57 protein-coding genes are annotated in these 57,671 nt (G+C 45.7%); 22 read left to right on the top strand and 35 right to left on the bottom strand.

The window, feature by feature from the left end; translation table 11 throughout:
* Positions 1-103: 103 nt before the first annotated feature.
* Positions 104-1,660 (bottom strand): methyl-accepting chemotaxis protein, encoded by a 1,557-nt coding sequence (locus DN599_RS15870; RefSeq protein WP_110458570.1) that lies wholly within the window; start codon positions 1,658-1,660, stop codon positions 104-106.
* 749 nt (positions 1,661-2,409) lie between these two features.
* On the opposite strand from DN599_RS15870, the gene DN599_RS15865 reads away from it, so the two are divergent.
* A complete protein-coding gene (locus DN599_RS15865) occupies positions 2,410-3,720 on the top strand; it encodes a DUF3300 domain-containing protein (protein WP_239473329.1) in 1,311 nt (436 codons plus the stop codon).
* Positions 3,721-3,802: 82 nt separating this feature from the next.
* On the opposite strand, the gene DN599_RS15860 is transcribed toward DN599_RS15865, so the two are convergent.
* The gene (locus tag DN599_RS15860; RefSeq protein WP_110458569.1) at positions 3,803-4,546 is read right to left on the bottom strand and encodes a pseudouridine synthase; all 744 of its coding nucleotides are present in this window, start codon (positions 4,544-4,546) and stop codon (positions 3,803-3,805) included.
* Between the two features lie 169 nt (positions 4,547-4,715).
* Between DN599_RS15860 and DN599_RS15855 the strand changes: the two genes are divergently transcribed.
* On the top strand, positions 4,716-5,066 hold the full coding sequence (locus DN599_RS15855; protein WP_110458568.1) for a putative quinol monooxygenase: 351 nt from the start codon (positions 4,716-4,718) through the stop codon (positions 5,064-5,066).
* 108 nt (positions 5,067-5,174) lie between these two features.
* Here DN599_RS15855 and nqrF read toward each other — a convergent pair whose 3' ends face one another.
* From nqrF to DN599_RS15825, 6 genes are all read right to left on the bottom strand, one after another.
* Positions 5,175-6,392 carry an NADH:ubiquinone reductase (Na(+)-transporting) subunit F gene (nqrF, locus tag DN599_RS15850; protein WP_110458567.1) on the bottom strand — a complete coding sequence of 406 codons (1,218 nt, stop codon included), beginning with the start codon at positions 6,390-6,392 and terminating at the stop codon, positions 5,175-5,177.
* Positions 6,393-6,443: 51 nt separating this feature from the next.
* Entirely contained in the window at positions 6,444-7,052 is a 609-nt protein-coding gene (nqrE, locus tag DN599_RS15845) for an NADH:ubiquinone reductase (Na(+)-transporting) subunit E (RefSeq protein ID WP_110458566.1), read from the bottom strand.
* 9 nt (positions 7,053-7,061) lie between these two features.
* Positions 7,062-7,685 carry an NADH:ubiquinone reductase (Na(+)-transporting) subunit D gene (locus tag DN599_RS15840; protein ID WP_110458565.1) on the bottom strand — a complete coding sequence of 208 codons (624 nt, stop codon included), beginning with the start codon at positions 7,683-7,685 and terminating at the stop codon, positions 7,062-7,064.
* A gap of 1 nt (position 7,686) precedes the next feature.
* The gene (locus tag DN599_RS15835) at positions 7,687-8,457 is read right to left on the bottom strand and encodes a Na(+)-translocating NADH-quinone reductase subunit C (protein ID WP_110458564.1); all 771 of its coding nucleotides are present in this window, start codon (positions 8,455-8,457) and stop codon (positions 7,687-7,689) included.
* A 114-nt stretch (positions 8,458-8,571) separates the two neighbouring features.
* The gene (locus DN599_RS15830; RefSeq protein WP_110458563.1) at positions 8,572-9,786 is read right to left on the bottom strand and encodes an NADH:ubiquinone reductase (Na(+)-transporting) subunit B; all 1,215 of its coding nucleotides are present in this window, start codon (positions 9,784-9,786) and stop codon (positions 8,572-8,574) included.
* Positions 9,786-11,147: a Na(+)-translocating NADH-quinone reductase subunit A gene (locus DN599_RS15825; protein WP_110458682.1), complete on the bottom strand. Its 1,362-nt coding sequence runs from the start codon at positions 11,145-11,147 to the stop codon at positions 9,786-9,788. Before DN599_RS15825 ends, DN599_RS15830 begins: the two co-directional genes overlap by 1 nt.
* 385 nt (positions 11,148-11,532) lie before the next feature.
* Between DN599_RS15825 and DN599_RS15820 the strand changes: the two genes are divergently transcribed.
* Positions 11,533-12,825 (top strand): O-acetylhomoserine aminocarboxypropyltransferase/cysteine synthase family protein, encoded by a 1,293-nt coding sequence (locus DN599_RS15820; RefSeq protein ID WP_110458562.1) that lies wholly within the window; start codon positions 11,533-11,535, stop codon positions 12,823-12,825.
* Between the two features lie 162 nt (positions 12,826-12,987).
* Here the strand turns inward: DN599_RS15820 and DN599_RS15815 are convergent, their stop codons facing one another.
* Entirely contained in the window at positions 12,988-13,716 is a 729-nt protein-coding gene (locus DN599_RS15815) for a DUF599 domain-containing protein (RefSeq protein WP_110458561.1), read from the bottom strand.
* Positions 13,717-13,976: 260 nt separating this feature from the next.
* Between DN599_RS15815 and DN599_RS15810 the strand changes: the two genes are divergently transcribed.
* Both DN599_RS15810 and DN599_RS15805 read left to right on the top strand, forming a co-directional pair.
* A complete protein-coding gene (locus DN599_RS15810; protein ID WP_110458681.1) occupies positions 13,977-15,569 on the top strand; it encodes a S41 family peptidase in 1,593 nt (530 codons plus the stop codon).
* 9 nt (positions 15,570-15,578) lie between these two features.
* Positions 15,579-15,983, top strand: a complete 405-nt coding sequence (locus DN599_RS15805) for a hypothetical protein (protein WP_110458560.1) — start codon at positions 15,579-15,581, stop codon at positions 15,981-15,983.
* 210 nt (positions 15,984-16,193) lie between these two features.
* Here the strand turns inward: DN599_RS15805 and DN599_RS15800 are convergent, their stop codons facing one another.
* Positions 16,194-16,445 (bottom strand): DUF2496 domain-containing protein, encoded by a 252-nt coding sequence (locus DN599_RS15800; protein ID WP_204165143.1) that lies wholly within the window; start codon positions 16,443-16,445, stop codon positions 16,194-16,196.
* A 274-nt stretch (positions 16,446-16,719) separates the two neighbouring features.
* On the opposite strand from DN599_RS15800, the gene DN599_RS15795 reads away from it, so the two are divergent.
* Positions 16,720-16,971, top strand: a complete 252-nt coding sequence (locus tag DN599_RS15795; protein ID WP_110458679.1) for a hypothetical protein — start codon at positions 16,720-16,722, stop codon at positions 16,969-16,971.
* A gap of 40 nt (positions 16,972-17,011) precedes the next feature.
* Positions 17,012-17,533, top strand: coding sequence for an NUDIX hydrolase (locus tag DN599_RS15790; RefSeq protein ID WP_110458559.1), 522 nt, complete (start codon positions 17,012-17,014; stop codon positions 17,531-17,533).
* 52 nt (positions 17,534-17,585) lie between these two features.
* Here the strand turns inward: DN599_RS15790 and DN599_RS15785 are convergent, their stop codons facing one another.
* The 3 genes from DN599_RS15785 to DN599_RS15775 all read right to left on the bottom strand — a co-directional run bounded on the left by DN599_RS15785 (position 17,586) and on the right by DN599_RS15775 (position 20,283).
* Positions 17,586-18,500 (bottom strand): pseudouridine-5'-phosphate glycosidase, encoded by a 915-nt coding sequence (locus tag DN599_RS15785; protein ID WP_110458558.1) that lies wholly within the window; start codon positions 18,498-18,500, stop codon positions 17,586-17,588.
* The gene (locus DN599_RS15780; RefSeq protein ID WP_110458557.1) at positions 18,494-19,585 is read right to left on the bottom strand and encodes a PfkB family carbohydrate kinase; all 1,092 of its coding nucleotides are present in this window, start codon (positions 19,583-19,585) and stop codon (positions 18,494-18,496) included. The genes DN599_RS15785 and DN599_RS15780 overlap by 7 nt, the downstream gene beginning before the upstream one ends.
* 245 nt (positions 19,586-19,830) lie before the next feature.
* Positions 19,831-20,283 (bottom strand): YaiI/YqxD family protein, encoded by a 453-nt coding sequence (locus DN599_RS15775; RefSeq protein WP_110458556.1) that lies wholly within the window; start codon positions 20,281-20,283, stop codon positions 19,831-19,833.
* Between the two features lie 221 nt (positions 20,284-20,504).
* Here DN599_RS15775 and DN599_RS15770 point away from each other — a divergent pair, with 221 nt between their 5' ends.
* Positions 20,505-21,209, top strand: coding sequence for a DUF2461 domain-containing protein (locus DN599_RS15770; RefSeq protein WP_110458678.1), 705 nt, complete (start codon positions 20,505-20,507; stop codon positions 21,207-21,209).
* Between the two features lie 273 nt (positions 21,210-21,482).
* Here DN599_RS15770 and DN599_RS15765 read toward each other — a convergent pair whose 3' ends face one another.
* From DN599_RS15765 to DN599_RS15725, 9 genes are all read right to left on the bottom strand, one after another.
* Entirely contained in the window at positions 21,483-22,283 is an 801-nt protein-coding gene (locus DN599_RS15765; protein ID WP_110458555.1) for a PhzF family phenazine biosynthesis protein, read from the bottom strand.
* A gap of 94 nt (positions 22,284-22,377) precedes the next feature.
* Positions 22,378-22,773 carry a DUF3465 domain-containing protein gene (locus tag DN599_RS15760; protein ID WP_110458554.1) on the bottom strand — a complete coding sequence of 132 codons (396 nt, stop codon included), beginning with the start codon at positions 22,771-22,773 and terminating at the stop codon, positions 22,378-22,380.
* Positions 22,774-22,868: 95 nt separating this feature from the next.
* On the bottom strand, positions 22,869-23,291 hold the full coding sequence (locus DN599_RS15755; RefSeq protein ID WP_110458553.1) for a VOC family protein: 423 nt from the start codon (positions 23,289-23,291) through the stop codon (positions 22,869-22,871).
* Between the two features lie 137 nt (positions 23,292-23,428).
* Entirely contained in the window at positions 23,429-24,058 is a 630-nt protein-coding gene (locus DN599_RS15750) for a Vat family streptogramin A O-acetyltransferase (RefSeq protein WP_110458552.1), read from the bottom strand.
* 231 nt (positions 24,059-24,289) lie between these two features.
* A complete protein-coding gene (locus DN599_RS15745) occupies positions 24,290-25,063 on the bottom strand; it encodes a class I SAM-dependent methyltransferase (RefSeq protein WP_110458551.1) in 774 nt (257 codons plus the stop codon).
* 74 nt (positions 25,064-25,137) lie between these two features.
* On the bottom strand, positions 25,138-25,539 hold the full coding sequence (locus DN599_RS15740) for a carboxymuconolactone decarboxylase family protein (protein WP_110458550.1): 402 nt from the start codon (positions 25,537-25,539) through the stop codon (positions 25,138-25,140).
* 670 nt (positions 25,540-26,209) lie between these two features.
* The gene (locus DN599_RS15730) at positions 26,210-28,372 is read right to left on the bottom strand and encodes a TonB-dependent receptor plug domain-containing protein (RefSeq protein WP_110458548.1); all 2,163 of its coding nucleotides are present in this window, start codon (positions 28,370-28,372) and stop codon (positions 26,210-26,212) included.
* Between the two features lie 478 nt (positions 28,373-28,850).
* Entirely contained in the window at positions 28,851-28,994 is a 144-nt protein-coding gene (locus DN599_RS18655) for a hypothetical protein (RefSeq protein ID WP_162599228.1), read from the bottom strand.
* A gap of 222 nt (positions 28,995-29,216) precedes the next feature.
* Positions 29,217-29,693: a MarR family winged helix-turn-helix transcriptional regulator gene (locus DN599_RS15725; RefSeq protein ID WP_110458547.1), complete on the bottom strand. Its 477-nt coding sequence runs from the start codon at positions 29,691-29,693 to the stop codon at positions 29,217-29,219.
* A 536-nt stretch (positions 29,694-30,229) separates the two neighbouring features.
* Between DN599_RS15725 and DN599_RS15720 the strand changes: the two genes are divergently transcribed.
* Complete coding sequence (locus tag DN599_RS15720) at positions 30,230-31,633, top strand: RsmB/NOP family class I SAM-dependent RNA methyltransferase (RefSeq protein WP_110458677.1); 1,404 nt, start codon at positions 30,230-30,232, stop codon at positions 31,631-31,633.
* A 250-nt stretch (positions 31,634-31,883) separates the two neighbouring features.
* Positions 31,884-32,372, top strand: coding sequence for a glutathione peroxidase (locus DN599_RS15715; protein WP_110458546.1), 489 nt, complete (start codon positions 31,884-31,886; stop codon positions 32,370-32,372).
* Positions 32,373-33,528: 1,156 nt separating this feature from the next.
* Here DN599_RS15715 and DN599_RS15710 read toward each other — a convergent pair.
* From DN599_RS15710 to DN599_RS15675, 8 genes are all read right to left on the bottom strand, one after another.
* On the bottom strand, positions 33,529-35,313 hold the full coding sequence (locus tag DN599_RS15710; protein WP_110458545.1) for a M1 family metallopeptidase: 1,785 nt from the start codon (positions 35,311-35,313) through the stop codon (positions 33,529-33,531).
* A gap of 543 nt (positions 35,314-35,856) precedes the next feature.
* Positions 35,857-36,828, bottom strand: coding sequence for a PstS family phosphate ABC transporter substrate-binding protein (locus DN599_RS15705; RefSeq protein ID WP_110458544.1), 972 nt, complete (start codon positions 36,826-36,828; stop codon positions 35,857-35,859).
* A gap of 297 nt (positions 36,829-37,125) precedes the next feature.
* Complete coding sequence (gene phoR / locus DN599_RS15700; protein WP_110458543.1) at positions 37,126-38,433, bottom strand: phosphate regulon sensor histidine kinase PhoR; 1,308 nt, start codon at positions 38,431-38,433, stop codon at positions 37,126-37,128.
* A gap of 93 nt (positions 38,434-38,526) precedes the next feature.
* Positions 38,527-39,216: a phosphate regulon transcriptional regulator PhoB gene (phoB, locus tag DN599_RS15695; RefSeq protein ID WP_110458542.1), complete on the bottom strand. Its 690-nt coding sequence runs from the start codon at positions 39,214-39,216 to the stop codon at positions 38,527-38,529.
* Positions 39,217-39,476: 260 nt separating this feature from the next.
* Positions 39,477-40,301, bottom strand: coding sequence for a mechanosensitive ion channel family protein (locus DN599_RS15690; protein WP_110458541.1), 825 nt, complete (start codon positions 40,299-40,301; stop codon positions 39,477-39,479).
* Positions 40,302-40,333: 32 nt separating this feature from the next.
* Complete coding sequence (locus tag DN599_RS15685; RefSeq protein WP_110458540.1) at positions 40,334-40,897, bottom strand: OmpA family protein; 564 nt, start codon at positions 40,895-40,897, stop codon at positions 40,334-40,336.
* Positions 40,898-41,537: 640 nt separating this feature from the next.
* The gene (locus DN599_RS15680) at positions 41,538-41,990 is read right to left on the bottom strand and encodes a DUF924 family protein (RefSeq protein ID WP_110458539.1); all 453 of its coding nucleotides are present in this window, start codon (positions 41,988-41,990) and stop codon (positions 41,538-41,540) included.
* Positions 41,991-42,238: 248 nt separating this feature from the next.
* A complete protein-coding gene (locus DN599_RS15675; RefSeq protein ID WP_110458538.1) occupies positions 42,239-42,799 on the bottom strand; it encodes a DUF4136 domain-containing protein in 561 nt (186 codons plus the stop codon).
* 178 nt (positions 42,800-42,977) lie between these two features.
* Between DN599_RS15675 and DN599_RS15670 the strand changes: the two genes are divergently transcribed.
* From DN599_RS15670 to ruvX, 4 genes are all read left to right on the top strand, one after another.
* Complete coding sequence (locus DN599_RS15670) at positions 42,978-43,289, top strand: hypothetical protein (RefSeq protein ID WP_110458537.1); 312 nt, start codon at positions 42,978-42,980, stop codon at positions 43,287-43,289.
* Between the two features lie 195 nt (positions 43,290-43,484).
* Positions 43,485-43,814, top strand: a complete 330-nt coding sequence (gene yciH / locus DN599_RS15665; protein WP_110458536.1) for a stress response translation initiation inhibitor YciH — start codon at positions 43,485-43,487, stop codon at positions 43,812-43,814.
* A gap of 17 nt (positions 43,815-43,831) precedes the next feature.
* On the top strand, positions 43,832-44,389 hold the full coding sequence (locus DN599_RS15660; protein WP_110458535.1) for a YqgE/AlgH family protein: 558 nt from the start codon (positions 43,832-43,834) through the stop codon (positions 44,387-44,389).
* 19 nt (positions 44,390-44,408) lie between these two features.
* Positions 44,409-44,828 (top strand): Holliday junction resolvase RuvX, encoded by a 420-nt coding sequence (gene ruvX / locus DN599_RS15655; protein ID WP_110458534.1) that lies wholly within the window; start codon positions 44,409-44,411, stop codon positions 44,826-44,828.
* 230 nt (positions 44,829-45,058) lie between these two features.
* Here ruvX and hemH read toward each other — a convergent pair whose 3' ends face one another.
* From hemH to DN599_RS15635, 4 genes are all read right to left on the bottom strand, one after another.
* Positions 45,059-46,075 carry a ferrochelatase gene (gene hemH, locus DN599_RS15650; protein ID WP_110458533.1) on the bottom strand — a complete coding sequence of 339 codons (1,017 nt, stop codon included), beginning with the start codon at positions 46,073-46,075 and terminating at the stop codon, positions 45,059-45,061.
* Positions 46,076-46,098: 23 nt separating this feature from the next.
* The gene (locus DN599_RS15645) at positions 46,099-46,641 is read right to left on the bottom strand and encodes a glutathione peroxidase (RefSeq protein WP_110458532.1); all 543 of its coding nucleotides are present in this window, start codon (positions 46,639-46,641) and stop codon (positions 46,099-46,101) included.
* Between the two features lie 176 nt (positions 46,642-46,817).
* Positions 46,818-47,930: a PilT/PilU family type 4a pilus ATPase gene (locus DN599_RS15640; protein WP_110458531.1), complete on the bottom strand. Its 1,113-nt coding sequence runs from the start codon at positions 47,928-47,930 to the stop codon at positions 46,818-46,820.
* A 14-nt stretch (positions 47,931-47,944) separates the two neighbouring features.
* Positions 47,945-48,982, bottom strand: coding sequence for a type IV pilus twitching motility protein PilT (locus tag DN599_RS15635; RefSeq protein ID WP_110458530.1), 1,038 nt, complete (start codon positions 48,980-48,982; stop codon positions 47,945-47,947).
* 35 nt (positions 48,983-49,017) lie between these two features.
* Between DN599_RS15635 and DN599_RS15630 the strand changes: the two genes are divergently transcribed.
* The 8 genes from DN599_RS15630 to DN599_RS15595 all read left to right on the top strand — a co-directional run bounded on the left by DN599_RS15630 (position 49,018) and on the right by DN599_RS15595 (position 56,125).
* Positions 49,018-49,713: a YggS family pyridoxal phosphate-dependent enzyme gene (locus tag DN599_RS15630; RefSeq protein WP_110458529.1), complete on the top strand. Its 696-nt coding sequence runs from the start codon at positions 49,018-49,020 to the stop codon at positions 49,711-49,713.
* Positions 49,714-49,956: 243 nt separating this feature from the next.
* Positions 49,957-50,775, top strand: coding sequence for a pyrroline-5-carboxylate reductase (gene proC / locus DN599_RS15625; RefSeq protein ID WP_110458528.1), 819 nt, complete (start codon positions 49,957-49,959; stop codon positions 50,773-50,775).
* 27 nt (positions 50,776-50,802) lie between these two features.
* Positions 50,803-51,351, top strand: a complete 549-nt coding sequence (locus tag DN599_RS15620) for a YggT family protein (protein WP_110458527.1) — start codon at positions 50,803-50,805, stop codon at positions 51,349-51,351.
* A complete protein-coding gene (gene yggU, locus DN599_RS15615) occupies positions 51,351-51,644 on the top strand; it encodes a DUF167 family protein YggU (RefSeq protein ID WP_110458526.1) in 294 nt (97 codons plus the stop codon). Before DN599_RS15620 ends, yggU begins: the two co-directional genes overlap by 1 nt.
* A 125-nt stretch (positions 51,645-51,769) precedes the next feature.
* Positions 51,770-52,204, top strand: a complete 435-nt coding sequence (locus DN599_RS15610; protein WP_110458525.1) for a DUF4426 domain-containing protein — start codon at positions 51,770-51,772, stop codon at positions 52,202-52,204.
* A gap of 168 nt (positions 52,205-52,372) precedes the next feature.
* Positions 52,373-52,975, top strand: a complete 603-nt coding sequence (rdgB, locus tag DN599_RS15605) for an RdgB/HAM1 family non-canonical purine NTP pyrophosphatase (RefSeq protein WP_110458524.1) — start codon at positions 52,373-52,375, stop codon at positions 52,973-52,975.
* Positions 52,975-54,114, top strand: a complete 1,140-nt coding sequence (gene hemW / locus DN599_RS15600; RefSeq protein WP_110458523.1) for a radical SAM family heme chaperone HemW — start codon at positions 52,975-52,977, stop codon at positions 54,112-54,114. The genes rdgB and hemW overlap by 1 nt, the downstream gene beginning before the upstream one ends.
* 169 nt (positions 54,115-54,283) lie before the next feature.
* Entirely contained in the window at positions 54,284-56,125 is a 1,842-nt protein-coding gene (locus DN599_RS15595) for a DUF885 domain-containing protein (RefSeq protein WP_110458522.1), read from the top strand.
* 495 nt (positions 56,126-56,620) lie between these two features.
* Here the strand turns inward: DN599_RS15595 and DN599_RS15590 are convergent, their stop codons facing one another.
* Positions 56,621-57,562 carry a LysR family transcriptional regulator gene (locus DN599_RS15590; protein ID WP_110458521.1) on the bottom strand — a complete coding sequence of 314 codons (942 nt, stop codon included), beginning with the start codon at positions 57,560-57,562 and terminating at the stop codon, positions 56,621-56,623.
* Between the last annotated feature and the right edge of the window lie 109 nt (positions 57,563-57,671).

The raw sequence follows: 57,671 nt of genomic DNA, 5'->3' as shown, positions 1-57,671 counted from the left end.
AAGTTTAAAGCGTTAAACACACATGAAACTATTAATACCTCTATGACTTAACACCGTCATAGAGGTATTGCACGATAATGAGCCTACGTCTTGATGAGGGGGATTAATGAGGCTTAAACCGCACGACTAATTCATGTAATTCATCAGATATCGACTTAACTAAGGTCATCGACGCCGTGGTTTCGTTAGAGCTCTCGGAGCATTCCGAAGCCAATTCTGAAATATTAACAACTTGACGATTAATATCTTCAGCAACATGCGCCTGCTCTTCTACGGCAGCCGCCATCTGAGTCGACATATTCGTTATCTGACCCAGCGCATCGAAAATACCATTGAGCATGGTGCTGCTTTCTTGCACTCGCTCTAACCCTTCTTCTGCCGCATCGGTGCCCAATTTAGCGGTATTGACCGCGACTTCGGCGCTGGCCGTTAGCTCATGCACAATCGCGTAAATATCACGCGTCGATTCTTGCGTGCGCTTGGCCAAATTTCTGACTTCATCAGCCACCACAGCAAAGCCTCGACCTTGCTCTCCAGCCCGCGCCGCCTCAATGGCTGCATTCAGTGCCAACAAATTGGTCTGGTCGGCTATCTGCTCGATATGTTGCGCGGCTTTAGCGATTAACGTGGTCTGATCGGACAACTGACTAACGGAGACACTAATGTCTGACACCGTTTCATTAAGCTTTTGAATAGATTGATGGGTTATCTCAGCGACTTTATTACCATTCACGGCCAAGTCATTGGCAATACCAGCATGGCTTGCGGTATCTGAAACGTGCCGCGACACTTCGGTAATAGTGGTGGCCATTTGATTCATTGCGGTAGCCACCTGAAGCGTTTCAGCCTGTTGCTTCTCTATCTCTTGCGCGGTTTTAACCGTTAGTTGGAATCCCCTGTCCGACTCTGTAGCGACTCTTAAGGCGGCCGTTTCAATTCGGGCGATCACTGTACCTAAATGTGCAATTTGGCTCAAAATAGCCACCTTGACTAAACCAATAGTACCAGTTGAATCTGAGTAGGTTTGCGCAGCGAGTGGATGCGAAAAACTATTTTTTAGCATGACGTTCAAATGATTAATCGTGGTATTTTTGCTGTACTTCATCCAAGCCCCGTAAATTAAAGCCGTGCATAACAGAGGAATTTGAATAAAGGACCAGCCAGCAGTTAAAAATAAAATAACAAGAATAATAGAGGCGATGATTAAAAATAGATTTTCTGCAGAAAGAGAGGTTAAATTAGAGAGTGTTTTACCTTTATTAATTTGAGTATATAACTTTTCGGTTCGAGTAACATCCACCCTTCTTGGACAAGATCTTACCGATTCATACCCCACTATCTGACCTTTATCGGTTATGGGAGTAACATAAGCATCAACCCAATAAAAATCACCATTTTTACAGCGATTCTTAACTAAGCCCATCCAAGGCTTCCCCTGCTTCAAATGCCACCACATTACTTTAAATGCCTCAGCAGGCATATCTGGGTGACGCACTATGTTATGGGGCTGTCCAAGCAGTTCATCTTTAGCATAGCCACTAATTTCAACAAAGTCGTCATTACAGTCTTGAATATTTCCTTGTAAATCGGTGACGCTAACAAGTTTCCTGCTGTCACTAAACTTACGTTCATTATTGGTTGTATAGCGAATATTTTTCATTGATATTCTCAACTGTCCCTTTGAGTGATTTTATGTATGAAGCATTTATTCTAATTATTATGGCGTCTCATCATAAATTATAATCAATCGGTTTACTATATAGCGAAATTAACAACAAGATGCGCCACTTCGTTCAACAAATAAGCCACATAATATATTTGCACAATCAAAAACCAGATTGCTCAATTAACACCCTCTTCTGGTTTGAAAAATCGCCAAAAATTACAACTAAGCAACATATGTATACCAATGAGTGTGAGTTATAAATGATAAATAATTTAAATTATATATCACTAGATCCAAACTGAATCGTTAACACTAGGTATGATCATATAGTTAAATAACACTGTATCTATGTTTAAGCCAACACAGCGCATTCAGCCACATTTAATCCACATATGATGCAAAAGACGTACATAGGTTTTCTCATTGCTCCTGCATATAACGACACAAAATGCGTAAAAATGAAGTAGTAACATCAATTTTTCCTCATGTTCGATTGCTTTTTCATCGTCAACACAGATCAAGCCGCTAGTACAAAAGATTAGCTATTAACATTTTCGACTAAAGGGATAGATGTCGTCATTCCTCTCTATCGAAGGCTTCATTTAAAGCATCAATGATGTATCTAAACTACGTCAGAACCATTGACGATAAATACCCAGCAGGACTTACGCTTTCAGCTTATGTTCATCTTCACTCTTCTACTATCGAGATAAATCACCTACTCAATATGAATTGGAGTCGATATGAACAGCATAAAAATTTGGCTTGTCATCATGCTTGTCACCTTATCGTCGTCACTGTTTAGCGCCTCGCTAAGCGCGGCACAAACATCATCGCTAGAGAGCTCAATCAGCGATGCTGAACTGGCGCAAATCTTGGCTCCTATCGCCTTATATCCCGACAGTTTACTCACTCATATTTTAATCGCATCAACGTATCCATTAGAAGTGGTGCAGGCTAACCGCTGGCGTGCTCAACATCAAAAACTCGAGGCCAACCAGGCAGTAAATCGTGCTGAAAAGCAAGACTGGGATCCAAGCGTTACCGCCTTAGTCGCATTTCCTGCGGTGCTTGAAAAGCTCAGTGATGACTTAGACTGGACTCAAAAGCTTGGCGATGCCTTTTTACAAGATGAACAACAAGTACTTGCTAGCATTCAGCTTTTACGTCATCAAGCCGAAGAAGCTGACAGTTTTAATGCCATGGATAATATGAAAATCACTAAGGTGAAGCAGCAGATTATTATCGAACCTGTACAGCCAGAGGTAATTTATGTGCCAGTTTATGACACTCGGGTGGTCTACGGCACTTGGCGTTGGCATAATTACCCACCCATCTACTGGGTTTATCCACCACGTTACGCTGCTCATTACCCTAGCTATGTTGCGGGTCATTTTTATTGGCAAAGTGGCATACACATTAGCTTTAACTATTTCTTTAGCGCATTTCGTTGGCATGACCGTCACATAGTGGTGACCCATCATCGTCATTCTCATCACTATCGTCCACGAGCCCGTATCGTCTCAAATAGTGGGGCGCAGCGCTGGATACATAAACCGCATCACAGACGAGGGGTCGCCTATCGCTCTACTCAGGTAAAGCAGCGTTATAACAGCCATAAACCAAGTACACTGCAAGCTAAGCAACTAAGAAATGTTGAGCGCCGCGCTAACAGGGTACAATCTAAGCACTACAGCACAGCTCAGGTGAAGCAGAGCCGTGAACAAATTTTCAGCCAGAAACTGACCAAAACAGCAAGGAGTAAAGCGAATACTGCTCAGCCATTCAGCAAACAAAATAAGCACAATAGTAACTATCGCAGCGACAATCAGAGTCAGTATAAAAGCGATAAGCAGCGTACTAAACATAGCCATCTGCAGGTAAAGAGTCCTCAACGCGATAGGAGCCTTCAGCGGGAGAAGGGCCTTCAGCGGCAACAAAGTCAGCAACCGCATCGCCAGCGACAGGTTAAAAGCCCGCAGCGAACTCAGTCGGCTCAGGGGCGCTCATCACAAACAAGTCAACACTCCCGCCCTAAACTGCGCGACAACTAAGTACCCACTAAGCGCCGCAGCTTGGCTCAAATAACCCCTTTGAGCCGAGCGTTATCAAAGCTGAACGCATCTAAAGCGTCTCTCATGCTCTGGTATCCAACTCACTTAGTGGTGAAAAACCAAACCCTTGCACCTCTTCAGCACTCAAGTATCGCCATGTCCCACAAGCAACATCACATTGGATCTCACCCACACGCTCTCGGTGTAGGCCGTTGACGCGATTACCCACAGCGGCAAACATACGTTTGACCTGATGATAGCGCCCTTCGCTAATTGTCAGCAGCACCTCGCGCTCACTGACATATTGGAGTTTGGCGGGCAAGGTGGGCTTAGCCTCGCCGGGTAACGCTAACCCCTGCTTAAACCGAATCATCAACTGTCTATCAAGTTCGCCGCTACGTTCACCTTCAATACTATCCCTCAACGTGACCCGGTACACTTTTTGGCACCGATACTTAGGATTAAAAACATTAAACGACCAGCGGCCATCATCGGTGATCAGCACCAATCCTGTGGTGTCGGCATCGAGTCTGCCAGCAATATGCAGCTCATGAGGGTTAGGGACATCGATTAAATTAAAAATGGAGGGATAATCGCCATCAACATTAGAACAAAGTGTGTCAATCGGCTTATTGAACAGCAGATAGCGAAAAGGTCTCAATTCGAGTCGCGTGCCCTCTAGCTCAATACAATTACTCTCATGCACCTGTATGTTGGCATCAACAATCGTATTGCCATTGACAGTGACATCACCTGCAGCGATAACCAATGCAGCTTGTTGGCGATCAAGCCTTGTACTCTTGCACACAAATTTGTCTAGCCGCATAGTCAGGCAATATCTCATTTTGTTTTATAACTGCATTATCCAGCACTGATATAACAGTACAAGCCAATGTATAAATTTAGCCAAACACCTGCATAAAAACTCACCGACCATCTAGGGGATCACTAATGGATGATTTACACTCTTATTTTTCCAAGGAGAAGGTTACGCTATGTCATCACGTATTTTTGTTATTGCTCAATTTCGTCCAAAGGTAGGTAAAGAGGCACAATTATTTGAAGTACTGAAAGCGTTAGAGCCCGATGCGCTGCGTGAACAAGGTTGTATTCAATACATCTTGACCCGTCAAATCGACCATCCGAGTGCCACCCGCACTGACTATCCCATCATGTTTAATGAGATCTGGGCCGATGGCGAAAGTTGGGCTGCCCATGGACGACGTAAGCAGATACAGCACTTTTTTGATACCCAAGTAGCCGCAGCTGACGGCTTAGTTGACGATGCCATCGTGACCGCTTACAGCGATGAAGGCTACGATTACGATGCGCCAGTATTTAGTTAACTGAGTAAATCCAATCGAACCGGCCTCAGTCAGTACCCTAAAGCAATAAAAACGCAGCCGTTGGCTGCGTTTTTATAATGACCTCGACACACTCAGTGCCGATAATAACTAATCACCAAAATCATCGAGTAAGATGTTTTCTTGCTCAACCCCTAGGCTCTCAAGCATGTCGATGACTGATGAGTTCATGATTGGAGGGCCACACATATAAAACTCACAATCCTCTGGCGCCTTATGATCTTTAAGATAATTTTCATAAAGTACATTGTGAATAAAGCCTGTGTAACCGTCCCAATTATCTTCAGGGAGCGGATCGGACAAAGCCACATGCCATTCAAAATTGTCATTTTCCGCCGCTAGGGTATCAAAATCTTCTTTGTAGAAGATTTCGCGCCGTGAACGCGCGCCATACCAGAAGGTCATCTTACGTTTGGTCTTTTCACCTTTAAGCTGGTTAAAAATGTGTGACCGCATCGGCGCCATCCCTGCACCACCGCCAATAAACACCATTTCAGCGTCGGTATCTTTGACGAAGAACTCACCAAAGGGGCCCGAAATAGTCACCTTATCGCCCGCTTTGAGGTTAAAAATGTACGACGACATTTTACCCGGTGGCAAACCGGGGGCTGGCGGCGTTGCAATACGCACGTTAAGCATGATAAGGCCTTTCTCATCTGGATAATTGGCCATCGAATAGGCGCGTAAAACCTCTTCATCTACAGTCGATACCAGGTCAAATAAACCATACTTTTCCCAATCATCTCGGTACTGCGCTGGAATATCAAAATCACAGTATTTAACTTGATGCGCGGGCGCTTCAATCTGAATATAACCACCCGCCTTAAACTTAACGTCCTCGCCTTCAGGTAATTTAAGCAATAACTCTTTAATAAAGGTGGCCTGATTGTTATTGGAGATCACCTCACATTGCCACTTCTTAACCCCGAAGATCTCCTCTTCGATCTCTAGCTCCATGTCGGTTTTAACCGCCACTTGGCAAGCCAAGCGACATCCCGCTTTGGCCTCTTTCTTATTAATATGATCGAGTTCTGTCGGTAAAATATCACCGCCACCCGATTTAACGGTAACTCGGCATTGACCACAAGTGCCACCACCGCCACAGGCCGAAGGAATAAAGATATTTTTACTTGCAAGTGCCCCGAGCAATTTGCCGCCAGCAGCTGTGATAACGCTTTTTTCCTCGTCATCGTTAATATTGATTTTTACATCACCATTGATGACTAATTTGCTTTTGGCGAGCAGTATCACCATAACCAGCACACACACCACTATGGTGAACATGCCTATGCCTATTGCCATTTCCATCTCAAAACCCTTTTGTATAATGCATCTGATTTAAATGGGACAAGCCACCATTTAAAACGAAATCCCAGAGAACGACATAAAGCCTAACGCCATCAGCCCAGTGGTAATAAAGGTGATCCCTACGCCCTGAAGCCCCGCGGGAATAGCATGAAACTTCATCCGCTCACGCAGGCCTGCCAACATCACAATCGCCACCGCCCAACCAAAACCTGAACCAGCAGCAAACACCGCCGATTCAACAAAGTTATAATCGCGGTTGGCCATAAAAATCACCCCAGCAAAAATGGCGCAGTTGACCGTTAGCAACGGCAAGAAAATCCCTAAACTTTGATAAAGACTCGGAATGTATTTATCTAAGAACATCTCTAAAATCTGCACTAAGGCAGCGATCACGCCAATAAAAGTGATCAGCTGCAGATAGCTCAGATCCAGTTCAGGGTAGCCGGCCCAAGCCAGCGCACCAGGGGCTAACACATTGACATAAATTAGCTGATTTAACGGCACGGCTAATATCATCACCACGATCACCGCAACACCTAAGCCAAAAGAGGTCGAAACTTTTTTCGATACCGCAAGGAAGGTACACATGCCCAAGAAAAATGACAGTGCCATGTTGTCGATAAAGGCCGCTTGAACAAAAAGATTTATATAGTGTTCCATATCCGTTCCTTACCCTCGCTTACGCTGTGCAACATTGATGGTCCAAATCATCAAGCCAATCAAGAAGAAGGCGCTTGGTGGTAACTTGAACATCTCGTTGGCCAGATACCAGCCACCGTTTTCGATAGTGGTAAATATTTCATGACCAAACAGGGTGCCGCTGCCCAGTAACTCACGCACAAAGGCAACGCCTAACAAGATAACGCCATAACCTATGGCGTTGCCTAAGGCATCGACTACGGCTAAATGTGGCGGCATCTTCATCGCAAAGGCTTCAGCGCGCCCCATGATGATGCAGTTGGTGATGATAAGCCCCACAAATACCGACAACTGACGCGACAGCTCATAGGCGATATCTTGCAAAATCATGTCGACGATAATCACCAATGACGCGATAACCGTCATCTGCGCAATGATCCGCACACTGTTAGGTATAAAGTTGCGAATAGTGGAGATGATCAGGTTAGAAAACACCAATACAAAGGTCACCGCCAGTGTCATCACCAATGCCGTTTGCATTGAATTACTCACTGCCAGCGCCGAACAGACCCCCAGCACCTGCATCGCAACGGGGTTGTTAGCAAAAATAGGACTGGTTAATAGCTCCCGAGTCGCTGTCATGCTCTTACTCATGTTAAACCTCCGATGCTTTTAGCTTGTTTAGGAAGGTCTCAAAACCTTCATTGCCAAACCAGAACTCAATAGCACGCTGTACGCCACGTCCGGTCATAGTGGCGCCACTGATGGCATCGACGCCATGTAGGTCGCCCGGCTTAGCGCCGCCTTTCACCACTTTGAACGCAACCTTGCCTTGTTCGTTAAACAGTTGCTTCCCCTTAAAAGTATCGGTCCAGGCGGTATCATTGAGGAAATCACCAATACCTGGGGTTTCACCATGTTCGTAAAACACCACATTCTCGATGGTATTGAAATTGGGTTTAACCGCCACATAGCCATAAATCATCGACCACAGCCCTTTACCGTAGATAGGCAGTACCACGGCGCGCAGCTCACCATCGTCATTAAACACTTTAAATACCCGCGCTTTGTCGGCCCGGCTTTTGATTTTGGCGGTGTCTTTTTTAGGCTTACTCGAGGTCTCGGGGTTAATCGCCGCCATACGCTCATCAAAGTCGAGCACATCGCTGCTGGTATCAATCTCACCGGTATCGAGTTCAACTAATAATGGGGTGACAGACTTAGCAAAAATTTGTCGAAAATCTTGCTCACCAGAGATATCCACATCGGCCGCCATCAGCACATAACGCTTTAACTCGTCACGTTTTTTGGCCAATTTACGCTCTTTAAGGATCTCGGCGGTACCTGTGATCATAAATGAACAAGAGAGGCAGAGAATGATAGTGAAGATCATGGTCCCCACGACGGTGTCTTTCTTAAATGCCATTAGGATTTATCTCCCATATCGACGCGCGAATCGCGACTGGACAGTCGAAATAAAAACGATGCGATGATCGATGACCATAAATTGGCCGTCTGCACTTGTAACATCTGCTGTGATTTATGCGGCATTACGTTTTAGCCTCCGCTTCATATTGCTACGGGCAACGACATAGTCGAATAAGGGTGCCCACAGATTGGCAAACAGGATAGCCAGCATAATGCCCTCTGGCATTTTGAGGTTAAGCACTCGAATGAGCACTGTCATAAAGCCAATCATCAAACCGTAAAAGAACTTGCCCTGACGGGTGTAAGCTGTGGTCACAGGATCGGTCGCCATAAACATCATCCCCAGCGCAAAACCGCCTGTCACTAGATGCCAGGTCCACGGCATAGCAAACATCTCGTTTTTATCCGAGCCAATCAGATTAAACATCACCGCCGTCAACACCATGCCTAGCATGACACCAACCACAATGCGCCAATCGGCCAAGCGGGTTAAGATCAGCATTAAACCGCCAAACAAAATTGCCAAGGTGCTGGTTTCGGCAATGGTGCCCACCGTAAAGCCAAACAGGGCATCCCACCATAATGGATCACTAAAAGCTTGATACCAGCTCTGATCGACAAAGCTCAACTTACCCGCAGCCACTTGCGTTAAGGTCGTCGCCCCGGCAAACCCATCAACCGCCACAAACTGCGACAACTGCGCCACCTGAGTGGGGTAGGCAAAGTAGATAAAGGCGTAACCCGCAAGCGCTGGGTTAAGGAAGTTATACCCCATGCCGCCAAACACCTCTTTGGCCATGATCACCCCAAAGGTAATGCCCAAAGCCACGATCCATAAGGGGGTCGACACCGGAATGATTAAGGTAAATAGCAATGCGGTAACGAAGAAACCTTCGTGCAGTTCTTGGCGACGCACCTTGGCGAACACCACCTCCCAAAAGAGGCTAACCGACAAGGCGGTCAAATAGATAGGCACATAGAAGCTCAGACCATAAGCAAAGCGACTTAACAGCCCAGATTGCTCAGTGAGCCCACCGGTGACGGCATTAAAGGCCAATAGCTGCCACACATCAGGCGTAGTCAACCCTGACGCCAGTGCTAGCTGCGCCTGTAGGCCCAAGTTATAGACGCCGATTAAGATGGCCGGCAGCAGACATAGCCCAACAATCGTCATGGTACGCTTAACATCAATGGCGTCACGCACATGCACCTTGCCTTTGGTACTGCGACCATTGGCATAGAGCAAGGAGCGAAAATAGCTGCGCATTGACTCGCCATGAGCATAGTAATCAGTGTGTTTGTCAGGCGTGTTATTTGGCTTACTCATTACCCTTCCCTCTCAATAATATCTAGGCAGATGCGCAGCTCTTGGCCAAAATCATATTTGCCTGGGCAGACAAATGTACACAACGCCAAATCTTCTTCATCGAGCTCTAACGCTCCAAGCAACTGCGCTTCGTCGGTGTCACGCACCACAAGATCTCGCATCAGTAGCGTGGGTAAAATATCCAACGGCATAACACGATCGAGTTGACCAAATGCCATCATGGCACGATGCGAACCGCCCGCCTGGGTGGTTAAATTAAACAACCGCTTAGCACCTTTAAAGCGTGACGTCACCGCACGAGTGATTGAGAACTTATCTGAGCCACCGCGTACCCATGGCAGCAGCTGGTTGCCATCATCTTCAGCCAAAATAGAAATTTGTTGGTGGAAACGTCCAAGGTAATCGTGAGGGCCATCGGCTGTGTGCCCAGCAAGAATAGAGCCTGACACCACCCGGTTGTTACCTGGCTTCATTTCATCTAGCACAAGCTGGCTTAACTGAGCGCCCATCTGAGTGCGTAGCAAACGCGGATTCGCCACCATTGGGCCGCCAAGAGCAACCACACGACTGGTGTATAGCTCGCCCGTTAAAAACAGCTTGCCGTAGGCAATCACATCTTGGTAACCCAAGTGCCATACCGGCCTTTCGATGCTCGCGGGTTGAATAAAGTGAATGTGAGTACCCACTAAGCCTGCAGGATGTACTCCGGCAAAGCGGTGACTGATCACTTTGGGTAGTTCAGCACCTGGCAGTGCCTCACCCGCATCGTGGCACAGATGTATCGGGCCATCGGTTAAATAGCCCAGCACAGTTAAACCTGCGGCAAACGCTTGTGGCTGCTCGGCAATGATAATGCGCGGATCGGCCGCCAACGGATTAGTATCCATAGCATTGACAAAAATGGCCGTCGGTTGGCTATCGAGCTGGGGAATGCGAGAAAAGGGACGCGTTCTGAGCGCCGTCCACAAACCACTCTTGACGAGGTTTTGCTGCACGGCCTCGCGGCTTAGTTGGCTCAAATCGCTGAAAGATTCAAACGTAAGCTTGTCATCTCCTTCAACCGCAATCACCACAGATTGCAGGCGACGACGTTCGCCACGATTAATTTCGACCACCACGCCGCTAGCGGGCGCCGTAAATAACACGCCGGGGGTTGTTTTGTCTTCAAACAGCGGCTGGCCTTGCTTAACGCTATCGCCAACCTCAACCAGTAATGTGGGTTTTAATCCTACATATTCTTCGCCCAGTAACGCTACTCGACTAGGAAACGCCGCTGTTTCAATCTCTTGCCTTGGCTCACCGGCGATAGGCACATCTAAGCCCTTTTTGATTATCTTAATCTTGTCTGAGAAACCTGCCATCGCAAACATCAACCATTAAAATTTTGGGATACGCAATAGTAAATGATTGTTAACTAAAATACCGATAGTAAAGTCACACTCCGACACCATTTGGTAACTAAGCAACGCAGCTTTACCCGACAATGTGACATTGATCATTGAAAATGGACTCAGCATCGACACTCTGACCCAACAATGTAGTTTTATAACAATAAAAACCATCTTTAGTACTAGAACCTGCCCTACAAAGGGCCCACAAGCCCAACTGTTGAGCCGTTACGCGATATCTCACCATGAAAGTCAGCTTACTGATGACCCAGACAATATGCCCTAAAAAAACATTTAGACATCTAGACGTCCAAGTGTTATGTTCATCATTCACTCAAAGGAACAGGAACCCCATAAGATGAAACTCGAATCATTAGCACTGCACCATGGATATGAGTCGGAAGCGACCACCAAAGCGGCCGCCGTCCCCATCTACCAAACCACCTCCTATACCTTTGATGACACCCAGCATGGGGCGGATCTTTTCGATCTCAAAGTGGCCGGCAATATCTACACTCGCATCATGAATCCAACCACCAATGTCTTAGAGCAACGTCTCGCCGCCATCGAAGGTGGCATAGGTGCGTTAGCGGTTGCATCAGGCATGGCCGCCATCACCTATGCCATCCAAGCCTTAACACAGGTAGGCGACAACATTGTCAGCACCAGCCAACTCTATGGCGGCACCTATAATCTGTTTGCCCACACACTGCCGCGCCAAGGGGTTGAAGTTCGCATGGCGGCATTTGATGACTTTGACGGCTTAGCAGCGCTCATCGACGACAATACCAAGGCGTTATTTTGCGAATCGATTGGTAATCCGGCCGGTAATATTGTCGATATTGAACGTTTAGCTGAAATCGCCCATAAATATGGCGTGCCACTGATCGTCGACAATACAGTGGCAACACCTGTGTTGTGTCGCCCGTTTGAATTTGGCGCCGATATTGTGGTGCATTCACTCACCAAATACATTGGTGGCCACGGCACCACAATTGGCGGTGCCATTATCGATTCGGGTAAATTTGACTGGGCAGCGCAACCCAAACGCTTTGCCGTGCTCAACGAACCCGATCCCTCTTATCATGGCGTTGTCTATACCGAGGCCTTTGGCCCTGCCGCCTTTATTGGCCGATGCCGCGTGGTGCCACTGAGAAATACTGGCGCGGCGCTTGCCCCGCAAAGTGCCTTCTTACTATTGCAAGGGCTTGAAACCTTAGCACTGCGAATGGAACGCCATTGCAGCAACGCACTGACCTTAGCGCAATATCTCAGTCAGCATCCGCAGATAGCTTGGGTCAATTATGGTGCATTGGAGGAGAGCCCCTATCGCGATAACTGCAATAAGATCACTGGCGGCAAGGCTTCGGGCATAATCAGCTTTGGCATTAAAGCGCCATCGCCAGAGGAAGCTAAGGCCGCAGGCGGGCGCTTTATCGACGCGCTGCAGATGATCTTACGTTTGGTTAATATTGGCGATGCGAAATCCTTAGCTTGTCATCCCGCCACCACCACACACAGACAGCTTGACGCCATCGAACTGGCTAAAGCTGGGGTATCAGAGGACTTGGTACGTATCTCGGTGGGCATAGAGCATATTGATGACATTATTGCAGATGTAGCACAGGCACTGGAAAAGGCCAGTCACTAAGTGACGGTGCGGGGCTTAAGCTGGCGTGTGAACGCTAGTATCACTTCACTAATCTAAGTAGTGATGTCAATCGAAGTAGTTAAATCAACCTAAATAGCTACACAGATCAAAAATGGCTGACGACGCTTAATCGTGAGCCATTTTTTGTTCCCCCATACAGGGTTAAGCGCGTGATTTATCTTGAGCAAGCTGCTCGGCATCGAGGATCTGCATGCCCGCGGTGATCGCCACGACCGCCTTAGATTTAAACTCGCGACGATAGAGGGTATACACCACCACCACACTGGCAGCAATAAACAGCAAGGGATGAAAGAAGCCACATAACACGGCCATGGCAAAATAGTAGGAACGCAAACCGTAGTTATAGGCGTGCGCGGCGCGGTCTTGTACTCTAGCCATCTGCAACGCATAGTCTTGCAGCGGTTTATTAGTACCACTTTTATCCACTGGCGTAGCCCCAATCATCACGTTTAAAAAGCCATATTGGCGCATCGACCAGGTAAACTGAAAAAAAGCCATCACAAAAATAAATGCCAATAACGTCAGCTTCAATTGGATCAGCAAGTGTTCGGGCGGCGCCGTTAAGGGAATCGATGCGATCACCGATTCTAAGCGCTCCACTTGGGCAAATAGGGTAAGCACACCGGCAAGAACCAACATAGTGGTCGAGGCAAAAAAGGTAATATTGCGCTCTAAATTGGCCAGTAATGCCGCCTCTGCCACCCTCACCTCACGGCCCACTAACTGGTTCATCCAATGAATACGATGTTGATGCATGCATTTAGCGATACAATTACTTGTTTTAGCCTTAATGCGTGCAAATCGGCTATAGCCCGCCCAGCAACTAAAAAAGCAGAGCGCGGCAATCATGTCGAACAGATAATAGGTCATCACAGTTAATTGTCCTTAACGCACACGTCCACCGAGTGCTGGCCTCGTCACAGCATACCTGCGACGACAACTCATTAAATCATATGCCATTAGTATTGCAAAGAGGCGACAATCCCACTCGCTCAGCCTTTATCCACCCTCTGTTAAAACACTTCATACCAAACACTGAAACACCTGTTAAATAATTGTTTTTTAATTTAATGGGTTGTAGAATTCTGACCTAGTAATAACGACTAATAAACAGTAAAGGATTATTTATGATGTTATCCATTAAACACAACTTGCCAGGCTTGTTGCTATCGGCACTTTTGCTCACCGCATGTGGAGGGGGTGGCAACGGTAGTACAACAGATACCTCTGGAGGCACTATCGATACTGGCGCCAATAATGGTGGTTTGGCTTGGGTTGAGGGTGAGTTTATCCCATATGCTCAACTGGCTAATCAATGCGTTGCCGATCAAAGTGGCTCCGAGCTCAGTGAAAAGTTGTGGCTGCGTTCATGGAGTAACGACACCTATTTATGGTATGACGAAATCGTCGATACCGATCCTGCACCTTATACCGTACCCGAGTACTTTGAACTGCTCAAAACTAATGAGCTATCGGCGTCTGGCAATATCAAAGACAAATTCCATTACGCTATGTCCAGTGCCGAGTGGGAACAATTAAATCAGGCGGGAGCGTCGTTAGGCTACGGCTTTAATTTATACTTACAGCAGGCCAGTGCTGGGATGGATAGAAAAGTCACAGTGACCTTTAGCGAGCCCAATTCTCCTGCGGCGTTGGCCAGTATCGGCCGTGGTGCGGTACTCGTCAGCGTCGATGGCGTCAGTATTAAAGATGCAAATGACAGCGACTCAATCAATATTCTCAATGCCGGTATATTTCCTAGTGTCTCTGGCAAACAGACTGACTTTGGCGTACTCGACTTAGGCGCCACCGAGATCCGCAATGTCACTTTAACCGCCACCAGCGTGGTGTCGACACCAGTCCCTATTGCCAGCGCCATCCCCACATTTAGCGGCAATGTCGGCTATATCCAATTTAACGCCCATATCGCCACTGCAGAGCGTCAATTGGTTGATGCCATCAACGGCTTAAAGAATTCTGATGTACAAGATCTGGTGTTGGACTTACGCTACAACGGCGGTGGCTTACTCGCCCTAGCAAGCCAATTGGGTTACATGATTGCCGGTGAGCAAGCGACCCAAAATCGTACCTTTGAACGACTCACCTTTAACGACAAATACCCTAATCGCGATCCTGTGACAGGTGAAGCCTTAACCCCAATCCCCTTTATTGATCAGAGCATAGGTTTTGATCCCAACACACTTGCACAAGGGGAAGCCCTCCCCTCACTCAACCTGCAACGGGTGTTTGTACTTACCACTAATAATACTTGTTCTGCCAGTGAAGCCTTAATGAATGGCCTGCGCGGCATCGATATTGATGTGATCCAAATCGGTGGCACTAGCTGTGGTAAGCCCTATGGTTTTTATCCAACTCCTAATTGCGATACCACCTACTTTAGTGTGCAATTTAAAGGGGTCAACGACAAAGGCTTTGGCGATTACTCTGACGGTTTTGTCCCCAGCAGTAATCCCACTTTGGCCAGCGATCTTCCAGGTTGTGTCCTTAATGATGACTTTAGCCAGCCGCTAGGGAACATCAATGAACGCTTGTTATCTGCCGCGCTCTATTATCGCGACAATAACCGTTGTCCAGCCCTTAGCACATCATCAATGGGCAGGGTCGCCGCTCAGGCACCCTTTATCGATAAAGGGTTTACCCTCGAAGATACTCGAGTACAAAGTAAGCTTCGTAATAACCGTGTTTGGCCTACTGGGCTATAAGGAGTACAGATGCAAGCTCATGCTAAATCTCGCGCACGGCTTGGTTGGTGGCTGATGACTTACTTGTTGCTTGCTGGTTGCAGCCTACAAGCCGATGACAGTCAGGCCGAAGCCTTGCCGGCAGTCATCACCGAACCTAGCGCCGCCAGCACCTTAGAGTTAGAGCGTACTATTGCCACTCTGCTGCAGATGCAAAAGGTGACACTGGCTGCGGGGGCTTTTACTCAAACCCCCAACCTGACACTGGCACGCCTAGAGCATAAGGATGCCAACGGCGTGCTTATTATGGGGCGTGACTATGAATCGCCGCGCATTGTGCAGTTATTAATAAAAGACGGCCAGTGTCTGCTGGCCGATGAGCAAGGTAAGCAAAGCCCGCCTCTAACTCATACTCGATGCAAACCAGCCAAATAGCATGGCGAGTTCCTTCCAGCAGCAATAGCCCACAGCGATAAGCCAAAGCCTTGCACTAAAAAAGCCACTGTCTTATTAAACACAGTGGCTTTTTTTATGGGCGATAATGTTAACGCCAGTGTTGACTCACAACGCAGATAACCATCTAGGCGCAGATAGCATAATTTTGTATCTGTGGCCTTTCACCTATGGCAAGTTATCTGCCACATTTCACGCCGTATCATCCTCGCTGGCCGCAATTTTGGCTCGCAAATCGGCACTGACAATGGCGAGCGCATCCAGCGCAACTTGTGGGGCAATGGCGTGTGTTTCTAATAAGTAGATCAGATCCACCGCCAGTTTAATCTCATCGCTAGCATCCGCTAAGGGGCTTGCTGTCACAGATGGCGTCTCGATGCTGGCAGCTTGTGACTGATGTTCTTGAGAGGGATCTTCTTCTGGGCGATAGGCCTTAGGCGACATAGCTTAATTTAGGTTAACCAAAGTGAGTCGATATTTTTACATAGCCGCTAGGACACAACAAGCCTGCCGAGGCGATAAGTTAAGCGTCGCCGGTCAGGCTCGACAAATTCGTCGCTAATTGGCAAACAACCTCTACTTAGCAACAATATAATAAGCGGCTTCTGCAAAGTATGAATATTTAACCGCTTAGCGACAGGATCAAACAGAAAGACTTTAGTGTTGCCCCCAGACTGAATATACTGCCCCTATAATGAACCGACCACGAATGGTAGATATGAGCGAAAATAGCGCCCCGAAAACCCAAAAACTGGATTTTTCAGCCATCAATAAAACGACGGCAAAATCCTTTAATGAACAAAAAAATCTGATCAAACGACTCTTTAAAGGCAATACCGTGCTGTGTGAAGTCTGCCAGCAACCACTGCAACTTGTGGTGCCAACCGATAAGCAAGCCAGTGGTAAATACGGCGTATTTTGTAAAAAAGGCTGCACCGATATTGAACTTGAGATGGAAGTGATCGCTTAATTCGGCGCCTTTTTATCATGAAACCTTCGCCAGAGTTGCTATGCGCTTATTAAAATCAACCATCCATCCCGATCTCGATAACCCACAGACGAACGCGAATGGCTTTCACCGCCAGGCTGCACGCGGCATCATTTTACGCGGTGAAGAGGTACTGATGCTCTATACCGAACGTTATCACGATTACAGTATCCCCGGCGGCGGTGTGGATGAAGGTGAAGATATTCGACAAGGGCTAATACGTGAACTGGCAGAGGAAACGGGCGCACACACTATTGAAATTGTGTCTGAATTTGGCCGCTATGAAGAGTATCGCCCCTGGTATAAGGCCGGCTTTGACTTTGTTCATATGGAGTCATTTTGCTTCATATGCTCCATCGGAGAAACACTTGGAGACACTAAGCTTGAAGCCCATGAGATCCAAAATGGCATGTATCCGGTCTGGATTAATATTCATGATGCCATCGCCCATAACGAGCACACTATGGCCCATAGCGATAAAAAAGGGATGTCGATCGAACGAGAGACATTCTTGCTAAAACGCATTGTCACTGAATTGCTCTAGCAGTCAAGGGAATGAAAGAGCGCCCGAGGTGCTCTTTCATCATTAGCGACAATTATTGATAAAATTCGCAGGCAATTTGTGAGGCGAGTTTAGCATTGTTAAACACAAGCTCTATGTTCGCGGCCAAGCTACAGCCTTCAGTTTTTTCAGCCACTTTCGCTAATAGGAATGGTGTAGAGGCTTTGCCCGAAATGCCCTTTTCTTCCATCTCCACAACGGCATTTTTAATCACCTGATCGATCATCGCTTTATCTAGTGCATGCTGCTCAGGGATGGGGTTAGTCACAACAAAACCCCCTTTTAAGCCCATCTGCCACTTAGCTGCCATCGCATCGGCAATCTGTTTCGGGTCATCGAGACGATAGTCGACATTGAAATCACTTTCTCGGGTATAAAATGCGGGTACTTTCTCCGTTTGGTAACCCACCACAGCTACGCCTTGAGTCTCGAGATATTCTAAGGTTAGGCCGATATCCAAAATTGACTTAGCGCCAGCACAAACAACGGCAACCTCGGTATTGGCAAGCTCTTGTAGATCCGCAGATATATCGAAAGTCTCTTGTGCGCCGCGGTGTACGCCACCGATACCACCAGTCGCAAACACTTTGATGCCTGCCATATCCGCTAAAATCATCGTCGAAGCAACAGTGGTCGCCCCATCCGCTTTTTGCGCAACAATGAAAGGAATATCGCGACGACTCGTCTTAATTACCGCTTGACCCGCCTTGCCTAAATATTCGATCTCATCATGAGTCATACCCACTTTAAGACGTCCATTTAAGATGGCTATTGTTGCTGGTATCGCACCATTATCACGAATGATTTGCTCTACCTTTAGTGCCGTTTCAACGTTTTGTGGATATGGCATACCATGAGAAATAATAGTTGATTCTAATGCGACAACCGGACGACCTGCATCCAATGCGGCTTTCACTTCGGGGTTAATATCTAGGTACTGCGCTAACATATAGACTCCTTGATCACTCGATTTACTGATATTTCAGACATATTAGGGTTAATCGTTGCAATATCGGACAGTGCGACAACCGCTGCCGCCATCGCAAACTCGGTCGACTTTCGTGTCGACCAATCTTGAATGAAGCCATGGGCAAGCCCTGCAAGAAACGCATCTCCCGCCCCATTGGCATTTACCATAGAAACCGGGATGGCAGGGATAAGTGCTTGCTCCTGCTTATCGCTATAAAAAACACCATCTATGCCTAAGCTTAAAAAGATCCGCTCAACCCCTTGCTCATGAAACCAATTAGCTAAGTTAGGTAATTGGTCATAATGTGAAATAGCAATGCCAGAGAGTTGCTCGGCCTCTTTCAGATTAGGTTTAAGGGTATGAATTGCATTGAGGTAGGGTTTTAATTTAGTCGCTTTCGCACAAGAGACGGTGTCAACAAACAGTGGAATATCGGCGTAATTACTCAGGAGGTATGCCAAACTCGCTTCTGATAAATTAGCGTCGATCACAATTAAGTCGGCCCGTTGTAGCATCGCCTGCTGCGATTTTAAGACATCGACATTTAAACGTTCTAGGATAGCCATATCGTTGATAGCCACATGCATATCGCTATCACCGTCGAGGACAGAAAGATAAGTCGACGTGACACCATCGCTCAATTGCAAAGTATTTTTCATATCGATGCCAGCGTGCTGACAGTGCTCGATGATCTGTTGTCCGTAAGCGTCTTTGCCCACCGCGGTCATTAAGCGCGTTTCGGTGCCAAGACGAGACAAGTTTTCGGCGATATTACGTCCCACACCACCCGGAGAGCAACTTACGCTTCCAGGATTTGAATCGCCAACGCGAAGTCCATCCGTTGGGCGGCCAAGAATATCCATATTAGCCCCACCAATCACCACAGCAAAGCGCGTTTTCGCCAAAATATATCCTTTGCCGCGGATAATCCCTTTGTGCGTCAGATTCATAATGTGCCCAGCAACGGCGGAACGACTAATACCGATCTTATCGGCCAACTCCTGCTGAGGAATTAAGGGATCTTGCTTAAGTATTGCTAATATTTCTATTTCACGTTCAGTCATTTGAGCGATCCCATCAATAGCAGGCAAACAAATGTTTGCTAAACAAACTTTTGTTTTAAAGTAATGTTAGCCAACAAATAACGCAAGTTAAATTTGCACTTAATTGATAAATTTTGTGATCGCAAGCAGATTTGAAACCCACAAAACACACACAAATCACAAGCAAAGCCACAACAACAGCAACAAAAAAGGCGCTAATAGCGCCTTTCGAGGGAGGATTAAAACGGCATCTTTGGTTAATACAATTACCGCTTATGGTGCTTAGTAATAAACTTATCCAGCTGATTACCAAAGGCCTGTTTTTCGCTTTGGCCAATCGCCGCAGGGCCACCGGTTTGTACGCCACTGGCACGCATGGTGTCCATAAAGTCACGCATATTAAGAATCGATTTAATATTTTGCGTGGTATACAACTCACCTCTTGGATTTAACGCAAAACCGCCTTTATCAATCACCTCTGAAGCCAGCGGAATATCGGCGGTGATCACCAAATCGCCTGCACTTAAGCGTTTGACTATCTCATCATCGGCTACATCAAAGCCTGACGAGACAGTGACTAAATTGATGAAGCGGGATGGCGGAATTCGCATTACATGGTTAGCCACTAACGTGACCTCGATTTCGGCGCGATCGGCAGCGCGAAATAGCATCTCTTTTATCACCCCAGGACATGCGTCGGCATCGACCCAAATTTTCATTTACCCCTCCAGCTCGTTTGAGCAAACACTTATGTGCTTAGCATATAGGCCCTGTCGCAGCACGATTAAGTTCATAATTGGTTGGCGGCGACTATAGCATAAATCCGCTTAACGACCGAATATGCCCAGTGTGCATTTTTGGCCGAGGGTCGATTAACACTTTGACAAAAGATATGGTATTTTTATCTCACTATCAGGGCTTTATTAGTAATCAATTTATTATGACAGTAGTTATTTCCAACGCACCTGCGCCAGTATTTACGCCAGACACCTTAGCTTTTTTGACTCAATTAGCAGCGAACAATCATCGCGACTGGTTTAAGGCCAATCAAGCCGACTATGAAGATAAGGTGCGCACCCCTGCACTTAAATTTATTGAAGCGATGACACCGCATATTCAGCAGCTATCGCCTCGCCTCACGGCGGTAGCCAAAAAGGTCGGCGGCAGCCTAATGCGCCCCCAACGTGATGCCCGCTTTAGCAAAGATAAAACCCCGTATAAAATCAATGTCGGCATTCAATTTCGTCACTTCCAAGGCAAGGATGTGCATGCACCCGGTTTTTATCTACACATTGCCAACGAAGGTTGCTTTATCGGCGCCGGCATTTGGCATCCTGACAGCAAGGCGTTAAACCGCATTCGTAGCTGTATCCTTGATAACCCCAGCGCCTATAAACAGGCCTTAAAGCAACTGACTGCTGCCGGTTTTTCCATGGACGGAGACAGCCTAATCAGGCCACCAAAAGGATTTGATAAAGACCACCCAATGATTGATGAGCTTAAGCGCAAAGACTTTATCGCCATCAAAGCCATCAGCACAGAGCAACTATTTGCCGATAATTTTGACCTATGGTGTGCCGAGCAATTTAGCCACGCCAATAAGCTGATGGCTTATCTTTGTTTTGCATTGGATTTAGATTATTAATCAGCGGCCATTAATATGCTTAATTAAAACGCACCGAAATACAGCGCTATCGCGGCGCTGTAGGTTTATCTGTGTCACCGCTATGGACGTCCACAGTTTATTGACTCTATTGAAGCCCTTGAGCCTTAGATGAAGCCCAAGGGCACTCACTGACATAAAAGCACAGCGCTTGTTGATACTATCTCGATATTCACATTATCACTCGCAGCAATAGATCAGCTCCAATACCACAGCAGAGCACCTTTCATTTTATCCTCTGCGTTTGACATGTTGTTATGCGATTTTCATTTGTCCTTTCAACACCGTAACCGCCTGCCCCGATAATTTAATCAAGCCTGATGCCAATAGCTCAACATCAACATGGCCCCCTCGTGAAGAAGCCTGAAACCCTTGCATGCGAGACTTATGTAACTTTTCTGACCAATACAGGCATAAGGCACAATGGGCTGATCCCGTAACGGGATCTTCATTAACTCCGACCCAAGGGGCGAAGTATCGTGAAACAAAATCAACTGCGGAGTCTGATTTAGCCGTGACCAGCACACCACGGCCTTGAAGTTTGGCTAAGCCGCCAAAATTAGGCGCAAGCCGCTTGAGCTCATCTTCACTATCGAGCACGATGAGTTGTTTGGTATCAAAAGTGCCATAATCGATGACGCTATCGGCAGCCATACCCAAAAACTGGATGAGTTCAGGATCCACGCGAGTAGCCATGTCTAACCGAGGTGCAGGAAACAATAGATGAATACAATCGCTATCCAGCTCTGCTTGTAATACTCCCGATAGCGTATTGAACTCAATGATGTCACCAGTACGATTGCGCCCTAGTTCTTTAAGTATATGCGCAACGGCTAAGGTGCCATGGCCACACAGGCTTACTTCAACTTCAGGTGTAAACCAGCGTAATTGCATGGTATCAAGTGCTAAAAATGCCGTTTCTGACACCGCCATCTCAGCTGAAATGGCCAGCATAGTGTTCTTATCAAGGCTCTGCTCTGTGATACATACCCCAGCAGGATTGCCTTTGAAAACTTCAGATGTGAACGAGTCAACTTGATAAATATTTACTTCCACTGCATCTTCCTAATTGATAATGATACGGGCACCTCTAAAAGCCGAGGTTTCCTTAACAGATGACCCCTTTCACCGCGAGCAGGTGTCACCACATTTATTGATATTTTATCCCTTTGTGCTTTAACCAGCCATGAGGGTGACGATTGTTAGGATCTTTATGTGTCCAGTGAATGACACCGCCTTTTTTATTCCACTCATATTCGCCGTAAAATTGTACTGTGTCGCCCATAGTTAAGTTAGGGATCCTAGGGGCAATATCGATGTTATGCGCAATTAAAATACTCTGTCGATTATCGAGACGTAAAATAAAGCGTTGGTGTCTTGAACCTTTATCATCATCGGCTAACACACGACTCACAATGCCCTCACCCTGCACCTGAATATCACTTTGTTGTGATTCATAAGCCTGTTGTAAAAGCGCATCATTGGCCCACACCGGCAAGGACAATAGGGTCAAGCTCAATAGAATACGGGTTAATATCTGCTTCATTCTTAGCCTCACTTAATAGCGAAAACCTATCCACAAGGGCCACGATAACCAGTTCGATCTTATGCTTAAGGCGCATCTTAACCATGCCGTTATCGTTATACAGTTCTTAACACCATGGGATGATCTGGCTTTAACTGCAATAGATCCCAGAGATTACCATAGAGATCTTCAAACACAGCGACGGTGCCATACTCTTGCTCTGCAGGCTCTCGAATAAAGTTCACTCCAACAGAAACCATGTGTTGGTAGTCACGCCAAAAATCATCAGTATTAAGGAATAAAAAAACGCGTCCACCCGCCTGATTGCCGATATAGGCCTCTTGCGCAGGTTTAGATGCTTTTGCGAGCAGTAGCCCCATCCCGTTTGAGCCCGGCGGCGCTACCACCACCCAACGTTTGTTTTGTTCAACTTGATAGGTATCTTCGACCAGATCAAACTTTAACTTATTGACATAAAAATCAATCGCCTCATCATAGTCTTTTACGACTAATGCAATATGGACAATATTTTGTTTCACAGCGGCTCCTCACTGGTTATAAGGCTAGATTAGACGCCGCCGTCGCAGCCAACGTTAACATAGCAACGAAAAGGTATACTGTTTCTGAGCCACATTCAGCCTAGTGTGAAGAGCTAATAGTAACGACTTCGCAGGCCTTAAATATGACTCAAAGCATCGATGTCGTGACTCACTATCACCGCTATATTCTCAGTGATTTTCTCGGCACTCCAGTCCCACCATGCCACCGACAACAAGCGCTGAATTGTCGCATCATCAAAACGATACTTAATCACTTTAGCAGGGTTCCCGCCCACTATGCTGTATGGCGGTACATCAGATGTCACCACAGACTTACTGGCAATGATAGCCCCATCGCCTATCGATACCCCAGGCATAATGGTGGACTCATACCCGAGCCAAACGTCATTACCAACAATCGTATCGCCTTTATAGGGAAGCTCACCCGCTTCAGGCATAGATTTTTCCCATCCTTGGCCAAAAATATAAAATGGATAGGTCGAGATGCCAGCCATATTATGGTTGGCACCATTCATAATAAACTCTACCCCTTTAGCGATGGCGCAAAACCGACCTATGATCAATTTGTCACCAATAAATGGGAAATGATAAAGCACGTTGGCTTCAAAGTTTTCCGGACCATCAGGGTCATCATAATAGGTATAATCACCGACAATAATATTGGCCGATGAAATAAAGTTTTTCAGAAAACCCACTTGAGGAAATCCTGCCATAGGGTGTTTTTCATTTGGATTAGGACCGTGCATATATTAACTCCGAGAGTATATTATGGGAGGTAAAATCTAAACGCGATTAGTGGCTTAACTAGACTCAAGTGTGACTCCTTGTTGATTTTCCTTGAACCCTTGCTAAATATCCCCTAGGAAATACTTGTTCGGAAAAAGTACTTAAGAAATAGTCCTTAACGACTGAACCTTGTCACAAACTTACGGCAATTCAGACGCAACCCCATGCTCGCGCACTCTTGACGGTATCTACTAGCCGATTTTTGTCGCCTTAATTGAGTAAATAAGCGGTACTAACTGACCTTGGTAGCGCAACTGATATCCTGCACTATCAACATATTCGAGCCCCTCGAAACAATCATAAGGGCTTGATGGATACTCTTTAAACGCTTCGATTGTAAGGCCTGCGCTGATAAGCGCAGTGAGCACCTCACTGAGCGAATGCGCCCAGGTCACCACAGGCGATTTTCGCCCGTCACAATTTTCGGTGTAGGTGCCCTCCTCTTCGACATCGGGATGAGGTTGAGGAAAATAGGAGTAACCAGATAGCAGATCGTTAATGCTGTGAAACTCAACCAAATGTAGCTCACCGCCAACACACAAGGCATCGGCAACCATTTGTGCCCACTGGGTTAAATCGGGCAGCCAGCAGAGCACGCCGTATGAGGTGAAGACAATATCAAACTGCTCGCTATTATCAATGCCAAATTGATAAAGATCACTTTCGATAAACGTCGCTTCGAGTGCCGATTGCTCCGCTAAGCGTCGTGCATATTCAATGGCTACACTAGATAGATCGACACCTGTTACAACTGCACCTAATCTCGCCCATGACAAGCTATCTAAGCCGAAATGACACTGTAGATGCAGTAGCCTTTTCCCCTCAACCGCGCCCACTTGCTGCAGTTCGATAGGATTTAATGAACTGTTCCCCTTAAGAAAGCCTGCCACATCGTAAAACGTTGAATTAACATGGATAGCCGCACGCTTATTCCATGTATCTTGATTAATGGTTAAATAGTCCATTTTATTGATCTGTATTCCTAAAATAAAGACAACTGAGGCAAAGCTGCATCGCTCTACATAGCCATACTCTATGGTTACTCGGTATCCGTTTGAGAGCACTCTGCCTGCCAAGCCTCAATGGCATCGGCAGCGGCGCGAAATGCCTCGATACCCGATGGCATGCCGCAGTAGACCGTTGAGTGCAGTAACACCTCTTGGATCTCTGCAACCGTGCAGCCGTTTCGCAGTGCGCCTCTCACATGGCCTTTCAATTCGGTCGGTGCCTTTAATGCAGCCAAAGTGGCAATCGTAATAAGGCTACGAGTTTGCTTTGAGATCCCCTCTCGCATCCACACTTCTCCCCACGCATTGCGGGTCACCAAATCTTGCAATGGCTGGGTAAACTCGGTGGCTGAATTTAGCGCTCTATCGACAAATACATCACCCATCACTTCTCGCCTTACCGCTAACCCTTGTTCGAACTTATCTTTATCCATGCTTTTTCGTGCTCCCACACAAAGTTGATGCCATAGAGGTAATGCCTATCAGCTCATCCTCCTCCTCGACTATAAAGTACCCGTACAAAAGACACACAGCAAGCCATTCAAATGAGAAAAAGGTCGACAAAAAAATAGAAATACAGAGGCACCACATAGCACAATGCAGCGTAGAGTCATCCAATGCTCTAGTGGCTTTTGACGACAGCTTAAATCAACGGACAAAGTAACTCTTTTAGCACAACTTCTTCGGTGTAACCCCGAAACCCTTTAATGAGTTCACCTTGGGCATTTAATAGTAAAAGAATAGGAGTTGCGGGGATCCCGCCCATATCTGTTATCAATTTTCGCGGGGCCCGATAAGCTTCGAAAGGAAAGTTCAACCTAAACAAAGCACGCTTTAGCGTTAAATTATTCCCATTAATGCCTAAAGCAACCGGATGGATGCGGGCTACACAATTTTGCTCTAGATTTCGAAGTGCTCGTGCCTGTTTAATACACCAAGGACACTCGGGCTCAAAAAACATAAGTGCAATCGCGTGCCCTTCTAAGTGCGAGAGGTTAACGACCTTTTGGCTACGTAAGTCTTGGTATAGATAGCCCTGAGTAAGCTGCGCTGCCTGTAGAGGCGTAGCGCAGCAAACAAGCATTAAGATAATTTGACGCAGCATTAGAAAGCGAGCTTCATGCCTGCGTAAATTTCTCTGCCACGTAGAGGACCATAAATATATCCCACATCGAAAGCACCATCGGCATCATAAAACAATGGAGACTCTTCATTACCAGCTTGAGTATAATCAAATAAATTACTCACCCCACTGTATAGTGACATATAGTCATTAAACTGATAATTAACGCGTAAATCGAGCGTGACATAGGAAGGCGCATCACTAGCCTTTTTCGAGTCTGGATCCACCTGGCCATTAGCGTCTAAGCGATTATAACCCTCGTAGCCATACTCAGATAAGTCACGACTCCCAACCCAAACTAAATTAGCAAACAACTCCCAATCGTTAATGTCCCAATCGAACGTCAATGTCACTCTTTCCTCAATAGGCGCTACCGCATATGATGACTTGAAGACTGAATCATAATTAAAGTGTTCGCCAGTTACGTTTATCGTTAACTCATCGGTTAAACGATAACCTAAAGCGATATCACTGGTAATGACGCTGGCTTTTTCATCCAGTTGGGTCAGTAACGGAATGCCTTGCTCATTAGTTGTCAATGCTGCTAGATGCTCGACTTCTGTCCATGCCACAGAAGCTGTTGAGGTAAACTGCCCATTGTCATAACTCAATGCATAATTAGCCGAATTTGAACGTTCTAACTCATCTATATCTATGTCGAAACCGAGTGAGCCGTCTAATATGCCATGATCTGTCTCAAAAAAGGATAGCGGTGCACGATAACCTCGTCCCGCAGACAATCGCGACGTCCATTGATCATTGTGACGCAGACGCACGTCGACTCGAGGAGATAAAATTGATTCATCGAGTTCGATCCCTGGTTTATTAGGATCGGTAAAGTCGGCGGTAATGGTGTCATAACGTAAGGCCATGGCAATCTCAAGATCTTGTGTGGCTTGCCATGTATCTTGCAGATAGAGGCCTTTAACATCATAATCAAACGAATCAGACACATAATCAGGATTAGTAGAGCCAGCGCGAGAATGGGAACGCATCTCTTCGGTTCGTAAATCCGCACCAAAAGTTAATAACTGATCATCGTTAAGTAAGTGGTTAAAACGCACATCGAAAAACCACATTTTATCATCGGCTACATAATCGAATCCTTCATAAAACGAATCTTGTTTATGTTCGGCATAACTGGTCGCCAAATGCATATTCCAATCATCATTGAACTCTCTAAGCCAAACGAGTGAAGCCTCATTTCGCTCAGTTTTAATCCATTCTGTCGTTTCCCACGCTTTACCCGTGAAAGGCTTGCGAACATCACCATCTTCAAACAAGTGTTGTGGTTCACTAAATTGATCGTCATACCCAGATAATACATTACCGATACTAGATGCACTGCCATCGGCAAATGCACTCCCCAACATAGGACCACCAAAAATTTCCGATTGGATGTTGGCGAATCGAAGTACAAGGTTATCAAAGTCGGTGATGTCATGAGAGACCCTGCCTGTTAGGCTGCGGTTTTCCTGCTGAGGGGCTTCATTAACCTTGTTATTATCGGCATCGAACTGATCTCTATCGTCATATTGAGCAACTAAAGTCGCGCGGGTAGCACCATCTTCACTCACCCCTTTACCCAGAAACCCCAGCTTTCGGTAACCATTTTCACCAGCAGATATATCTAATTCAGCACCATTTTCCGTAGGTTCATAACTAATGATATTGATCGTGCCACCAATGGCTTCCGGTGCGATTAAAGAGGCTCCAGCACCTCGTGCGACTTCAATCGACCCAATTCCGGTCGTAGGGATAGCATCTACGGCATAATAGCCAGATATCATGGTATGCACAGGTAAACCATCAACCAAAATAGTGGTCTGCTCACCCTTCATGCCGTTAAGCATAATTCGCTTCACGCCGCACATAGAGCATTCATTAGATACCTTTACACCTGGAGAGTTATCGATTGCTTCCGATAAATTCACGGCATTCTTATTTTCAATCATACTCGCACTGATCACTTCAGTTTTCATTATGGTATTGGCTAACGTCCCCGCTTGATCCAACCTCTGTCTTACCCCAATAACACTCAAACGCTCAATATCGACAGCCTCGCCATTGCTTCCTTGCTCAGACGCCACAAGTTGTGAACTAAACATAATGGCTAAAATTGCAGCCAAATTAGTAAGTTTCATTTTTTTCTCCGCTAATTTTAAGAGAGCACAACAATACGCGAATGAGAACTATTATTATTTGATATTAGTCATGGATTTAACAATTGAGTCAATATGTATCATCTTTTACGCAAGGTTAATGACACACCTAGTGTTAACATTCACCCAGTAAACATATAGAAATGTAATTTTTACCCAATTGGCGCGGTACAATTCAATAGGTTCAACATCAAAGAGATAAGGGTAGTGAAGAGATAAAAAATGCCCCTAGGCAATAGCATAATCGGATCTGAAATGAGAGGGGAATACAAAAGGAAAGACTAATGCGGCGATGTAGCGTCTGTTCTAATAAATAAATGCCCGCTGCTTGTGCGGCGGCCAAGTCAGCTAAGGCGTCATTGTATACTTGATGACGGGCAACTATCGCGGCGGCCACTTTAGGGTAACGACGGTAAACACGCTGTACTAACAACTTAAATTTAAAGGCTGTTTTTCGATACTATGGCGCTTGGAGCAAAATAACTACCTGACGTTGATAACCATCAGTTCTTGCTTGCGCTAAAGGAATAGGCGCAGCAATACCACCATCTAAATAGGGAGTGTTGTTTAATAGGGTGGAGAAGAGATAAGTTAAAAATAACAAACGCCACCTTCATAGGTATCATGGCAATGCATTGTTATTAAAGGTTATTTAAATCAGGTAAAGATAAAAAGGGGAATGCTAAAGTGAAATGTTAAAGTGAGTTAAGCGAAACGAGCGCAACAGCGGGAAATAACAGCATCCAATGAGCAAGCGCCCCGCTAGAGAAATCAGACCAAAGGTGGGCATAACGCCTACACTCATTGGCCTGTCACATTATTGGCTTCACTCTTCGGCTTGGATCTGTCCAACTAGCAATACGGGTGCCGCATCAAGCTCTTGAGCATCCATCATCGAGGCGATACGCTCGACGGCAGATAACAACTGACTCTGTTCCCACTCTTCAAGATTTTGATAACGCTTAATAAAGTGTTCTTGCAGCGGTTTAGGTGCCGCGCTAAGAATCGCTTTACCCGATTCGGTTAACGACAAATGCAATTTACGTTTATCGGTTTCACTGCGGGTACGAGTCACCAAGCCACGGGTCTCTAATCGCTCGATGATGGTGGCAACCGTTGCGGGGCTTAATGCCACATCTTGAGCAATTTGCTTGGCTAACGGTACTTCAAGCTGAGCAATCTTTTGCATCACCATCAGTTGTGGGCCCGTTAAACCCGATTGCTTACTGAGTTGCCGAGAATGTATATCGATGGCTCTGATGACTCGGCGCAGTGAAATTAATAGTTGTTCGTACTTTTCCATAATCCCCTCTCATTTGAGCTGCACCATAACAGAAATCACGCTTAGACTCATGTACCACAGATAAAAAAAACACAACAACTTAATCAGTTGCCTTGCTTTCGTACTCCTGAGTTAATATCAGCCATTTTATCGCCCACAAAATTAACGTCGGTACCGCTTTTATTGTTGTTTTAACCGACATTTTTAACGAGTTCAGTACAATAAAAACCATGAGGCTAGGCCATGATTTCGATGAACACACCTTTACCATCACGGCTTGATGAAGCTGCTGTAAAATAAGCACAGCCAAATAATCCGCGCAGCACCAACCGGAAACATGCTAGTCACTGAAAACAAAATGTGTACTCTCACGGTAAAATCACACCAGAGTCCACTTATTGTAAATGACGTTAAGCTTACATGAGCTGCTCAAGCATCCGATAAATGCCGCTATAAAAGCAGTTAAAGTGTGTCTATCTCTAGCCAAGAGATACCAAAATCGGCCACTTCTGGTAAACTTGCCGCTCTTAACACCTACCAGCGCTGGGCAAATATTCATGGGCGATACCACACCTACTGCATTAATCTCTTCTCAAGCTAAACAGGCAACCGATACCTCCCCGACTTTAGCGTTGCATCATGGTATCAATGCCGATACATCGGCACAAAAGCGCGCGCTAAGCTACAGCATCACAATCCACCAGCTATTTGAACAAGTGATGCAGAGCAAGCAACCTGCCGATCGTATTGTGGCTGAATATTTTCGTATTAATAAGAAGCATGGCTCTAAAGATAGACGCGTGATCCGCGAGAGCCTATTTGGACTCTTTCGTTGGCATGGTTGGTTAAGTCAACTGGCAACCCTTTGCACAGCGCCTAAAGCTTGGTTTGCCTCTTTAGCATTAACCGCCAAAATTGAAGGCCACCCTTGGCAGGAATTTAGCGATGCTTGGCAAACCTTTGCGGCAACCCCAGCACTCGCGCCCCTTAACGATGCTGGCGATCTCACCCACCTAGCGGCCAAGCAACAACTGCTGCAAGCGTGCTTTCCACAGCATGAATTTGCCCTAACACAATTAGTCCCTACTTGGTATTGGCAGCACTACCCAAAAAGCAGTGAGGATGAGCAATATGCCTTGATTGAAGCGCTCTGCTCTCGCCCCCCCATTTGGGGCCGCCTACAAGGTATTAATAGTGCAGATGCGCTCGCCTCACTTAATGCTAGCGGTATCGAAGCCAAAATGAGTGACTACTTCGATGATGCCATCAACCTTGGCCATAAGAGCATCAACCTAAATAGCCTTAAGCTCTATAATGAGGGTCAACTGGAGATCCAAGACTTAGGCTCGCAAGTGATTGGTCATATCTGCGCGCCACGCCCCGATGATAACTGGTGGGACGCCTGCAGTGGCGCCGGCGGTAAAACGCTGCAACTACGCTCTTTAATGTTGCAGCAAGACAGCCACAGCAAAGGCAGTATCATAGCTTCAGATATTCGCCGTAAGCCATTAGAAGAACTGGCTAAACGCGTAAAACGGGCCCATTTTAACCAGATCAGTGTATCGCCATGGAAAACTGATGCTTTGCCTGTCGCGAGCGATCAGTTCGATGGTGTACTGGTTGACGCTCCCTGCAGTTGCACTGGGACTTGGCGACGCAACCCTGATATGCGCTGGCTCGATGATGCAAGCGCCATTAGCGACAAACCCGCTTTACAGTTAGATATTTTACAGCGCTCAGCCAAGGCGGTGCGCACTGGCGGAGTACTAGTGTACGCCACCTGCTCCATTAGCCCCACCGAAAATGAAGCTGTGGTTGAGGCATTCCTCGCCAGCAACCCTAACTTTACATTACAACAGCTGTGCCATCCATTTACCGGTGAGCAGCAATCGATGTTAACCGTATTGCCCTATCAAGCCGATAGCGACGGCATGTTTGTCGCGAAAATGATAAAGCGTTAACGCCGCCATACAGGGCCTGTCACACTAAAGCCGTTTGCTGGCCCTGTAGCAAATCTGTTTTTTATCAAACTCATCCTTTACCCATCGCTTGAATCGACTCTTGCTAAATCCCCCGCTGATCACACTGCGGTAGGTATTCACTGCTCATTTAACGCTAAATGACACTCACCTTACTACTTAAATCGCTATGTAAATTGCGCACAATTTATTTTACTGATAGGCTATCCTTTCATCAAAAAAGGAGAATACGATGTCTATTTATAATTTTTCGCTAACCAATATCGATGGCAGCATGCGCTCAATGCAAGAGTTTAAGGGAAAGGTGCTGCTGATTGTAAATACCGCCAGCAAATGTGGTTTCACACCACAATACAAAGCATTACAGGCGCTATATGAAGATTTTGGCCCAGAAAAATTTGTTGTATTAGGTTTTCCGTGCAACCAGTTTGGGCAGCAAGAACCCGCAGCGGAAGCCGAAATAAATCAGTTTTGTGAGCTCAACTTCGGGGTTAATTTCCCGCTGTTTGCCAAAATAGAGGTTAATGGTGCTAACACAGACCCACTCTATCGCTACTTGAAGCAGCAGGCAAAAGGGTTGCTTGGCAGTGAATCAATCAAATGGAACTTTACCAAATTTTTAGTCGATAGTCAGGGACAGGTAGTAGAGCGTTTTGCCTCCACTACGAAACCTGAATCTATGAGAGAAAAAATAAAATCTTTACTGAACAAATCCAGCTAGATAGCAATAGGTCAACCTATGACGCCATAAAAACGCTCATTTTATGAACGTTGCAATGAACTTTATGTGTCGCTTGCACTCCAATAATTGAACGCGAAGATTTGCTGATTCATGTTCATCATTCTCCCTGGGACTTCTAGCGCGGTCCCCTTGATCTGAATAGATCAACAGGCAACCGGTTGAGTTGCCTTTTTTTATACCTGCAATTATCCGTATTAATTACCCCTTCTTTTATCGTCCAGCAAAATTAAATGATTTTTTTTAACCGCACAGTGAACTTTTTATTCGATGGCGACTCTGATTACTTGAACGGATTATTGAATTAGGTGCACAGCACGTAATTTTGTTTCATTGTTCATCATCATCTCCCTTTGGTGGCCGGATGGGCCCCAGGAGCATTAATCCAACGCTAGCGCAATTGGATTAATCACACTCCAACACTTTGTTTATGGCAACCTATTAGGTTGCCATTTTTTTTACCTACTATTGATAACGGCCCGTTTCATTTCATCTGTTCTGGCAATTCATGAGCAAAATAACGCCTTCTGAGCAACATCATAGGTATATCAATGTTGATCCATAGCTCTTCAACATTCCGCCACCGTTCTCTACAGTTCAAATTGGCCTTGATATTAATTCGCAAAATTATTTTTTACTCAAGCTGGGAACTAACTTGCAACGGGGCACTCTGATAAGGGGTAACAGATTTTTCATCATGATTTGTTCATCATCATCTCCCTTTGGTGGCCGGATGGCCCCAGGAGCATTAACTCAACGCTAGCGCATTTGGGTTAATCACACTCCGACACTTTGTTTATGGCAACCTATTAGGTTGCCATTTTTTTTACCTGTTTGATTAAGGCCCATGGTGCACTGGCGAAGAGTCAATTTATGGCGCGCTAAGGCACCCATTAAGCTTGAGATTAAGCAGCAATATTATTTTTTACTCAAACTGGGAACTAACTTGCAACGGGACACTCTGATAAGGAGTAACAGATTTTTCATCATGATTTGTTCATCATCTCCCTTTGGCGGCCGGATGGGCCCCAGGAGCATTAACCCAACGCTAGCGCATTTGGGTTAATCACACTCCAACACTTTGTTTATGGCAACCTTATTAGGTTGCCATTTTTTTTACCTATTGATTGGCAAGCTGTTACACGCCCAACTGCTTATCAAGTTGCGCGACTAATGACGGGTGATACCTTGCTCGTGCCTGTTGATAAATCGCCATTAACGGCTGTCGGTACCCAGCCAGCAGGAGCTCGGCATATAATGGCCGCACAAACTTAGCTCGGCCAATATTTAATAAGAATGTCTCTACCAAGGGCAGCACGACATCATAATGATTGCGGATCGCCACCCGATACCAATCACAAGCAATTTCGGCGTTAGTCGAATGACTAAAACGAAAAGCGCTATCTAACTGTTGCAACTGTTGATGGCTTAATTGTTCAGGCAAGCTATTAATAAAATATTGCCAATGATGAACGCGCCAATCTGTGGTTTGCGCAGGGGAAATATCACCGTTGGCATACCAGCTCATCAAAAGCGCATCGACTTTATCTAAACTATTTGAATAAGGCGGTACAAACCATGGTGGCATGCCTGTGCCGTAGATCCATTCCAGCAATTCGGCCTCACTCAGTACATCACTATATTGTGGTAATAATGTCTGCTGCGCATAATCAATAAACTGCTCAGTGGTGATCGCCTCAAAGGCAAAATGGCTCACATAGGCGTTTAAGAATGCATCGAACGCTTCTCTCCCTAAGCGTTTTTCTAAGTCATGCACAAACATCGATGCTTTATCGTAGGTAAAACGGTTAAAAGCCTCATTAGGATCGCCTGCTTGCACATTAGCTGGCAAGGTCTGCGCCGCAATGGGCATAGAAGCTAACTCCTGCGCTAGCCGGCCATATTCCAAGACTAATTCAAGCTGCGCTTGCTCTTTGCCATAAACCGCTTCAACAATACGGTGGGTAAAATAGGTGGTAAATCCTTCATTAAGCCAAAGATCGCGCCAAGTCGCATTACTGACTAAGTTACCAGTCCAAGAGTGTGCCAGCTCATGGGCAACGGTGGAAACTAGGCTCTTATCACCGGCAATTAAGGTTGGCGTCATAAAGGCCAGTCGCGGATTTTCCATACCACCAAAGGGAAAACTGGGAGGCAACACTATCATGTCGTAGCGCCCCCATGGATAAGGACCCAGCAGCGACTCTGCGGTATTGATCATCTGCTCGGTATCTTCAAATTCACTCACCGCCGAATCAAGCACCTCTGGCTCGGCATAAACCCCACTACGCGGCCCTAGGCTGCCAAATTGTAAATCGCCAACGGCAATCGCCAGCAGATGAGTCGGAATTGGCTTTTCCATTTCAAATAAAAACTGGCCATTGAGTGGCGCGTTGGCATCGTTCATGGCGCTCATCACAGCACGCATACCTTGAGGCACATCGACTTTAGCATCGAAGGTGATTCTGGCTTTCGGGGTGTCTTGCAAGGGGATCCAACTGCGGGCATTAATGGGTTGAGACTGACTAAATAGAAACGGTAACTGCTTGCCGCTGGTTTGTTCAGGGGTTAGCCACTGCAACCCTTGTGCATTAGCGCTAGTGTGATAATCGATAGTGATGTTAGCTGAATTTGCATGCAGCTGAATATGCAGTCGCTGCCCCCGGGTAGCATCGTGCTTATCAAAATGAAAGTCGAGCCGATTGTTTTTGTCATCTCGCACCGAGTGGATCACCAGATCGCGGCTATCCAGATACAAGTGGCAGCACTGCTCATCAAGATAGTTCAGCGTTAGCTTAGCTGTACCTGTTAGTCGTTGCTGCCCAAAATCGACCGCAACCGCCAAGCTAAGATGCGATACACGGATCTGTTCGACATTCGCAAACGAGTGATGATCTTGGTTATTGTCCCATTGCTTAGCCACATTTTATCCTTATTATTATTGCCCTAACGTCAATAGCGCTTAGTGTAATCATCGACTAACCGCTTGTCATTGAGATTAAATATTCTCTTCCCCTACAGCATGAGTACTTAATATCACTGATTCCACATAATGGCTCTCAACTACACTCAGCTCTAAACATTAATTGCGGCAAAATAATCAAAAAATCGGAACTAAAATGGTAAAGCGGACTCTGACCATATGAGTACGATTGATATTAACTGATGCAAAGTCCCTTACGGGTCATTGATTGGTTACAAAGGTTTTCATGGTTCATCATCTCCCTTTTCGATAGTCTCTAGCGCGACTATCAGCCAAATTCCAACTGGCATTTGTGGCGACCTACTTTAGGTCGTTTTTTTTTGCGCCCCCGTTATCGTATTGCTAGCCATCGAGATCACATGGGTAAAGCACCGCGCTTATCAAGTGAGTTCATACTGATGGCTCATCACTGATAGCACAGAAAACAAAAAGGCCTCAAATTGAGGCCTTTGCTGTTGGGGGTCTCCCCCTAAACCGCGTCCGTTATAGGCGGATGCCGGCTTTTTCTAAATCTTTGGCAGTCACACTCAGTGGTAGTGGAACATAACCGTCTTTCTCTACTGTTTTCTGCCCTTGCTTAGACAAAATAAAGCGGAGGAATTCACGCTCTAATGGTGCTAAGTCTTTATTAGGGTGCTTGTTGACATACACATACAAGTAACGTGATAGAGGATAACTACCATCTGCTGCATTGGCTGCGGTTGCTTCAATGTAATCATCGCCTTTTTTGGCGATAGCCACGGCTTTCACACCTGCAGTTTTATAACCAATCCCTGAATAACCAATCGCATTTAATGACTGCGAGACAGATTGCACTACCGACGCTGAACCAGGTTGTTCATTAACGTTGGCTTTAAAATCGCCTTTACATAGTGCTTTTTTCTTAAAGTAACCGTAGGTCCCAGAGACCGAGTTACGACCGTAAAGCTGCACATCTTTGGCAGCCCAATCGCCCCCAAGCCCAACGTCAGACCAACGCTGCACGTCGTTACCGCCACACTTATGGGTAGCCGAGAAGATACCGTCGATCTGCTCGATACTCAGCCCCTTGATAGGGTTATCTTTATGAACAAAAACAGCCAAAGCATCAATAGCAACACGGATCTCTGTTGGCTGATATCCATAGTGCTTTTCAAACGCTTCGATTTCATTGGGCTTCATTTTGCGGCTCATTGGGCCAAACTGTGAAGTCCCTTCAGTCAATGCTGGCGGCGCAGTAGAAGAGCCCGCCGCTTGAATTTGAATATTAACGTTAGGGTACATCTCTTTGTACTCTTCGGCCCACAGGGTCATCATATTCGCTAAGGTATCTGAGCCAACAGATGAAAGGTTACCCGATACACCACTGCTTTTTTCATAAGTGGGTAGTGACGGATCGATAGCAGCCATAGAGGTGACTGAAAATACGCTAGCGGCTGTCAAACTCACCGCACCAACAAGCTGTTTAAGTTTCATTGTATCTTTGCTCCAGTGTTAAGCGACTTGCTTACTCGTTTTATTTAAGTTGCAGTCAGTATCTATCGCAACAATGACAAGTCTATGACGAACATGTGACACTTAGATGACAGACCATCATAAAAGTGACTTATTTGAAGAAAGGTTACAATGACCTACAGCATCAATAACCCAAAAGCGCCTTATCGGCGCTATCTCTGTTAATGATGAACATAAACGGGATTTTATTAACTGATTTATTTGGTAAATAAATGACTTCGAGTAACAGAGCGAAGCAGGTGCGCTTAACCAATAAGTTTAATGACCACGCTTGCCTGTATCAATAAGATGATTGGGAATAATAAAGCTGAAACAGCTGCCTTTGCCTAGACGGCTTTCTATCATCAAATCACTCTGGTGATGATTAAGCGCATGTTTAGTAATGGCTAATCCTAGCCCTGTGCCGCCCCGCTGCCGAGAGCGAGCGCTGTCGACGCGATAAAACCGCTCTGTAAGCCGTGTCAGGTGCTGCGGCGCTACCCCCTCACCCGAATCGGTCACACTAAACTGCGCGCCTAAAGGTACTCGCTTCCAACACACATGAACGCTGCCACCTGGGTCGGTATAACGAATGGCATTAGAGAGTAAATTAGAACAGGCACTTCTTATCTGGACTTCATTACCATAAATGTTCAGGGTTGGATCGCAATCAAAGCTTAGTTGATACTGTCCCTGAGCCAAAGCCTGCGCCTCCTCTTTGAGCATATCAATCAGCAGGGCCATATTGACTTTGGCATCGAGATTCACCGCAGAGCCATCTTCAATACGTGATAACACCAGTAACTGCTCGACCATGGAATGCATACGGTTGGTCTGTTGCTGCATTTGCTGCAACGCTTTATGTTGACCAGGATTAAACTCGGCCACCTCCTGCATCATTTCCAAATAACCTTGTAGCACGGTTAAGGGCGTTTTCAATTCGTGCGACACATTAGCGACAAACTCTTTGCGCATCCCTTCGAGTTGACGAATACGAGTAATATCACGGGCTATTAGCAAGCGCTGACCAGCACCATAGCCCATGATACGAATTTCTAACACGCGCGATTCATTTTGGCTATCGACAAACTCAAAGGGCTCATCAAATGTCGCTTGTTTAAGATAACGAGAAAAATCAGGATGACGCAAAAGGTTATCGATGCGCTGGCCTTTATCTTGTGGCCATACTAACCCCAACAATCGCTGGGCTAATTTATTACACCAGGCAATATTATTGTCTGAATCCAGCACAACAGCAGCATCTGGCAGGGCCTCAGCCCCTTGCCTAAAGCGCGCGAGCAGATCGGCTAATTGCGCCACTCGTTTACGGTTTTTACCTTGCAGACGATAGATACCATTAAACACCCCTTCCCAACTTCCGCTGCCATTAGGGGGTGTCAGACGTTTATCACGCCAAAGCCAGAAATTTAGCCTAGATAACTGTTGATAATGCCAAACAAGCAAGCCGATACAGCCAAGCAGCATCACTGGCAATACCTGCCCAAACAACAAGCCAATGGTAAGGCAAGCCAACAAAAATAGCGCTAAGCGACTAAGCAATTGATAGCCAGAGTATGAATTAAACATAGCGAAACCCTAATGCGCAAGTGAGCACAAGATAATCGATACCGAAGCTAACGCCTATCAAATTATATGGCCCACTTATTAGCGCTCAGCAAGCTAGAGCCGAGTCGAGAAACGGTAACCTGCGCCTCTTACGGTTTGAATAAGCCGGTCGTGGTTAGAGGGCTCGACCGCTTTACGTAATCGACGAATATGCACATCGACGGTACGATCTTCGACATACACATTGGTGCCCCATACATTATCGAGTAATTGCTCCCGACTATACACTCGCTCTGGATGAGTCATAAAGAAATGCAATAATCTAAATTCTGTCGGTCCCATGTCTAATACCTGCTCGCCGACAGTCACCCGATGGCTAACAGGATCGAGCACGAGGCCTTGCACATCGATAGGTTCATCTAAGGCGGTAGGCGCACTGCGACGCATAACCGCCTTGATACGTGCCACCAGCTCTTTAGGCGAAAAAGGCTTGGTGATATAGTCATCGGCGCCAACTTCCAGCCCTTTGACCTTATCCTCCTCCTCGCCCCTTGCCGTCAGCATAATCACTGGGATATGGCGCGTAAATTCATCCTGACGTAGCTTTTTCGCTAATTGAATACCGCTCCCACCGGGAAACATCCAATCCAGCAGCACTAAATCGGGATAAGGCTCTGTCAACATATCTAAGGCTGAGTCAAAATCCTCTGCTGTAGTTGTCGTAAATCCATGTTGTTCTAAAACAAAAGCCAACATCTCTCGGATGGCCAACTCATCTTCAACTATCAAAATCCTAGCAGTCATATGCGATCTTCTATCAGTGAATTCCCACGTTGCCATTATTAGGCTGCTTTATTACAAAATTATGAATCAGCGACACTATATTGTCATAAAAGCGCTATTTTTGTCATGAAACTTAAAACTGGTATAGGTCAATATAGGGGGATAGGAGAGCTTAACGGCCTTGTATAACAACTATGGCCCTTAAGCTTAAGTACACGAATTAACAAACAAAAAAGCCAGCCGTGAATTACGACTGGCTTAGGGCACACAATAAAAAATACTTAAGCGGCAGGTGTTTCCTTGACGTAAATATCCATTTGTGGATAAGGAATACCAATATTAGCTTCATCCAGCGCGACTTTAATTTGTTCAAGGATCTCAAAGCGTGCAGGCCAATAATCACTGCCTTTAACCCAAGGACGCACCACAAAATTCACCGAAGAATTAGCCAATTCAACCAGCGCTACAGTGTAAGCAGGATCTTTAAGCACATAATCATTGTTATCTAATACACTCTTTAATACGGCTTTAGTCTCTTTAAGATCGGCATCATAAGAGACCCCAATGACTAAATCGATACGGCGCGTGTCCATAGCCGAATAGTTAGTAATGGTACCATTCATAACCGAGGAATTAGGTGCAACTATGACCTTATTATCAGGGGTACGCAGTTTAGTCGAAAATATCGTGATCTCATCAACGGTCCCAGCGATACCCGCCGCTTCAATATAATCACCGACACGACAAGGGCGAAAAATCACCATCAATACGCCAGACGCAAAGTTGGACAGAGAGCCCTGTAATGCCAACCCCACAGCCAAACCAGCGGCACCGATTACAGCCACTAACGAGGCCGTTTGTACCCCAATTTGCCCTAAGGTGGCAATAACAGTAAAGACAAACACCGCTGCCCACGCCAAATTAGACACAAATGAGACAACGGTTGGATCTATCTTGCGTTTGGTTAATAGTTTACCGGTGAGTTTTTTAGCAATCTTGGCGAAGTATTTACCAACGACAAAAATAACCAGTGCCAATAAGACCTGCAAACCGTACGTCATGATTAGTTCTGGTGCTTGTGCAATATAACTATCCAAGTTTTCCATTTAACGCTCCCTCAATAAAATTAACCCGGTATTTACCGTGGCTGGACAATAAATTCGGCTCGTCGATTTTGCGCTCGCCCCGCTGCCGAAGCATTACTGGCAATTGGTTGAATACTGCCTTTACCTGCGACACAAAATCGACTGGGACTAAACCCATAATCTTCTACAAGTACTTTTTTGACACTCAAGGCCCTATCATAGGACAAAACTTGATTAAACTCTGCGGTGCCAACATTATCGGTATGACCGACAATACACAACTGAATAGGATACTCAGTTAACCATGTCGCTATGCTGGCAATACTCCGCCATTGTGAATAATCTACCTCGGCACGGGCAAAACGAAAATGCACGCTAACCGATTCATTAAGTTTACATTGTGCCGGATATGTCTCACCACTCATTGTCGGTAAACACAAGGACACACGTTTTGACTTTTCACAGCCTCGGGCGTCGACTCTGGTATCTGCCGCAGTATGCGGACAAGCATCTTTGAGATCTGGGACGCCGTCGTTATCAGTATCTTGCCAAGAAAACGCATGCACACAATGCAATAATCCGACAGCAAACAAGCCTATGCGGAGCAGTATGTTCATTATTACTTACCTAAAGATGCGTTAGGCTAATTACATTAATTACCAACAAAGGCATAAAAAGCAATTAAAAACTGGCCACAACATCCATCTATTTTATCTGCTTCGGCACGAGCCGCCAACAAAGAGTTACGCCACTAAGGCAAATATTTTACAATTATAGCCAGCAACAGCAGAAAACACTCCTTATTACCCAGTATGTTGCACTGCAATAACGTATAAATTTAGTACTCCCTAGAGCGGTGCCAACTATACAGCCACTAGCGTTCCCCCATGAGGGGCCCCACAAAATTATCGACACAAAATAAAATTATCGACACAAAATAAAATTATCGACACAAAGTTATCGACACAATAGGCGACAGTGATGCAACATCCAACTATATGATATGGAAAATGATGACGTACAGTTAAAGAAAAACATGAGGGGAAAAATAACGATAGGAGCACGACATCTGGCTTGCTAGATAATTACCCCCCATGCCAGACAAGATCTTGCTATTGATACCAAACCAATTTAACCAGGTAGGGATAAAACAGGCTGAGTCACACCCCATAATACAAAATATACAGCCCTATTGAGTAGACTGGTAAATTCCCCCCTACCCCACCTTAATAATGACTCTCGATGAATACCGATACATTAATGGCTTGCTACCGATGCTTGCTGATACCAAGCACACCAGGCTGGTTTAGCTGCAGAGGCTAATTGAGACTGCATTCCTTCGAGCAAGCGGATTAGTAAGGCTCTATCATCGGCTTTGGCTGAATAAAATAAGGGATCATAAAAGCAGCGGCGTTGCAGTGGCTCTAATTGAGTATCAAAACCTTTATCAACCCCTGATACACAAAGCTCCCGCGCTTTAAGTTGTAATGTCATGGCACTATTATCTTCTAAAAGGTGTGCCACAGGCCCCATTAACAAAATAAGAGCTAATCTGCCCGGTGGGTTATGTTGCCAACTATCAAGCAAACCACTTTTAGCATTAACGAGTAATTGTTGCCAGTGACGTGTGGTCTCTTGGCTCAGCTCACCAGCCTCTACACCTGCACCTTTATCATAATGATGAAACCATTGCTGTAGGAAATGTTCCACACTGCCTCCGTTGCCGATAACAAGATAAATAGTCAACCGAGAATAGCATCAGCAGGTGGAGGGAATATCTAGCACTTTGGTCTAAACGAAGCCTATTTTTATGTTCAATCTTTACCTAGGCAGGCTATATTCACAGACACAAACCCCACAAGCGGCCTAAGCCGCTTGTGGGGTTTAGTATTGAATCTATGATTGAAACAAAGTGTTGATAAGGCGTTAGGCTTTAATAAAAGTAAGTTCGCCTTTAATTACTTTATTTCAGCTTGCGGCGGGTAGTGGGTCATTACCTCTGCAATTGCTTGATTTACCACCTCAATACGCTCTTCTGGAGTGCTCTTATCGCGCACGGTATCGGCAACCGAACCTCGCCAAATAAGCTGGCCTGATGCGCGATCAACTAAGTCAACGACCAAAGTACCAACTTCATACTCTCGCACTGTGGTTTGAGTATGCATATTGCCCCCCCACGCCCAGCCAGGTCCATAATAAGGGTTGTAGCCAAAATTGGTATTAAAAGTGTCGACGTCAATTTTCTTGTCGACCTTAGTGAAATAGTTCACTAACACATCTGCCTGTTCTGCACTGGTTTTGGTTATGCCTTTAAGCTGTAATTGACTATCGACAGCATTTCTAACGCGTTGATCCATCAAACCATCGAGATGATAAGTCGTATCATCACTTTTTTTATCTATCCAGGCATAACTTTTAATCTGATTAAAGTTCACTTTAGGATCATAATCTGAGCTCGACTTCATCGTGCTACAAGCAGATAACGCCAACGCAACTGCTAAAACGATTATATTTTTCATACTTACTCCAGCAAAAAAACAAGGTCTGATATCAACTTACTCATTAAATTTTAGCTTACAGACCAAATTTCTGATCTACAACTCTATTTTTTATACGCCATCTGCATAATTACCTTGACTTAAACCAACACCCAAATGATAATGATTATCAATTAGATTTAATTAAGGGGAGTTAACTATGACTTGGTTTATTAGTGCATTTGTTATCGCAAGTGCCATTTTCATCTTTGCGCCTAAGTCGTTAGCCACACCAAGCGCCGACACTTTAACTCAGGCAAAAGCGCAATGGCGATGGTTGCTACTGCCACTCTTGTTATTAGTGCCACTGGCCTTTAGCCTAACCAATGCTAATAACGCCCCTTACATTACCGTGGCAATTGCCTTTACCCTTACAGGCTGCGCCGTGGCCGTGCCTAAACTGCATCCTTACATTATTACTTGCGCGGCATTTACCGCATTAAGCTTGCTATTATTAGTGTTACAGCGATAAACCATTTGCTCACACCTTGCACTACTCGTTAGTTGCTTTGGGATAACATGGGCTTTATATCTCCCTGCAGATTGGTATAAAGCCTTATCCATGACCACTTATGTGGTCTTTTTTTTGTCTGATGTTGCTAATCCCTCCCACTAGATAGCGCAATTTGGTAAACTCGAGTTATCGCCCATAACCGTCCGATTAAAGATGAAAATAGATCCTAATGTAACCTTGGTCTATAGCACAGATATAGGCAAAATCACTGAAAAAAAACAACCAGAGTCCGCACCTCAAGGTGACGGCATTGTCCGTATTCATAAAGACAGCAAGGGCCGCAAAGGCAAAGGCGTTTCAGTGATTAAAGGGCTTGGATTAGATGAAAAAGCGTTAAAAGCATTGGCACAAAAGCTGAAAAAACAGTGCGGTTGTGGTGGTACAGTCAAAGAGTTCAATATTGAAGTGCAAACCGACAATCGCGAACAACTCAAAACCTTACTTGAAAAACTCAATTATCAAGTTAAATTAGCCGGTGGATAATCACTCTGGAGTGCTAGATGGAAAGTTTGCAGCATCATCTACTTATTGCAATGCCTTCGCTTCACGATACCTTTTTCGAGCGTTCAGTCATCTACCTATGTGAACATAACGCACAAGGCGCCATGGGCCTGATGATTAACCGCCCTATCGGTATCGATGTTAATGAACTATTGCGGCAGATGAACCTCAATGAAGTCAACAACATTGACAGCATTAACAGTGAAGTTCTGCTTGGCGGGCCTGTTGAGCAAGAAAAAGGCTTTGTGTTACACACACCACAAGATCAGTGGAGCAATAGTCAGCGTATTAATGATGAAATAATGCTCACTACATCACGCGATGTACTGGCTTCATTGGGCAGCCACAATGCACCTGACAACTTTATTGTCGCGCTAGGTTATGCCGGATGGGGCAGACAACAATTAGAGCAAGAGTTAAGTGAGAACTCATGGTTAACCATCCCCGCCTCTGTCGATATTTTATTTAATACGCCACATGAGCAACGCTGGCAAAAGGCCACCCAAACCCTGGGCTTTGATATCGGTCAGCTCTGCAACCAAATAGGCCATGCTTAACTCCAGTAGGACATAATAGATGAATGCAGTAACAGTGCTTGGTTTTGACTTTGGCACTAAGAGTATTGGCGTGGCTATAGGCCAACAAATTACCGGCAGTGCTACCCCGCTAACGTCAATCAAAGCTAATGATGGTATACCTAAATGGGAAGAGATTGGCGCCTTAATCGAGGAGTGGAAACCCGATATTATTGTCGTCGGTTTACCGCTAAACATGGATGGCAGCGAGCAAGAGATGACTCAGAGGGCACGTAAATTTGCCAACAGAATTAGCGGCCGGTTTGGTGTCAAAACCGCCACCCAAGATGAGCGCTTAACCACGGCCGATGCCAAGGCGCGGCTATTTGAAATGGGTGGCTTTAAAGCACTATCAAAAGGGCAAGTAGATTCTATGTCCGCAGTGCTGATTATCGAAAGCTATTTAGAGAACCTTTATTAATCTCACCTAAGCCAGTTTCGACTGGCTTGCACACTCCCCCCGCCGGGCAGGCAATTAACAACAGTGAAGCTTTGCCTTTAAAACACGTTTAATAAATAAAAATGCAGCCCGCCGCGACCCAAGCAGATGTCATTACTCTTCATTCCAAGGCCAACAAACTGTGCACCAAAATAAAATAGGCCTTCGTTGGAAGGCCTATAGATATTTACAAGTGATGAATATTGAGTGTGTTAAACCAAGTAAGGCTTAACTAAATTTTCCATCATCGCAATATGCGCATCATCATCGTTTAGCGCAGCAATATAACGATACTGCTTGCCGCCAGCTTCGATAAACACCTGACGATTTTCATGTTCAATCTCTTCTAACGTCTCTAAACAGTCGGCACTAAATGCTGGGCAGATAATGGCGACATCCTCAACACCTTCGTTACCCAAACGTTGCAAGGTCTCATCGGTATAAGGCGTTAGCCATTTGGCCTTACCAAATCGAGATTGGAAGGTGGTAATGTAATCACTCTCAGTAAGACCTAGCTTTTCCACCACTAAACGGGTGGTTTTATGACAAAAACAAGAGTAAGGATCGCCTAAATGCAGATTACGCTCTGGCATGCCGTGATAAGAGATAACCAGCTTCTTCGGCTTACCATGCTTGTCAAAATCACGCTGAATAGAGTCGGCCAATGCGGCAATATAATCAGGGTTGTCATGGTAGGTGTTAATAAAATGTACGCTGGGAAGATAGCGCCAGTTACGCAGCTCTAAGGTCAAGGCATCAAACGCCGATGCCGTCGTTGGCGCCGCATATTGAGGATACAATGGCAACACGACTAGCTTGTCTGTACCTTGTTGATGTAAACGGTTTAGGGTGTCTTTAACACTTGGCTCACCGTAACGCATACAGAAATCGACATTAATGTCATCACCGCGCTCACGAAACCGCTCTGCTAACTTTGCCGTCTGTTTTTGGGTTATCTCCATCAATGGCGAGCCTGACTCTCCCCAAATTTGCTTGTATAAGGCGGCCGATTTAGCGGGTCTCACTCGCAAAATAATGCCATGTAAAATGATCATCCAAAGTAGCTTAGGGATCTCGACCACACGCGGATCGGCCAAAAACTCGGCCAAATAACGACGCACTGCTGATGTTGTCGGTGCGCTAGGGGTGCCTAAATTCATCAGCAATACCGTTACTTTCGATCGCTTTTGATGCCCTTGTTCTTTGGTTAAGCCAATATATTTAGCCAATTTAACTCCCTGATTTTCAATTTTTATAATTGCTTTTCAATTGCTTCAATTAACACACTGTCGTTAGGTTTTACACTAGAAGCAAATCGTTGAACTTGTTTACCGTCGGCGCTGATTAAGTATTTATTAAAGTTCCAGCTGGGAGCTTTAGTCACCGCGGCTAAGTGGTCAAATGGACGCTGAGCCGCATCGCCTTTCACCGCGCCTGTGGCCAGCATAGTAAAGGTCACGCCGTAATTGATGTAACACACATCGGCGGTCTTCACCTCCTGTGCTTCTTCTTGATTAAAGTCATTAGAAGGAAACCCTAATACCACCAAGCCACTGTCTTTATAGCGCTGGTGAAGTTGCTCCAACCCTTTAAATTGTGAGGTATAACCACAATGACTGGCAGTATTAACCACCAATACTGGCTTGCCTTGAGTTAACTTACACAAGTCGAGCGCTTGCTCAGAATGCAACTTACGCGCCTCAACTTGGAAAAACTCGGCACATTCAGCCGCACTTGCTTGGCTTGATAAGCTTGCCATGCCTAAAACAACTAAGGGTAATAATATCGATTTCATCGTGATATCTCCAGCATTGTAAAGGTGAATATACGTGTTAATCAGTGTATTAGATCACAGCATCGAAAGATTCTTCAGCGGAGAATAGGGTTCAGTTGATAACCTTTAGTTAGCCCCCCAAACATCATGAAAAAGCCGATAACCATACAGGTTATCGGCTTTATTAGCGAAAGACGTTAATCTAAGTCTAAGGTCACACCTTCCATGAAACCTGAGCTGGTAGACTCACTACTTTGCAATTTGATCATTAAACGCAAGTCGTTGGGGGAGTCGGCATGATGCAGTGCATCGGCATAGCTTATCTCGCCCTCAACATAGAGCTTTAATAACGCCTGATCGAATGTTTGCATGCCCTGCTCATTAGACTTGGCCATGGTCTCTTTTAACACATGCAGTTCGTTTTTAGCAATCAAACTGGCCACACGTGGAGTGTTAATCAGCACTTCAATGGCGGCCCGGCGTCCATTACCATCACTTTTTGGCACCAGTTGCTGCGCCACAATACCCCGTAAGTTAAGCGATAAATCAAACAGTAACTGCTGATGCTTACTCTGAGGGACTAGGTGCATAATACGATCTAACGCTTGGTTGGCATTGTTAGCGTGTAGCGTCGCCATACATAAGTGGCCCGTTTCGGCAAAGGAGAGGGCAAATTCCATGGTTTCTTGACTACGGATCTCACCAATCAAAATAACATCGGGAGCCTGACGTAACGAACTTTTAAGCGCGGCATCAAACGATTCGGTATCGATACCCACTTCGCGCTGGGTAATAATGCTCTTACGGTGATCATGTACAAATTCGACAGGGTCTTCGATAGTTAAAATATGCCCGCGGGCATTAGCATTACGATAACCCACTAATGCAGCCAAAGAGGTTGATTTACCTGTACCTGTGCCCCCCACCATGATGATGAGACCACGTTTACTCATGACCAAATCTTTTAAAATGGGCGGTAACTTTAACTCTTCAACTTCAGGGATCTTGGTTTCGATGCGGCGCATAACGCAACCGGGAGATTCTCGTTGCCAAAAGGCGCTGACACGAAAACGCCCCAGATCCTTGGCCGCAAAGGCAAAGTTACATTCACGACTTTCATGAAACTCTTTACGCTGCGCTTCAGTCATTAACGCTTCGACAAACTCAAGCGATTGCTGCGGTGTAAACGGATTTTCGGCCAGTTGCCTGACCTCCCCATCGATTTTGGCACTGGGCGGAAAACCCGCAGTGATAAACAGATCCGACGCTTTGCGATCGACCATGACTTTCAAAAAAGGACGAACTTCCATAATAAAACCTTAACTTAGAAACTAGCGTTCTTATTGGAACTCTTTGACATGGCGTCTTCACGAGTGATGAGGCCTCGATTGACCAAGTTTTGTAAACACTGATCTAAGGTTTGCATACCATGAGCCATACCCGTTTGAATCGCTGAATACATCTGGGCAACCTTATCTTCACGGATTAAGTTACGAATCGCCGGTGTCCCCATCATGATCTCATGAGCTGCCACACGACCACCGCCCACTTTCTTAATCAGGGTTTGTGATATCACCGCTTGCAGCGATTCAGATAACATGGTTCTGACCATACCTTTTTCCCCTTCGGGGAATACATCGACCACACGGTCAATGGTTTTCGCCGCTGAGGTGGTATGCAAGGTGCCAAAGACTAAATGACCAGTTTCTGCTGCCGTCATCGCCAAACGTATGGTTTCGAGATCGCGCATCTCGCCCACCAAAATCACATCAGGATCTTCACGCAGCGCACTTCTAAGAGCAGCATTAAAGCTGTGGGTGTGACGATGCACTTCACGTTGGTTAATCAAGCATTGCTTATTTTGATGGACAAATTCGATAGGATCTTCAATGGTCAAAATATGATCATGACGGTTTTCATTAACATAATCGATCATTGCTGCCAAGGTGGTACTCTTACCCGAGCCGGTAGGCCCTGTCACCAAAACCAAGCCGCGTGGGTAACTGGCAATTTTTTTAAAAATCTCAGGCGCACCGAGCTTTTCTAGGCTTAAGATTTCACTGGGAATGGTACGAAATACCGCGGCAGCACCGCGAGATTGGTTGAAGGCGTTAACACGAAAACGGGCTAAATTAGGTACTTCAAAGGAGAAATCGATTTCAAGATGTTCTTCGTAATCTTTGCGCTGCTTATCGTTCATGATGTCATATACAAGGCTATGCACGCCTTGATGGTCTAAAGCAGGTAGATTAATCTTTCTGACCTCACCATCTACACGTATCATTGGCGATACACCTGCAGAAAGGTGTAGATCCGATGCATTGTGCTTTACACTAAAGGCAAGTAACTCTGTGATTTCCATAGTTTGGGATATCCATTCAACCAAAAACGTAGACCATGACAACAATAGCAGACAGACTGGCGCTAGCCCACCAAAGAATCGCTCATGCGGCGCAAAATTCATCACGTCATAGTGACGAAATAAAGTTACTGGCAGTGAGTAAAACTAAGCCAATTTCTCAGATAGTAGCCGCTTATGAGGCCGGACAACGTCTTTTTGGTGAAAACTATGTCCAAGAGGGTGAATCTAAGATTATTGCCCTAAAAGCTGACTACCCAGATATCGATTGGCATTTTATCGGCCCGCTGCAATCGAATAAAACGAAAGTGATTGCCGAGCACTTTGATTGGATGCACACCCTAGACCGTGTCAAGATAGCTCAGCGCCTAAATGAGCAGCGCCCGCCGCAGCGCGCACCGCTCAATGTATGTATTCAAATTAACATCAGCAAAGAAGCCAGTAAATCTGGGCTTCCCCCTGATGAGGAGCAGATAACGGCATTGGCAGATGTGATCGACTCATTACCACATTTATGTTTACGCGGACTAATGGCAATTCCTACAGCAACCGATGATAAACATCGCCAACAGCAAGAGTTGTCACACATGCAGCGGCTATATCAAGCATTGCAAGTCAAGTATCCACAGCTTGATACTCTGTCGATGGGTATGAGTAACGATTTGGAGATGGCGATAGCTTCTGGATCGACCCTAGTACGTATTGGCAGCGCCATTTTCGGTGCCCGTAGCTAGCGTTAATTGCCATTTGCAATCGCCTAAAATCAGGAGTAATGGGTTAGCAATAGTTGATTTGTAAGCATAGGCCCGAAAATAGCATAGCGATGCACTAAAGAGCGTAAAATTAGGTTGGTGTAAAGCGTTAATCTACATGCTGCCCCATCAGCAGGCTAGTCTATTAGATTGACAAGCCTTGTTTTTTCAGCACTTGCCCTAATATTATTAACAGCAGTTTTAGGCAAAACAACAGAGACCCTTATGATACAGAAAAAAATATGCTTTATTGGTGCCGGTAACATGACGCGCAGCATCGCCAGCGGTTTAGTCAACAGTGGCTATCCGGCTGAACTCATCCACGCCACCAACCCCAGTGAAGCTAAGCTGCAACTCTTATCGCAGCAACTCGGTATCAAGGTGTCACATGATAATCGCCAAGCGGCTATTGAAGCCGATGTTATCGTTCTGGCGGTAAAACCTCAGCTAATGCAGCAAGTATGCGAAGCATTGAGCGACTTAGATTTATCACAAAAACTGATTATTACCATAGCTGCGGGCGTAGCGGCATCACGTTATCATGATTATTTTAAGCAGCCGATAAAGCTAATTCGCACTATGCCAAACACGCCAACGCAAATCGGCTACGGTATGACTGGCCTGTATGCGCAACCGTCGGTGTCAGCACAAGACAAAGCCCTGTGCGAACAAATCATGCAAAGTGGCGGCGAAACGGTGTGGGTGTCAAAAGAAGATGATCTTAATCAAGTTATCGCATTAGCGGGCAGTTCCCCCGCCTATTTTTTCCTGATGATGGAGGCTATGATTGACAGCGCGAAGCAAGATGGCGTTGACGAAGATTTAGCTCGTCAATTAGTGCAGCAAGCCGCCCTTGGCGCCGCGCAAATGGTTAAGCAAAATCCGCAACTGTCGGCCGGACAGTTACGCGAAAATGTCACCTCTAAAGGCGGCACTACGGCGCAAGCATTAGCGGCATTTGAAGCAGCTAATTTAAGGGGCATCGTCAGAAATGCAATGCACGATTGTATGGATCGCGCCGCAGAGATGGCTAAACAATTTTAATTCAATACCGTTAAATAGAGAGATCCAATGAACGCATTTAGCTTTTTAATCAGTACCGTTTTCGACCTGTACCTGATGGTGGTCATTATCCGCATCTGGTTGCAGCTGGCTCGCGCCGATTTTTACAATCCATTTAGCCAGTTTGTGGTAAAAGCCACCCAGCCTATTGTCGCGCCAATGCGACGAGTTTTACCCTCAATGGGGCCATTAGATACCGCATCAGTGGTACTTGCCTTGTTAGTGGTTGTGACTAAGTTTGTCGTACTCAGTTTAATCGCTGGCGCCGCTATTAGCATTCCGACAATTTTACTGATATCTGTAGTCTCAGTGATTAAAGAAGCTGGGGTATTGCTGTTTTGGATGTTAATTTTACGTGCGATTTTAAGCTGGGTGAGCCAAGGCCATAACCCTATAGAAATGGTCATGGCACAACTAACAGAGCCTCTATTGTCGCCCATTCGCCGTATTTTGCCGCCTATGGGTGGGTTAGACTTATCGTTACTGGTGATGATGATCATTCTTAACTTTGTCAATATTTTGCTCGCTCAATACGTGCCATTTTGGGCCAATGTATAGTGGCGTCAGTGACACAAGTGCAAGGTGATCTGCTGCTCAAGCTCTATATACAACCTAAAGCCAGCCGGGACCAGATTGTGGGCCCCCATGGTGAGGAGCTAAAAGTAGCGATCACCGCTCCGCCTGTCGACGGCAAGGCCAACGCTCATTTGAGCAAATATTTAGCCAAACGGTTTAAGGTGCCTAAAAGCCATATTGTCATCGAAAAAGGCGAATTGGGCCGCCATAAGCAAGTAAAGGTATTGGCGCCCAAGCAACTACCGGATGAGATTGCTAACCTACTCGAGCCCTGAGTTTAGCGATAGCCAATCGACCGCCTAAATTCAATCGCTAAGCTTAAAATCGCAATGCTTAAAACCACCAAAGTTAAGCATTAAAAGCTATACTAATACCCATATAGAGTCTCTAGGAGATAACCATGTTTCGTTCATTATTTTGCGTACTACTGCTGTCACTTGGTATAGCAAGTCACGCTAACGCCGAGCAAAAACACAGCGTGGGCCATTACGATATTCATTATATTGCCTTAGGCAGCACCTTTGTCACGCCAACCATAGCTAAAACCTATGGCATAAAACGCAGTAGCTACACAGGATTAATAAATATCTCGGTGTTGGACACCAGCAAAGAGGGAAATCCGGCGATCCCGGTGGAGATTTCGGGCATTGCCAATAATCTGCTCGATGCTCGTCAGGATCTAGTCTTTCGCGAAATACGCGAAGGCGACGCCATCTACTACATCGCAGAGGTACCTTATCGTGATGACCAAGAGATCAATTTTCAGGTGGCGATAAAATACGGCAATAAGCTCAATACTCAGCTCACCTTTAAACAGAAATTTTACGTCGATTAAGCCAAAACCATAGTAATTTTCAGCTTGATAGCTCCTACACAGACTACACAGCACTTTGCTTTTTAGCCGCGGTTAAAGAGCAAAGTAAAACGCACTCCCCCCTACCGTTTCGGCCCTAGCTTGGGTATCATTGCCGCCAGTTATCTCCATCTCTCATTGGTGCTCCAAATGAATAAAATAGTGTTAGCCAGCGGCAATAAAGGTAAGTTAAAAGAGTTTGCAGAAATCTTAGGTAAATTTGGTATCGAAGTACTGCCCCAAAGCCAATTCAATGTCGAAGAAGTGCCAGAAACGGGCACTACCTTTGTTGAAAATGCCATCATCAAGGCGCGTCACGCCGCAAAAATTACCGGGCTTGCGGCCATTGCCGATGACTCAGGACTAGAGGTCGATGTACTTGGCGGCGCACCTGGGATCTATTCGGCCCGCTACGGCGGTGACAATGCCAGTGACAGCGATAATTATAATAAACTCCTAGTAGCATTAAAAGAGACTTCCGAGCAGCGCAGTGCGCGTTTTCAATGTATTTTGGTCTATATGCGACATGCAGATGATCCGACCCCTATTATCTGCCAAGCGGCGTGGGAAGGAAGTATTGCTTTCGAGCCCAAAGGCGATAATGGCCATGGTTACGATCCGATATTTATCCCTGAGCATCATCAATGCAGCGCGGCACAAATGAGCAGCGAAGAGAAAAATGCCTTAAGCCACCGCGGTAAGGCGATGCAACTATTACTTGCTGAGTTACAAGCCAAAGGCGTACTAGGCTAATGTTACTACTGCCACCGCTGAGCCTCTATATTCACATCCCATGGTGTGTCCAAAAATGCCCTTATTGCGATTTTAATTCCCATGGCCAACATGGTGAATTGCCCCAGCAGGAATATATTGATGCTCTGCTGGTCGACTTAGCCAAAGATCATCAATATGTTCAAGGCCGTAAGCTACACTCCATCTTTATTGGCGGCGGCACGCCGTCACTGTTTGATGCGATCCAAATACAACGGCTACTCGAAGGTGTAAAAGCACAAATTGCCTTTAAAGACAATATCGAAATCACCATGGAAGCCAACCCTGGCACCTTAGAGCACGATGACTTTGCCGCCTACCGTGCAGCAGGCGTTACGCGCTTATCGATTGGTGTTCAGAGCTTTGCCAGCGACAAGCTCAATCTATTAGGGCGTATCCATGATAAAGATGAAGCTAAAGTAGCGGCAAAAAAAGCCCAGCAGGCTAATTACAACAGTTTTAACTTAGACTTAATGCATGGGCTACCTAATCAAAGCTTTGCCGAAGCCATGCACGATATCGAAACCGCGGCGGCACTTAACCCTCCGCACCTGTCTTGGTATCAATTAACGATTGAACCAAACACCTTGTTCCACTCTAAACCGCCACAACTGCCCGACGATGAGGCGCTATGGCACATATATGAACAGGGGCAACAACGTCTGGCACAGCTTGGGTATGAGCAATATGAGATCTCCGCCTATGCCAAACCCGGCTATCAATGCCAACATAACCTCAACTATTGGCAGTTTGGTGATTACCTAGGCATAGGTTGTGGTGCTCATGGCAAGATAACTCTCGAAGCCGAACAACGCATTTGGCGCACAGTGAAAATTAAGCACCCTAAGGGCTATCTCAGTGCAGTAGATCACCTGTTTGATAAAAGTGAAGTACTCAATGAGGATCGCCCGCTAGAGTACCTAATGAACAGGTTACGACTGATGTCACCTATCCCTAAACTAGAGTTCGAGCAGCGCACAGGGTTACATCGCAGTGTACTCGATAAGGGGATGCTACTAGGTGAACAAAAAGGCTTGGTTGTCATAGGTGATGAGCATTGGCAGCTTACCCCCAAGGGCAATATGTTCGTTAACGAACTACTCGCACAGTTTTGCGATTAACCGTCTTACTTCTACTTTAAAAAGTGCCCCATTAAGTCCCTGCAGCCCGCGAGCACATCTCGCAGGCTGCTTTCTTGTGAACTGGTTGAAATATCTGTTAACATTTATCTTCACAAATCTACAGCCACCTTGCTTATTATGTCAGCCATTATTAAATGGAAGCCATAATATGACTATAAAAACAACAATATCAGTCGTCGCGATAGCCCTATCAACACTGCTCCCCTGCACCACTAACGCCCACAACAATTCCATCGAACCGGCAGCAACCTCGGGGATTGGCGTGACAAAACAAAGCCGTGATTCACAGCAAGCCAATCAACTATTTGAAACCATTTTCATGGAAAATGTGATGGCAAGTCCCATACGCCAAACTGAACTGGGCATAAAAACCGACTATGGTAAATGGGATGAACTGGGCAAGTCGGCAGAACAAGCCCAGTTAGCGCGTGACCAAAAGCACCTACAACAACTGCAACAGCTTAAAGTCAGCCAGCTCGATACACAGACTCAACTGAGCTTCAAGCTATTAACGCAAAAGCTGCAACAGCGCATTGCCGACCACCAATGGCGTTTGTACAACTACCCTGTTAATCAGATGTATGGCAGCCACTCTCTGGTCGCATCTTTCTTGATAAACCAACACCAAATACAATCGATTCCCGATGCGCAGGCCTACATCAGCCGCCTAAATGCAGTACCCAAATACTTTGCCCAATTAGAGCAAGCGCTCGAAGAGCGGGCTCAAGCAGGCATTATTGCGCCAAAGTTTGTCTTTGCACATGTCCTTTCTGATAGCCGCAACATTATCGATGGCGCGCCATTTAACACAGCCAAAGATAGCGCCATCTGGGCCGATTTTAAGCGTAAACTCGAGAGGCTTGAGCTCAGCGCGAAGCAGCGACAATCACTATTAAACGATGCCCAAAAAGCACTTTCCACCCAGGTTAAGCCCGCATACCAAAAACTCATCGCTTATATTACGACACTAGAGCAGCGTGCTGATGACAAAGATGGGGTGTGGAAATTTAAGCACGGCGAAGCGTTTTATAACAACGCCCTTGCCCGCACGACTACCACGGCAATGAGCGCAGAGACCATCCACCAGCTAGGGCTAACAGAGGTAGAGCGCATCCATCAAGAGATGCGCGCTATCATGGAAAAAGTGGGCTTTGAGGGTGACTTAAACGCCTTTTTCCAATTTATGCGCAGCGACAAACAATTTTATTATGCTAACACCGAGAGCGGCCGCAAAGCCTATCTGAAGCAAGCCAGCAGCTTAATTGATAATATCTCAGCCCGGCTCGATGAGGTGTTCAATGTTAAACCTAAAGCGGCAATGATCGTTAAGCGCGTCGAAGCTTTTAGGGAAAAGTCCGCAGGTAAAGCCTTTTATAATCAACCCTCACCCGATGGCAGTCGCCCCGGTACTTACTACGCCAACCTGTACGATATGCAAGCTATGCCAAAATACCAACTGGAAGCGCTAGCCTATCATGAAGGAACGCCAGGCCATCACATGCAAATAGCTATCGCCCAAGAGTTACAAGGGGTGCCTAAGTTTAGAAAGTTTGGTGGTTATACCGCTTACATCGAAGGCTGGGGACTGTATAGCGAATACTTTCCTAAAGAGATGGGATTGTATAGTGACCCCTATTCCGACTTCGGGCGCTTGGCCATGGAGCTATGGCGCTCATGTCGTTTAGTGGTCGATACGGGGATCCATGCCAAACGTTGGACACGCGAGCAGGCCATCAACTATTACATGGCCAACACACCAAATGCCAAATCTGATGCCGTCAAAATGGTCGAGCGACACATTGTTATGCCTTCCCAAGCTACAGCCTATAAAATTGGCATGTTAAAGATCATCGATATTAGAGAAAAGGCCAAACAAGTGATGGGGGATAAATTTGATATTAAAGCATTCCATACCTTGCTACTCAAAAATGGGCCGCTCCCTCTTGATGTGCTTGAGGAACAAATAATGGACTGGGCTAATAATGCTTAATAACGCCTGTATCGTTAGGAAGAGTATTGCGCTGAATAAAGGCAATGGTTAAAGAAAAATCACCCCAGCAAGCCTTGCTGGGGTAAACCAAAAACTAGGATGATGGTTAAAGCTAGCATTGTTTTAGTTATTAAAGCGTTGCTAGCGTCAATTTAAGACTGCATAGTGCTAACCTGCATAAAACCGATCAAGAGGGGTCATTCTTAATCAACTTAACGTGATCAGGTCATCCCAAATCAACTTCAACCATTGTATTAAATTAAGAACGTAGTGCAACGTGTATTATAGCTGACCATTCGCCACTGCTAAAAAACGCACTAAAACCAAATCAGAAAACTAATTAACTATCTGAATAAAAACAAAAAATATACAAACCACCCCACTAAAGGCTTATTATCCTAATAGTAAAACAATGTTTTCAATTAAATGTTTACTCTTGCACAAGCTCACCGCAGAAACAGTAACCATTGCAAAAACAATAACGAATCTACAGCATTACTTTCGCTTTGCATATAGCGACTCATAAGGCCTATCCCAATAAGGTGACGCACCGATATGCCCCTTGATAAAGTCAATAAATGCACTCACCTTAGGAGCTAAATGTTTACGCCGAGGGTAGACAGCTTGCAGGGGTAAATGGTGTGTCAATTGCCATTCAGGCAACAGAGGGACTAAGGTGCCTTTGGCTACCTCATCTTCTAATAGATAACTGGCAAGATACACCACACCTAAGCCACTGATCGCAGCCGATTTTAGGGCTGGTGCATTATCGACCCTAAAATTACCCGAGACCCCTATCTCACAATAATCATCTTCTTTCTTAAACTGCCAAACACTATGTTCATGCCACTCTCCTTGATACACAAGACAGTTATGGTCGACTAACTGCTCTGGACGCTCAGGATAACCGTGCTTTTCAACATAATCAGGCGAGGCCAGCAGTAAAAACTGACACTTCATTAAGGGTCTTGCTACCATACCCAGCGGCAATTGCTCTGACATAGTTAATAGCAGATCTAACCCTTCGCTGACGACATCCACCTTATGGTCTAACAAGCTGACCTGTAATTCTAACTCCGGATGTTTAGCCATGAAATCAGGTAATGCCGGGATAAGGTGCATAGTCCCAAAAGACTGTGAAATCCCCACTTTAAGTACACCGCGGGTGGCATCATTAAGATTGTGTACACTCGCAACCGCTTGCTCGGCATCTCTCAGTAACTCTTCACCTTGGGTATAGAGTAACTGTCCGGCCTCGGTTAGACTCAAACTACGCGTGGTACGCTGGATCAGCTGAACACCAAGTTTATGTTCTAAATCAGCAACCTGGGTGCTAACTTTAGATTTAGAAATCCCCAATTTACGCGCGGCGGAACTAAAACTACCTGCACGAGCAACATGAGTAAAAATTGCAATAGGTTCTAAAAGTTCTAACATTTAAATAGCCTTAAGGTGTTTGCGACCATATTAATATATGTTGTAAACCATAGTGATAAGCCACCCGTTTATGGTTATCTCTGTGATAATTAAAAATAACTTAACAGTA

The organism is Shewanella algidipiscicola, assembly GCF_900380485.1.
In the GTDB taxonomy this organism is placed as follows: Bacteria; Pseudomonadota; Gammaproteobacteria; order Enterobacterales; family Shewanellaceae; genus Shewanella; species Shewanella algidipiscicola.
Note: the sequence above shows the minus strand (reverse complement) of the source record. Positions and strands in the feature narration are given on the sequence as shown.

Excerpts from the sequence above, each read along its gene's own strand:
- DN599_RS15660 (WP_110458535.1), top strand. The coding sequence starts at position 43,832 with ATGGAAAGTTTGCAGCATCATCTACTTATTGCAATGCCTTCGCTTCAC.
- DN599_RS15770 (WP_110458678.1), top strand. The coding sequence starts at position 20,505 with ATGACAGTAGTTATTTCCAACGCACCTGCGCCAGTATTTACGCCAGAC.
- DN599_RS15835 (WP_110458564.1), bottom strand. The coding sequence starts at position 8,457 with ATGGCATTTAAGAAAGACACCGTCGTGGGGACCATGATCTTCACTATC.
- DN599_RS15720 (WP_110458677.1), top strand. The coding sequence starts at position 30,230 with ATGGGCGATACCACACCTACTGCATTAATCTCTTCTCAAGCTAAACAG.
- nqrF (WP_110458567.1), bottom strand. The coding sequence starts at position 6,392 with ATGGAAATGGCAATAGGCATAGGCATGTTCACCATAGTGGTGTGTGTG.
- DN599_RS15595 (WP_110458522.1), top strand. The coding sequence starts at position 54,284 with ATGACTATAAAAACAACAATATCAGTCGTCGCGATAGCCCTATCAACA.
- phoB (WP_110458542.1), bottom strand. The coding sequence starts at position 39,216 with ATGACTGCTAGGATTTTGATAGTTGAAGATGAGTTGGCCATCCGAGAG.
- DN599_RS15775 (WP_110458556.1), bottom strand. The coding sequence starts at position 20,283 with ATGAAAATTTGGGTCGATGCCGACGCATGTCCTGGGGTGATAAAAGAG.
- DN599_RS15645 (WP_110458532.1), bottom strand. The coding sequence starts at position 46,641 with ATGAAATCGATATTATTACCCTTAGTTGTTTTAGGCATGGCAAGCTTA.
- DN599_RS15740 (WP_110458550.1), bottom strand. The coding sequence starts at position 25,539 with ATGGATAAAGATAAGTTCGAACAAGGGTTAGCGGTAAGGCGAGAAGTG.
- DN599_RS15815 (WP_110458561.1), bottom strand. The coding sequence starts at position 13,716 with ATGACCTATTATCTGTTCGACATGATTGCCGCGCTCTGCTTTTTTAGT.
- DN599_RS15675 (WP_110458538.1), bottom strand. The coding sequence starts at position 42,799 with ATGAAAAATATAATCGTTTTAGCAGTTGCGTTGGCGTTATCTGCTTGT.
- nqrE (WP_110458566.1), bottom strand. The coding sequence starts at position 7,052 with ATGGAACACTATATAAATCTTTTTGTTCAAGCGGCCTTTATCGACAAC.
- DN599_RS15685 (WP_110458540.1), bottom strand. The coding sequence starts at position 40,897 with ATGAACATACTGCTCCGCATAGGCTTGTTTGCTGTCGGATTATTGCAT.
- DN599_RS15750 (WP_110458552.1), bottom strand. The coding sequence starts at position 24,058 with ATGCACGGTCCTAATCCAAATGAAAAACACCCTATGGCAGGATTTCCT.
- DN599_RS15670 (WP_110458537.1), top strand. The coding sequence starts at position 42,978 with ATGACTTGGTTTATTAGTGCATTTGTTATCGCAAGTGCCATTTTCATC.
- DN599_RS15860 (WP_110458569.1), bottom strand. The coding sequence starts at position 4,546 with ATGCGGCTAGACAAATTTGTGTGCAAGAGTACAAGGCTTGATCGCCAA.
- phoR (WP_110458543.1), bottom strand. The coding sequence starts at position 38,433 with ATGTTTAATTCATACTCTGGCTATCAATTGCTTAGTCGCTTAGCGCTA.
- DN599_RS15745 (WP_110458551.1), bottom strand. The coding sequence starts at position 25,063 with ATGGACTATTTAACCATTAATCAAGATACATGGAATAAGCGTGCGGCT.
- DN599_RS15630 (WP_110458529.1), top strand. The coding sequence starts at position 49,018 with ATGACAACAATAGCAGACAGACTGGCGCTAGCCCACCAAAGAATCGCT.
- proC (WP_110458528.1), top strand. The coding sequence starts at position 49,957 with ATGATACAGAAAAAAATATGCTTTATTGGTGCCGGTAACATGACGCGC.
- DN599_RS15730 (WP_110458548.1), bottom strand. The coding sequence starts at position 28,372 with ATGAAACTTACTAATTTGGCTGCAATTTTAGCCATTATGTTTAGTTCA.
- DN599_RS15785 (WP_110458558.1), bottom strand. The coding sequence starts at position 18,500 with ATGTTAGCGCAGTACCTAGATATTAACCCCGAAGTGAAAGCCGCATTG.
- DN599_RS15790 (WP_110458559.1), top strand. The coding sequence starts at position 17,012 with ATGCGCTTATTAAAATCAACCATCCATCCCGATCTCGATAACCCACAG.
- DN599_RS15795 (WP_110458679.1), top strand. The coding sequence starts at position 16,720 with ATGAGCGAAAATAGCGCCCCGAAAACCCAAAAACTGGATTTTTCAGCC.
- DN599_RS15590 (WP_110458521.1), bottom strand. The coding sequence starts at position 57,562 with ATGTTAGAACTTTTAGAACCTATTGCAATTTTTACTCATGTTGCTCGT.
- DN599_RS15640 (WP_110458531.1), bottom strand. The coding sequence starts at position 47,930 with ATGGAAGTTCGTCCTTTTTTGAAAGTCATGGTCGATCGCAAAGCGTCG.
- rdgB (WP_110458524.1), top strand. The coding sequence starts at position 52,373 with ATGAATAAAATAGTGTTAGCCAGCGGCAATAAAGGTAAGTTAAAAGAG.
- DN599_RS15635 (WP_110458530.1), bottom strand. The coding sequence starts at position 48,982 with ATGGAAATCACAGAGTTACTTGCCTTTAGTGTAAAGCACAATGCATCG.
- ruvX (WP_110458534.1), top strand. The coding sequence starts at position 44,409 with ATGAATGCAGTAACAGTGCTTGGTTTTGACTTTGGCACTAAGAGTATT.
- DN599_RS15725 (WP_110458547.1), bottom strand. The coding sequence starts at position 29,693 with ATGGAAAAGTACGAACAACTATTAATTTCACTGCGCCGAGTCATCAGA.
- DN599_RS15830 (WP_110458563.1), bottom strand. The coding sequence starts at position 9,786 with ATGAGTAAGCCAAATAACACGCCTGACAAACACACTGATTACTATGCT.
- DN599_RS15810 (WP_110458681.1), top strand. The coding sequence starts at position 13,977 with ATGTTATCCATTAAACACAACTTGCCAGGCTTGTTGCTATCGGCACTT.
- DN599_RS15620 (WP_110458527.1), top strand. The coding sequence starts at position 50,803 with ATGAACGCATTTAGCTTTTTAATCAGTACCGTTTTCGACCTGTACCTG.
- hemW (WP_110458523.1), top strand. The coding sequence starts at position 52,975 with ATGTTACTACTGCCACCGCTGAGCCTCTATATTCACATCCCATGGTGT.
- DN599_RS15840 (WP_110458565.1), bottom strand. The coding sequence starts at position 7,685 with ATGAGTAAGAGCATGACAGCGACTCGGGAGCTATTAACCAGTCCTATT.
- DN599_RS15865 (WP_239473329.1), top strand. The coding sequence starts at position 2,410 with ATGAACAGCATAAAAATTTGGCTTGTCATCATGCTTGTCACCTTATCG.
- DN599_RS15690 (WP_110458541.1), bottom strand. The coding sequence starts at position 40,301 with ATGGAAAACTTGGATAGTTATATTGCACAAGCACCAGAACTAATCATG.
- DN599_RS15760 (WP_110458554.1), bottom strand. The coding sequence starts at position 22,773 with ATGAAGCAGATATTAACCCGTATTCTATTGAGCTTGACCCTATTGTCC.
- DN599_RS15610 (WP_110458525.1), top strand. The coding sequence starts at position 51,770 with ATGTTTCGTTCATTATTTTGCGTACTACTGCTGTCACTTGGTATAGCA.
- yciH (WP_110458536.1), top strand. The coding sequence starts at position 43,485 with ATGAAAATAGATCCTAATGTAACCTTGGTCTATAGCACAGATATAGGC.
- DN599_RS15855 (WP_110458568.1), top strand. The coding sequence starts at position 4,716 with ATGTCATCACGTATTTTTGTTATTGCTCAATTTCGTCCAAAGGTAGGT.
- DN599_RS15780 (WP_110458557.1), bottom strand. The coding sequence starts at position 19,585 with ATGACTGAACGTGAAATAGAAATATTAGCAATACTTAAGCAAGATCCC.
- DN599_RS15870 (WP_110458570.1), bottom strand. The coding sequence starts at position 1,660 with ATGAAAAATATTCGCTATACAACCAATAATGAACGTAAGTTTAGTGAC.
- DN599_RS15805 (WP_110458560.1), top strand. The coding sequence starts at position 15,579 with ATGCAAGCTCATGCTAAATCTCGCGCACGGCTTGGTTGGTGGCTGATG.
- DN599_RS15800 (WP_204165143.1), bottom strand. The coding sequence starts at position 16,445 with ATGTCGCCTAAGGCCTATCGCCCAGAAGAAGATCCCTCTCAAGAACAT.
- DN599_RS15705 (WP_110458544.1), bottom strand. The coding sequence starts at position 36,828 with ATGAAACTTAAACAGCTTGTTGGTGCGGTGAGTTTGACAGCCGCTAGC.
- DN599_RS15715 (WP_110458546.1), top strand. The coding sequence starts at position 31,884 with ATGTCTATTTATAATTTTTCGCTAACCAATATCGATGGCAGCATGCGC.
- DN599_RS15820 (WP_110458562.1), top strand. The coding sequence starts at position 11,533 with ATGAAACTCGAATCATTAGCACTGCACCATGGATATGAGTCGGAAGCG.
- DN599_RS15825 (WP_110458682.1), bottom strand. The coding sequence starts at position 11,147 with ATGGCAGGTTTCTCAGACAAGATTAAGATAATCAAAAAGGGCTTAGAT.